The 57,671-nt window shown below is 34.7% G+C and carries 53 protein-coding genes, 1 tRNA gene and 1 pseudogene (1 of these 55 running past the window's edge); 31 read left to right on the top strand and 24 right to left on the bottom strand.

Going from position 1 to position 57,671, the window contains the following annotated elements; genetic code table 11:
• From B2Z27_RS02335 to galK, 5 genes are all read left to right on the top strand, one after another.
• Positions 1 to 821 carry the 3' portion of a septum formation inhibitor Maf gene (locus B2Z27_RS02335; protein ID WP_286812415.1) on the top strand. 136 nt of this gene lie to the left of the window's left edge, so only the last 821 of its 957 coding nucleotides appear in the window; its start codon lies off the left edge, out of view; its stop codon occupies positions 819 to 821.
• 3 nt (positions 822 to 824) lie between these two features.
• Positions 825 to 1,403, top strand: coding sequence for a mechanosensitive ion channel domain-containing protein (locus B2Z27_RS02330; protein WP_286812414.1), 579 nt, complete (start codon positions 825 to 827; stop codon positions 1,401 to 1,403).
• Between the two features lie 80 nt (positions 1,404 to 1,483).
• The gene (locus tag B2Z27_RS02325; RefSeq protein ID WP_286812413.1) at positions 1,484 to 4,015 is read left to right on the top strand and encodes a PIG-L family deacetylase; all 2,532 of its coding nucleotides are present in this window, start codon (positions 1,484 to 1,486) and stop codon (positions 4,013 to 4,015) included.
• 111 nt (positions 4,016 to 4,126) lie between these two features.
• Complete coding sequence (locus tag B2Z27_RS02320) at positions 4,127 to 5,857, top strand: sodium:solute symporter (protein ID WP_286812412.1); 1,731 nt, start codon at positions 4,127 to 4,129, stop codon at positions 5,855 to 5,857.
• 18 nt (positions 5,858 to 5,875) lie between these two features.
• On the top strand, positions 5,876 to 7,033 hold the full coding sequence (galK, locus tag B2Z27_RS02315; protein WP_286812411.1) for a galactokinase: 1,158 nt from the start codon (positions 5,876 to 5,878) through the stop codon (positions 7,031 to 7,033).
• A 71-nt stretch (positions 7,034 to 7,104) separates the two neighbouring features.
• Here the strand turns inward: galK and B2Z27_RS02310 are convergent, their stop codons facing one another.
• Positions 7,105 to 7,950: a DUF2911 domain-containing protein gene (locus B2Z27_RS02310; protein ID WP_071342069.1), complete on the bottom strand. Its 846-nt coding sequence runs from the start codon at positions 7,948 to 7,950 to the stop codon at positions 7,105 to 7,107.
• A gap of 90 nt (positions 7,951 to 8,040) precedes the next feature.
• Positions 8,041 to 9,249: a hypothetical protein gene (locus tag B2Z27_RS02305; protein WP_286812410.1), complete on the bottom strand. Its 1,209-nt coding sequence runs from the start codon at positions 9,247 to 9,249 to the stop codon at positions 8,041 to 8,043.
• 170 nt (positions 9,250 to 9,419) lie between these two features.
• On the opposite strand from B2Z27_RS02305, the gene B2Z27_RS02300 reads away from it, so the two are divergent.
• The 6 genes and pseudogenes from B2Z27_RS02300 to B2Z27_RS02275 all read left to right on the top strand — a co-directional run bounded on the left by B2Z27_RS02300 (position 9,420) and on the right by B2Z27_RS02275 (position 15,002).
• Entirely contained in the window at positions 9,420 to 9,917 is a 498-nt protein-coding gene (locus tag B2Z27_RS02300) for an SRPBCC family protein (RefSeq protein ID WP_286812409.1), read from the top strand.
• Positions 9,918 to 10,608 (top strand): annotated as a pseudogene (locus tag B2Z27_RS02295) (SDR family NAD(P)-dependent oxidoreductase).
• Positions 10,609 to 11,919 carry a cryptochrome/photolyase family protein gene (locus tag B2Z27_RS02290; RefSeq protein ID WP_286812407.1) on the top strand — a complete coding sequence of 437 codons (1,311 nt, stop codon included), beginning with the start codon at positions 10,609 to 10,611 and terminating at the stop codon, positions 11,917 to 11,919.
• 111 nt (positions 11,920 to 12,030) lie between these two features.
• Entirely contained in the window at positions 12,031 to 13,458 is a 1,428-nt protein-coding gene (locus B2Z27_RS02285; protein ID WP_071342064.1) for an amidohydrolase, read from the top strand.
• A gap of 81 nt (positions 13,459 to 13,539) precedes the next feature.
• Positions 13,540 to 13,983, top strand: coding sequence for a VOC family protein (locus tag B2Z27_RS02280; RefSeq protein WP_286812406.1), 444 nt, complete (start codon positions 13,540 to 13,542; stop codon positions 13,981 to 13,983).
• Positions 13,984 to 14,009: 26 nt separating this feature from the next.
• On the top strand, positions 14,010 to 15,002 hold the full coding sequence (locus B2Z27_RS02275) for a pirin family protein (RefSeq protein ID WP_286812405.1): 993 nt from the start codon (positions 14,010 to 14,012) through the stop codon (positions 15,000 to 15,002).
• A gap of 71 nt (positions 15,003 to 15,073) precedes the next feature.
• Here B2Z27_RS02275 and murA read toward each other — a convergent pair whose 3' ends face one another.
• The 3 genes from murA to B2Z27_RS02260 all read right to left on the bottom strand — a co-directional run bounded on the left by murA (position 15,074) and on the right by B2Z27_RS02260 (position 17,419).
• The gene (gene murA, locus B2Z27_RS02270) at positions 15,074 to 16,381 is read right to left on the bottom strand and encodes a UDP-N-acetylglucosamine 1-carboxyvinyltransferase (protein ID WP_058102548.1); all 1,308 of its coding nucleotides are present in this window, start codon (positions 16,379 to 16,381) and stop codon (positions 15,074 to 15,076) included.
• Between the two features lie 15 nt (positions 16,382 to 16,396).
• A complete protein-coding gene (locus tag B2Z27_RS02265; RefSeq protein ID WP_058102547.1) occupies positions 16,397 to 17,050 on the bottom strand; it encodes a DUF4290 domain-containing protein in 654 nt (217 codons plus the stop codon).
• A gap of 81 nt (positions 17,051 to 17,131) precedes the next feature.
• On the bottom strand, positions 17,132 to 17,419 hold the full coding sequence (locus tag B2Z27_RS02260; protein WP_058102546.1) for a DUF493 family protein: 288 nt from the start codon (positions 17,417 to 17,419) through the stop codon (positions 17,132 to 17,134).
• A gap of 87 nt (positions 17,420 to 17,506) precedes the next feature.
• Here B2Z27_RS02260 and B2Z27_RS02255 point away from each other — a divergent pair, with 87 nt between their 5' ends.
• The 5 genes from B2Z27_RS02255 (at position 17,507) to B2Z27_RS02235 (ending at position 22,032) form a co-directional block, all read left to right on the top strand.
• Positions 17,507 to 18,076, top strand: coding sequence for an ATP-binding protein (locus B2Z27_RS02255; protein WP_286812404.1), 570 nt, complete (start codon positions 17,507 to 17,509; stop codon positions 18,074 to 18,076).
• Complete coding sequence (locus B2Z27_RS02250) at positions 18,069 to 19,964, top strand: RecQ family ATP-dependent DNA helicase (RefSeq protein WP_286812403.1); 1,896 nt, start codon at positions 18,069 to 18,071, stop codon at positions 19,962 to 19,964. Before B2Z27_RS02255 ends, B2Z27_RS02250 begins: the two co-directional genes overlap by 8 nt.
• A gap of 1 nt (position 19,965) precedes the next feature.
• Positions 19,966 to 20,913, top strand: a complete 948-nt coding sequence (gene fmt, locus B2Z27_RS02245) for a methionyl-tRNA formyltransferase (RefSeq protein WP_286812402.1) — start codon at positions 19,966 to 19,968, stop codon at positions 20,911 to 20,913.
• A 170-nt stretch (positions 20,914 to 21,083) separates the two neighbouring features.
• Positions 21,084 to 21,359, top strand: a complete 276-nt coding sequence (locus B2Z27_RS02240) for an HU family DNA-binding protein (RefSeq protein WP_257786218.1) — start codon at positions 21,084 to 21,086, stop codon at positions 21,357 to 21,359.
• A gap of 112 nt (positions 21,360 to 21,471) precedes the next feature.
• The gene (locus B2Z27_RS02235; protein ID WP_058102541.1) at positions 21,472 to 22,032 is read left to right on the top strand and encodes a YqgE/AlgH family protein; all 561 of its coding nucleotides are present in this window, start codon (positions 21,472 to 21,474) and stop codon (positions 22,030 to 22,032) included.
• Here B2Z27_RS02235 and B2Z27_RS02230 read toward each other — a convergent pair.
• Both B2Z27_RS02230 and B2Z27_RS02225 read right to left on the bottom strand, forming a co-directional pair.
• On the bottom strand, positions 22,029 to 22,886 hold the full coding sequence (locus tag B2Z27_RS02230; protein ID WP_286812401.1) for an aminotransferase class IV: 858 nt from the start codon (positions 22,884 to 22,886) through the stop codon (positions 22,029 to 22,031). The two genes, B2Z27_RS02235 and B2Z27_RS02230, sit on opposite strands and share 4 nt — an antisense overlap.
• Positions 22,887 to 22,937: 51 nt before the next feature.
• On the bottom strand, positions 22,938 to 23,321 hold the full coding sequence (locus tag B2Z27_RS02225; protein ID WP_058104221.1) for an START-like domain-containing protein: 384 nt from the start codon (positions 23,319 to 23,321) through the stop codon (positions 22,938 to 22,940).
• A gap of 138 nt (positions 23,322 to 23,459) precedes the next feature.
• Between B2Z27_RS02225 and B2Z27_RS02220 the strand changes: the two genes are divergently transcribed.
• Positions 23,460 to 23,533: transfer RNA gene (locus tag B2Z27_RS02220), tRNA-Met, on the top strand.
• Between the two features lie 446 nt (positions 23,534 to 23,979).
• Entirely contained in the window at positions 23,980 to 24,471 is a 492-nt protein-coding gene (locus B2Z27_RS02215; RefSeq protein ID WP_286812400.1) for a DUF1572 family protein, read from the top strand.
• Between the two features lie 40 nt (positions 24,472 to 24,511).
• On the opposite strand, the gene B2Z27_RS02210 is transcribed toward B2Z27_RS02215, so the two are convergent.
• Positions 24,512 to 24,997 (bottom strand): Lrp/AsnC family transcriptional regulator, encoded by a 486-nt coding sequence (locus B2Z27_RS02210; RefSeq protein WP_286812399.1) that lies wholly within the window; start codon positions 24,995 to 24,997, stop codon positions 24,512 to 24,514.
• A 136-nt stretch (positions 24,998 to 25,133) separates the two neighbouring features.
• Between B2Z27_RS02210 and B2Z27_RS02205 the strand changes: the two genes are divergently transcribed.
• The 4 genes from B2Z27_RS02205 (at position 25,134) to B2Z27_RS02190 (ending at position 28,324) form a co-directional block, all read left to right on the top strand.
• Complete coding sequence (locus tag B2Z27_RS02205; RefSeq protein WP_286812398.1) at positions 25,134 to 26,180, top strand: DUF1852 domain-containing protein; 1,047 nt, start codon at positions 25,134 to 25,136, stop codon at positions 26,178 to 26,180.
• A gap of 10 nt (positions 26,181 to 26,190) precedes the next feature.
• A complete protein-coding gene (locus tag B2Z27_RS02200; RefSeq protein WP_286812397.1) occupies positions 26,191 to 27,219 on the top strand; it encodes a methionine synthase in 1,029 nt (342 codons plus the stop codon).
• A 90-nt stretch (positions 27,220 to 27,309) separates the two neighbouring features.
• Complete coding sequence (locus B2Z27_RS02195; protein ID WP_286812396.1) at positions 27,310 to 28,140, top strand: sulfite exporter TauE/SafE family protein; 831 nt, start codon at positions 27,310 to 27,312, stop codon at positions 28,138 to 28,140.
• A 22-nt stretch (positions 28,141 to 28,162) separates the two neighbouring features.
• A complete protein-coding gene (locus B2Z27_RS02190) occupies positions 28,163 to 28,324 on the top strand; it encodes a hypothetical protein (protein ID WP_286812395.1) in 162 nt (53 codons plus the stop codon).
• 3 nt (positions 28,325 to 28,327) lie between these two features.
• Here B2Z27_RS02190 and B2Z27_RS02185 read toward each other — a convergent pair whose 3' ends face one another.
• From B2Z27_RS02185 to B2Z27_RS02120, 14 genes are all read right to left on the bottom strand, one after another.
• On the bottom strand, positions 28,328 to 29,119 hold the full coding sequence (locus B2Z27_RS02185; protein WP_286812394.1) for an aspartate dehydrogenase domain-containing protein: 792 nt from the start codon (positions 29,117 to 29,119) through the stop codon (positions 28,328 to 28,330).
• A 69-nt stretch (positions 29,120 to 29,188) separates the two neighbouring features.
• On the bottom strand, positions 29,189 to 30,634 hold the full coding sequence (locus tag B2Z27_RS02180; RefSeq protein ID WP_286812393.1) for an SLC13 family permease: 1,446 nt from the start codon (positions 30,632 to 30,634) through the stop codon (positions 29,189 to 29,191).
• Between the two features lies 1 nt (position 30,635).
• Complete coding sequence (locus B2Z27_RS02175; protein WP_286812392.1) at positions 30,636 to 31,448, bottom strand: aspartate/glutamate racemase family protein; 813 nt, start codon at positions 31,446 to 31,448, stop codon at positions 30,636 to 30,638.
• 36 nt (positions 31,449 to 31,484) lie between these two features.
• Positions 31,485 to 32,375, bottom strand: coding sequence for a BPSS1187 family protein (locus B2Z27_RS02170; RefSeq protein WP_286812391.1), 891 nt, complete (start codon positions 32,373 to 32,375; stop codon positions 31,485 to 31,487).
• Between the two features lie 15 nt (positions 32,376 to 32,390).
• Positions 32,391 to 33,257 carry a creatininase family protein gene (locus B2Z27_RS02165; RefSeq protein WP_286812390.1) on the bottom strand — a complete coding sequence of 289 codons (867 nt, stop codon included), beginning with the start codon at positions 33,255 to 33,257 and terminating at the stop codon, positions 32,391 to 32,393.
• A 49-nt stretch (positions 33,258 to 33,306) separates the two neighbouring features.
• Positions 33,307 to 34,248 carry an MBL fold metallo-hydrolase gene (locus B2Z27_RS02160; protein WP_286812389.1) on the bottom strand — a complete coding sequence of 314 codons (942 nt, stop codon included), beginning with the start codon at positions 34,246 to 34,248 and terminating at the stop codon, positions 33,307 to 33,309.
• Between the two features lie 19 nt (positions 34,249 to 34,267).
• Positions 34,268 to 36,304 (bottom strand): amidohydrolase family protein, encoded by a 2,037-nt coding sequence (locus B2Z27_RS02155; RefSeq protein ID WP_286812388.1) that lies wholly within the window; start codon positions 36,302 to 36,304, stop codon positions 34,268 to 34,270.
• A 46-nt stretch (positions 36,305 to 36,350) separates the two neighbouring features.
• Positions 36,351 to 37,472, bottom strand: a complete 1,122-nt coding sequence (locus tag B2Z27_RS02150; protein ID WP_286812387.1) for an FG-GAP repeat domain-containing protein — start codon at positions 37,470 to 37,472, stop codon at positions 36,351 to 36,353.
• A gap of 6 nt (positions 37,473 to 37,478) precedes the next feature.
• Complete coding sequence (locus tag B2Z27_RS02145; protein WP_286812386.1) at positions 37,479 to 39,476, bottom strand: amidohydrolase family protein; 1,998 nt, start codon at positions 39,474 to 39,476, stop codon at positions 37,479 to 37,481.
• Between the two features lie 47 nt (positions 39,477 to 39,523).
• Positions 39,524 to 40,678 carry a dipeptidase gene (locus B2Z27_RS02140; protein ID WP_286812385.1) on the bottom strand — a complete coding sequence of 385 codons (1,155 nt, stop codon included), beginning with the start codon at positions 40,676 to 40,678 and terminating at the stop codon, positions 39,524 to 39,526.
• Positions 40,679 to 40,795: 117 nt separating this feature from the next.
• The gene (locus B2Z27_RS02135; protein ID WP_286812384.1) at positions 40,796 to 42,199 is read right to left on the bottom strand and encodes a RagB/SusD family nutrient uptake outer membrane protein; all 1,404 of its coding nucleotides are present in this window, start codon (positions 42,197 to 42,199) and stop codon (positions 40,796 to 40,798) included.
• A gap of 12 nt (positions 42,200 to 42,211) precedes the next feature.
• Positions 42,212 to 45,511: a TonB-dependent receptor gene (locus B2Z27_RS02130; protein WP_286812383.1), complete on the bottom strand. Its 3,300-nt coding sequence runs from the start codon at positions 45,509 to 45,511 to the stop codon at positions 42,212 to 42,214.
• Positions 45,512 to 45,689: 178 nt separating this feature from the next.
• Entirely contained in the window at positions 45,690 to 46,754 is a 1,065-nt protein-coding gene (locus tag B2Z27_RS02125) for a FecR family protein (RefSeq protein WP_286812382.1), read from the bottom strand.
• Positions 46,755 to 46,871: 117 nt separating this feature from the next.
• A complete protein-coding gene (locus B2Z27_RS02120) occupies positions 46,872 to 47,516 on the bottom strand; it encodes an RNA polymerase sigma factor (protein ID WP_082642855.1) in 645 nt (214 codons plus the stop codon).
• 538 nt (positions 47,517 to 48,054) lie between these two features.
• Between B2Z27_RS02120 and B2Z27_RS02115 the strand changes: the two genes are divergently transcribed.
• Positions 48,055 to 48,492, top strand: a complete 438-nt coding sequence (locus B2Z27_RS02115) for a response regulator (protein ID WP_286812380.1) — start codon at positions 48,055 to 48,057, stop codon at positions 48,490 to 48,492.
• A gap of 55 nt (positions 48,493 to 48,547) precedes the next feature.
• Here the strand turns inward: B2Z27_RS02115 and B2Z27_RS02110 are convergent, their stop codons facing one another.
• Entirely contained in the window at positions 48,548 to 48,985 is a 438-nt protein-coding gene (locus B2Z27_RS02110) for a response regulator (RefSeq protein WP_286812379.1), read from the bottom strand.
• Between the two features lie 265 nt (positions 48,986 to 49,250).
• Here B2Z27_RS02110 and B2Z27_RS02105 point away from each other — a divergent pair, with 265 nt between their 5' ends.
• Positions 49,251 to 49,502 (top strand): hypothetical protein, encoded by a 252-nt coding sequence (locus B2Z27_RS02105; protein ID WP_286812378.1) that lies wholly within the window; start codon positions 49,251 to 49,253, stop codon positions 49,500 to 49,502.
• Between the two features lie 25 nt (positions 49,503 to 49,527).
• Here B2Z27_RS02105 and B2Z27_RS02100 read toward each other — a convergent pair whose 3' ends face one another.
• Positions 49,528 to 49,911, bottom strand: coding sequence for a response regulator (locus B2Z27_RS02100; protein WP_286812377.1), 384 nt, complete (start codon positions 49,909 to 49,911; stop codon positions 49,528 to 49,530).
• Between the two features lie 397 nt (positions 49,912 to 50,308).
• On the opposite strand from B2Z27_RS02100, the gene B2Z27_RS02095 reads away from it, so the two are divergent.
• From B2Z27_RS02095 to B2Z27_RS02065, 7 genes are all read left to right on the top strand, one after another.
• A complete protein-coding gene (locus tag B2Z27_RS02095) occupies positions 50,309 to 51,367 on the top strand; it encodes a polysaccharide lyase family 7 protein (protein ID WP_286812375.1) in 1,059 nt (352 codons plus the stop codon).
• Positions 51,368 to 51,397: 30 nt separating this feature from the next.
• A complete protein-coding gene (locus B2Z27_RS02090; RefSeq protein WP_286812374.1) occupies positions 51,398 to 52,558 on the top strand; it encodes a DUF3095 family protein in 1,161 nt (386 codons plus the stop codon).
• Between the two features lie 138 nt (positions 52,559 to 52,696).
• The gene (locus B2Z27_RS02085) at positions 52,697 to 53,041 is read left to right on the top strand and encodes a hypothetical protein (protein WP_286812373.1); all 345 of its coding nucleotides are present in this window, start codon (positions 52,697 to 52,699) and stop codon (positions 53,039 to 53,041) included.
• A 2-nt stretch (positions 53,042 to 53,043) separates the two neighbouring features.
• The gene (locus B2Z27_RS02080; RefSeq protein WP_139254406.1) at positions 53,044 to 53,202 is read left to right on the top strand and encodes a lmo0937 family membrane protein; all 159 of its coding nucleotides are present in this window, start codon (positions 53,044 to 53,046) and stop codon (positions 53,200 to 53,202) included.
• A gap of 108 nt (positions 53,203 to 53,310) precedes the next feature.
• Positions 53,311 to 54,948, top strand: a complete 1,638-nt coding sequence (locus B2Z27_RS02075) for an ABC-F family ATP-binding cassette domain-containing protein (RefSeq protein ID WP_058102476.1) — start codon at positions 53,311 to 53,313, stop codon at positions 54,946 to 54,948.
• Between the two features lie 111 nt (positions 54,949 to 55,059).
• Positions 55,060 to 55,746 carry an aspartate/glutamate racemase family protein gene (locus tag B2Z27_RS02070; RefSeq protein ID WP_286812371.1) on the top strand — a complete coding sequence of 229 codons (687 nt, stop codon included), beginning with the start codon at positions 55,060 to 55,062 and terminating at the stop codon, positions 55,744 to 55,746.
• A gap of 239 nt (positions 55,747 to 55,985) precedes the next feature.
• A complete protein-coding gene (locus tag B2Z27_RS02065) occupies positions 55,986 to 57,629 on the top strand; it encodes a hypothetical protein (protein WP_286812370.1) in 1,644 nt (547 codons plus the stop codon).
• The last annotated feature ends 42 nt before the right edge of the window (positions 57,630 to 57,671 follow it).

Raw genomic sequence — 57,671 nt, 5'->3', positions numbered from 1 at the left:
TAGAAGTACCTAAAAAACAGTTATCCGAAGAATTTAAAAAATACTGGTATAATGGTACGGCTGAAATTACATCTTATAAACTAGAACAGGCAAGATATGGTGAGATCAGGGAAGGTAGCGCAGTAATGATCTATGTAACCGAACCATTTCTACCTGAACAACAAGTTAAAGCTGATAATAGCCATAAAACCAACATTCCGGTTCTTAAGTTAAATTCCACAAAAAATTATATTACCGGAATTTACCCCTACTCTATTATGACCAGTAGTTTCTATCCTGTACATGATAACCAACACGCCATAAAAGTATCTTTCTCATCGCAAGAATGGTGCGGACATGTTTATGCGCAATTGAACAATAGAGAAGATTTTGAAATTACCAGTCATTCTTATTTTGAATCTGAAGGCGACCAAGATTACAGTATGGAAAAAGCCATTCTTGAAAATGAAATTTGGAACAAAGTAAGAATAGACCCAAAAAATTTACCAATTGGTGAAGTTTCTATAGTTCCTTCTCTTGAATTTATAAGGTTAACCCACAAAGAATTAAAAGCGTATAATGCAATTACCTCTTTAGACACAAAAGGTAATACCAATACATATACTATAAACTATCCAGAACTTGAGCGCACTTTAAAAATCAACTTTGAAAACGAATTTCCATATTTAATAGAAAGTTGGACAGACACCTTTCATGACGGATTTGGTGACAACAAAAAAGTACTGACTTCTAAAGCAACAAGAATTAACAGGATTACAACACCCTATTGGCAACAAAAATCGAATAAGGATTTATCTTTGCGCGATAGTTTAGGGTTATAGCATATGAAAGAATTTATTAATGAGCACTACAATGAACTAATTTATAGTCTCATTGTACTTTTAGTCATCTTAATTTTAAAATTCCTTTTTACTACTGCGGTAAGAAAAGTGAGTAAAATCAGTGATTTTAATCCTGTTAGGACCAATCTGATCATTAAATTCATAAATATTGCATTGACCATCATTGCAATAGTAGCACTTACTTTTGTTTGGAGCGTAAACTATCAAGATCTAGGTGTAATGCTATCTTCTGTATTTGCAGTAATTGGTGTTGCATTATTCGCGCAATGGTCTATACTGAGCAATATAACCGCTGGTGTCATCATTTTCTTCTCCTTTCCATTTAAAATTGGTAATACCATTCGCATTTTGGACAAAGAACTTTTAGACCCTGATAATGCTGATCTAGATAAATTTGTAATAGAGGATATTAGGGCTTTTCACTTACATTTAAGAAGAAGTAACGGTGAGATATTAACCTACCCCAATAACCTGGTACTTCAAAAAGGTGTAATTCTTATTTCAACCTATCAACAGGGAGAGTTTTTGAATATGGAAGAAGAGGAAGAGCAGATCGTATGATTTTGTTAAAGAAGTCGTAAAATCGTAAGCTTAGGTACTAATCTTATTATATTTGAAATTACTACCAAAACCAACTGAAAATGCGATATTTGTTAGGGTTCGTTACCTGCAGTCTATTAGTACTCGGCACCCTGAAAGCCCAAACCCCTAAAAACAGTTCAGCAACAGATATTTACCACGCTATTGAAAAACTCAATTTTCTTGGCACCGCCCTATTTATTGCTGCACATCCCGATGATGAAAACACTCGTTTAATAGCTTATTTAGCTAATAATGCAAAAGCTAGAACAGCATATTTGTCATTGACCAGAGGAGATGGCGGTCAAAATCTTATTGGACCAGAACTACGTGAACTTTTGGGGGTATTAAGAACGCAAGAACTACTTGCAGCCAGAAGAGTAGATGGCGGAGAACAGTTTTTTAGTAGGGCAAATGATTTTGGCTATTCAAAACAACCCGGTGAAACATTAGAAATCTGGAACAAAGAAGCTATACTAGGTGATGTCGTTAGAACCATTAGAACGTTTAAGCCAGATGTAATTATCAATAGGTTTGACCATAGAACACCTGGCACCACACATGGACACCATACATCATCTGCCATGTTAAGTTTTGAAGCTTTTGATCTGGCAAATGATGCAAACGCATACCCAGAGCAGTTAAAAATGACCGATATTTGGCAGCCAAAAAGATTATTTTTTAATACATCATGGTGGTTCTACGGTAGTCAAGAAAAATTTAAGGCTGCGGATAAAACCAATTTACTACATATGGATGTTGGCACCTACTACCCTATGTTAGGCAAATCTAATAATGAAATAGCTTCGTTGGCAAGTAGTCAACATCTTTGCCAAGGGTTTGGTAGATTAAGCACAAGAGGTTCAGAAGATGAATACATTGAATTATTGAAAGGTGATTTACCTGAAGATAAATCCAATTTATTCGATGGCATTGATACCACTTGGAAAAGAGTTGATGGTGGTGAACCAATAGGTGATATCCTTTATAAGGTGCAAGAGAATTTCAATTTCAAAGACCCCACTGTTCATATTCCGGAATTACTTAAAGCATACAATTTATTACAAGGAATATCTGATGTACACTGGAAAGAACTTAAAAGCGAAGAATTAACCGCTATAATTTTCGCCACATCAGGATTGCATTTAGAGGCATTTACCCAGACCGCTTATACCAACCCTGGACAAGAAGTTGAAGTTAATGTGCAGGCACTGAATAGAAGTAATATTGACATAAAATTAAAGTCGGTCTTTATAAACGATCAAAAAGTAGCTATTGATAACGAAGCTTTAAAGAATAATAACCTTGTTACCAAAAAAGTGGACCTGAACATACCTTCTGCAACAGATTACACCAGCCCTTATTGGTTAATTGAGAAAGGTACTTTAGGTACGTACAAGGTTTCTAATACCGATTTAATTGGCAAACCAGAAACGCCAAGAGCATTTTATGCAAAATTCCTAGTGAACATAAATGGCACTTTAATACCAATAACAAGACCTGTTGTTTATAAATATGCCAAACCCGATAAAGGTGAAATTTATCAACCTTTTGAAATTGTACCGGAAGCCACTGCAAGCTTTGCCGATAAAGTATTGATATTTGCGGATGCGTCAAGTAAAAAAGTTCCGGTTACCATAAAAGCACACCAAGACAGCATTTCAGGAACTATAGCATTGGAATACGGCAAAGGATGGAAACTTGATACTGACACACAACCCTTTTCCATTGCCAAAAAAGGTGATGAACAAACGGTGAATTTCACTTTAAGTCCGCCGTCTACTGAAAACGAAAGTAGTATCTCCCCTATCATTAAAGTAAACGGAAAAGAGATCTCAAAGGAATTGGTCACCATTGCATACGATCATGTTCCTACCCAAACGGTTCTTCTACCTTCCGAGGCAAAAGTGGTACGCCTGAACATCCAGAAAGCCGGTGAAAATATTGGTTACATTATGGGTGCAGGCGATGAAGTACCCACAAGTTTAGAACAAATTGGCTACAATGTTCAACTTATTGACCCATCAACCATTACAAAAGAATCTTTAAATAAATATGACGCTGTAGTACTTGGTATCAGAGCCTATAATGTTGTAGATGAACTTAAATTTAAACAACGGTTTATTTTAGATTATGCCAAGAACGGTGGTACGGTAATTGTGCAGTATAACACAGCAAGTAGATGGGGTGCGCAATTTGAAAATATTGCACCGTATGATATTGAAATTTCAAGAGATAGGGTAACCAATGAAAATTCTGAGGTCAACATTATAGCCAAAGATCATTCTTTGGTTCACTTTCCAAATGAAATTGATGAAAACGATTTTAACGGCTGGGTACAAGAAAGAGGATTATATTTTCCCAATAAATGGAGTAAAGAGTTTACACCAATACTTGAAATGCACGATGAAGGCGAAGAAGCTTCAAAAGGTAGTCTACTGATTTCATCATATGGAAAGGGATATTATATTTATACTGGACTTAGCTTTTTTAGAGAATTACCCGTAGGTGTGCCAGGTGCGTATAAATTATTTTCTAATATGCTATCCGTAGGAAAAGAGAAAGTAGAAACGAAAGTGAAAATAAAAGGATGAGTAAAGATCGAAATGAAAATACCACCTGGAAAAAAGAATACACTATTGTTTTAGTGTTAAATCTTATTTATGTACTTGTTTTCTATTACGTAATGACCTCATTCAATTAATATGGAAGGATTAGATTGGATAATTCTTGCCGGTACACTTCTATTCATCGTAATATATGGTGTATGGAAAACCAAAGGAAGCCAGAATGTTAATGATTACGTACGTGGCGGAAACGACTCTAAATGGTGGACCATAGGTTTATCTGTTATGGCAACGCAAGCAAGTGCCATAACATTTCTTTCAACACCAGGTCAAGCCTTTCACGACGGAATGGGGTTTGTACAATTCTATTTTGGATTGCCCTTTGCCATGATTATCATTTGCATGGTTTTTGTGCCTCTTTACCATAAGATGAAGGTGTATACCGCCTATGAATTTCTAGAAGGCCGGTTCGATCTAAAGACTAGGTCACTAGCAGCGGTTTTATTCTTAATTCAACGAGGTTTAGCAGCAGGTATTACCATATTTGCACCTTCAATTATTTTATCGGCTGTTTTAGGTTGGGACCTAAGAACCTTGAACATTATTATTGGAACCCTGGTAATTATCTACACTGTTTCCGGTGGCACAAACGCTGTTAGTGTTACGCAAAAACAGCAGATGTTCATAATTATGACCGGTATGTTCATCACTTTCTTTTTTATATTGGGCTACTTACCTACCGATATTACATTTAGCAAAGCAATGAAAATTGCAGGTGCCAGTAACAAACTTGAAATTTTGAATTTTGATCTGGATACCTCTAGTCGATATACTTTTTGGAGCGGGATCACAGGCGGACTCTTTCTTTTTCTAGCCTATTTTGGTACGGACCAAAGTCAGGTTCAACGATATCTTTCAGGCAAATCCATAAGAGAAAGTCAGTTAGGACTTGTGTTCAATGCCATTTTTAAAATACCCATGCAATTCTTTATTTTATTGGTAGGTGTAATGGTTTTTGTCTTCTATCAATACAATCCATCTCCTTTAAATTTCAACCCTTCTGCAACACAAGCGGTTATGGAATCTGAATATGCTGAAGACTACAAACTACTGCAAGAAGGACAAATAGCTTTAGAAGCAGAAAAAAGAATAGCCCAAAACAAGTTTTCCGCTGCATTGGAAATAAAAGAATATTCCGCCGTTGAAGAAGCTAAAAAGCAGATTATTCGCATTAACCAAAAAGACAGTACTAATAGAATAGCCGCAAAATCACTTATAAGTCAAGCTAATGATGTTGTAGAAACCAATGACAAAGATTATGTTTTTATACACTTTATCCTCAACAACCTACCCACAGGACTTGTTGGGTTATTGCTAGCTGTAATACTGTCTGCCGCAATGTCGTCCACTGCATCGGAATTAAATGCTTTAGGGACCATTACGGCTTTAGATCTATATAAAAGAAATAGAAGTTCGACACAACTAACCGAAGCCCACTACGTCAAAGCTTCTAAATTTTTTACTCTAATTTGGGGTATTGTCGCTATTTTGATTGCATGTATTGCCAATCTTTTCGATAATCTTATTCAGTTGGTAAATATTATTGGTAGTATCTTTTATGGAAATGTATTAGGGATATTTTTAATTGCATTTTTCTTCAAATTCATTAAAGGTAATGCTGTATTTTTTGCGGCTGTGGTAACCCAAATTATTATCTGTATTATTTATTATTACCTAATTCATATTTACCCGTCCGGACAAGAAAAATTAGGTTATTTATGGCTAAACTTCTGTGGCGCAGCATTGGTCATAGTAATATCTTTTATATTTGAAGCTTTTGACCGAATGTTAAAGAAGCCATTAACTTAAGAACAACCCAACCGCTTAATGATACATCATAAAGTTAAGTCCTATTTTGAAGATAATTATATTAAAAATCCCATTCTAATAAAGGCACCTGGGCGCATCAATTTAATTGGTGAGCATACAGATTACAACCAAGGCCTTGTGCTACCCGCATCTATTGAAAAAGGTATATATTTTGCGGTTTCGGGTAATAAAGAAAACAATATTCAGATAGAATCGTTTTTGACCCAACCGGAGAAAATAGTTTTTCAATTAAATGGTGAGCACAAGGTATTTGAATCTTTTTGGGGAAACTACTTTAAAGCAATCATTGAAATTTTAATAGCCAGAGACTACCCTTTAAAAGGAATGAATTGTGTTTTTGGCGGAGATATACCAATTGGATCAGGTCTGTCCTCCTCTGCTGCACTATGCTGTGGATTTATTTACGCCATAACACAAGTATCTGAAAAAGAAATTTCAAGGGAAGATATTGCACTAATCGCACAAGAAGCAGAACATAAGATTGGATTAAATTGTGGGCTTATGGACCAATATGCCGTGCTTTTCGGTAAAAAAGGAAATGCATTTTTTTTAGATTGCAATGATCTAAGCCATAAGTATATTCCAATTAATTTAGATGGTTATAGTTGGGTCTTGATCAACTCTAACATCAAACATAATTTAGCAGTTGATTCTGAATACAATAAAAGACGTGTATCATGTGAGAACATTGTTAAGCAAGTTCAAGCCTATAGACCCCAAGTAAAATCATTAAGAGATATAAGCAAGGATGATCTGGTCAAAGTAAAAAATAAGGTAAATGAAATTGATATTCAACGGGCAAAATATATCATAGAAGAAAATGAACGTGTATTGCAAATGATGCAAGAATTAACTGCTGGTGATGCCATTGCTGTCGGTAATGTTTTAAAAGATGGTCATTGGGCCATGTCAACCGAATATGAAATTACTACCACCGAATTAGACCACTTGGTAAAAATTGGTGAGGAACTAGATGGGGTACTTGGCTCTAGAATGATGGGTGGCGGTTTTGGTGGCTGTACCATAAACCTTATAGAAACAAAATCTTTAAATGAAAGTATAAAGGCTTTGCTTAGGTCTTATAAAAACAAAACAGGTATAGATGCTGAATATTACCATTTGGCCATAGATGATGGTGTTAAGGTATTTGAATAAAACAACAATAATTTCCATAAAAAAAAGTCCGTGCTAAACACGGACTTTTTACATTTTAGACATTGTAGTAATTACTTAGAACTCCACTCTTTTATAGAATCATTGTTCATTTTAATGTAATCATTGTTTCCGGCTGCGGTTGCACCCTCCAAAGATTTTTTTGCAGCCTCAATAGCCCCTTTCTTATCTCCTGCCTTAGCCAAAATTAAAGACTGTTGTCTTAGTTGCCAAAATGCAGGTTTCTCTGTCATGGACATAGCTTTGTCCATCCATTCTTTTGCTTTTTTAACATCCTTTCCTTCGCTTGAATAGTAAACAGCGGCAGCATAGTAATCCTCAGCAGTTGGTCCGTTCAAGGCTTTATCAATACTACTCATAACGGCAGCATCGGTAGGAACCGTAAAAGGTATGGCTACATAGGTATTCTCCCAGATTATTCCAATACTAGCACCGTTACTGGTAACATCATCAACGGTGATGGTAAAAGTTTCAACCGGCATTTCAATATTATATACAGGTGTTGTTAATTGTGCAGCAATTTTACTCTCCTCCCATTTACTAGGTGTTCCACCACCAACAATATCAGTATAAATATAAACTTCCCAATTAGAAGCTCCTGGCTTTGTAAAAATTGAATATGTGCCCGCTTTAACCTCTTTACCTCCAATAGTAACATCGGTATCAAAAGAAACTTTGGTGTATGCATTTGCACCTGTACGCCATAATTTGTCAAAAGGCACCAAATTACCATATACCTTTCTACCTCTCATAGATGGTCTTGAATAATCAATGCTTACTTCTGTTAGTCCAACAGTCTGAATTAATTTCGCTGCAGGACTAGGTGCAGGAGTATTTATTTGAGCCTCAACAGTTAAAGAGGCAACAATTGCCAATAAAAAAAGTACTACTTTGTTCATGATTTTTTGTGTGATTAGTTATAATCACAAAACTAGCTATAAAGAAAGGGTAGAAATGTTAACAAATACTTAAATAGTATACCCTATAGTTTAATAAACAGCAAAGGGAGTAGAAACAATACTGTCTTCTAAAAAAATAGCCATGTAATATATTGAAGATTCTAAATGCTGGATAATGATACCTTTTTTTTCTACATTTTCAGAATTCTGCCAAACCTCTTTACCGGTAACATCATAAATTACTTTCCCGTAAACATTTTTATCGGTAGAAATAGAATAATAATAATGATCAGAAGAATGGTCCTTGTAAATAATCAATTTTTCATCCTCTACATCTCCGTCATTGTCATCTGGCAGATCTGGATTATCCGGCTCATTTGGATTCTCTGGTTCATCGGGAGTTTCCGGTTCCTCAGGTTCTTCAGAATCAACTAATGGTATTTGAAATGAGAATAACCTTGATGGAGATTCAATAGTGGGTGTTTGTCTAGAATAGTATTCAGAAGAGAAAAAATAGCTACCAGAAGTTGTTTGTGTTATCCCTTCCGCCTGCACAAAATTAAGTCCAAGAGATTCCTGGGTAAATCCTTCAAAAGGCATATCAATTTTTAAATCTTCTACCAAACCAACAAAAGGGCTTAAAATTGATGAATAACCAATCAATACTAATCTATTAGCTTCAATATCATGGGTAGCATCGGTTACCAAACCAATATTCTCAATGGCTCCCACGCTAATGGCTACATGATTTCCAGGTAATTTGGAAAATTGATAAGCCTCTGACCCTAGACTTTGCCACTGCTTTGTAAAAACTAGTATATTATCTTCAAGCACTATAAACGCTTCTGCATCCCAATCACTGTTGCCATTATTTTCAAAGTTTTGTTGGTTCTCATAAGAGAAATTAATTATCTCGGCCGTTACAGTATTTGAGCTAGTATATTCATCTTTGGAAATTCTATACACTGCCAAATCTGTTCTTGTACCAACATTGTTGCCAAAATCACCTATATAGATATAATCCTCATCTTGAGAAATTGCCTCCCAATCAATATTGGTTACGTTATTGACGGTTACTCTTCTTTGAATGGTTAAAGACAAGGTATCCAATTCATACAAAATTGGTTCATTACCAGAATCATTATGGGTAATTAGATTTCCGTTGTAATGAATTAGACCAGAAGTTTCAAAAACATCACTTGGCAGTTCACCCACGGTTTGAACGTTTTGCTGTGCATTACCAATAGCGTTGCAAATGATAGTGAAAGTGACAAACAATAGAAGATTTAAGATTTTCATTGATGCAAAATAAGATAGAATAATGATAATCTGCTGTTTTTAAGCAACCTAAATTTATTTTAATCGATAAAGTTAATTTTTGAACCGATAAAAATGTTATTATTAAATTGTTTAACTATTTTTACAATTATTTAAACAAAATAATATTTGTTTTATTTTCAAAATAAGATATGAAATTATATCAGCTACATTCTAAACAGGCTTTACCTATTTCAAGGCATGAAGCTTGGCAATTTTTATCAGACCCTGCAAACTTAAAAGTTATTACCCCAAAACATATGGGTTTCAATATACTTACCGGGGCAGACAGGGAAATGTTTCCCGGTCAGATAATTCAATATAAAGTTTCTCCAATTCCTGGGTTTACCACAAAATGGGTAACAGAGATTACGCATGTGGCGCAGGGAAGCTATTTTGTTGATGAACAAAGATTTGGTCCCTATGCACTTTGGCATCATAAACACTTTATAAAAGAAATTGATGAAGGTGTAGAAATGGAAGATATCATTGACTATAAACTACCATTAGGGATATTAGGTCAGATCGCTCATCCTATTTTGGTAAAAAAACAACTGCAAGAGATATTCAGTTTTCGAGAGCAAAAATTACAAGAACTATTCGGTTCCATAGAAAATATTCCAACACAACTTGAATTTAAATCTTTTTAAATGAAAAATATACTTTTGATAGGCGGTTCATACGGCATTGGGCAGTCCATAATTGCAACGTTAAAGGACACACACCATTTATTTGTGGCATCAAGAACAAGCGAAAACCTGCAACATAAGAACATTACCCACATCACTTTCAATGTTACGGTAGATGAACTTGACTTGTCTACATTACCAGAAAAAATAGACGGATTTGTATATTGCCCCGGCAGCATCAATTTAAAACCTTTTAAAATGATGTCTTTAGAGACGATAAAAGATGACATGGAACTCAATTTCTTTGCCTTAGTAAAAGTTATGAAACACATTATCTCTAGAATGAACGAACAATCTAGTATCGTTTTTTTCAGTACTATTGCCGTTGGTACAGGAATGCCATATCATACAAGTGTAGCAGCATCTAAAGGAGCAATTGAGGGATTTGCCAAGTCCTTGGCTGCAGAATATGCGCCAAAGATAAGAGTGAATGTTATTGCCCCATCATTAGTAGATACACCTTTGGCAAAAAGACTATTGAACAATGATAAGAAAAGAGCATTAATGAACGAGCGCCACCCTTTAAACAGAATTGGTAATGCAGAGGATATTGCAGAAACCGCAATATTTTTATTAAGTGATAAAAGGCGCTTGGATGACCGGACAAATAATTGGAGTTGATGGCGGACTCTCAACATTAAACATACACTAAATGTCACAAGAAGTATCACTGTTTTGGTTTAGAAGAGATTTAAGGTTAGATGATAATGTTGGTCTTTTAGAAGCTTTGAAAAGTAATCATCAAGTATTGCCCATTTTCATTTTCGATAAAGAAATACTATCCAAATTGCCAGAAAACGATGCTCGGGTATCCTTTATTCATGATACTCTACAGCGCATGCGTAAGCACCTACAAGAAGAATATGAATGCTCTATTGCAATGTATCACAGTTCTCCAATTGATGCTTTTAAAACAATCATTGAAGATTTTAATGTGAAAACCGTATTTACCAATAGGGATTATGAACCTTACGCAAAGAACAGAGATAAGAAAATCTCCGATTTCTTAAAGGAAAATGAAATTGAATTTAAGACCTTCAAAGATCAGGTGATTTTTGAAAAATCTGAAATTGTAAAAAGTGACGGTGACCCTTATGTTGTTTACACACCATATAAAAATAAGTGGCAAGAACAGTTTAATGCCGATAGGGATTTAGACATTCATTACACCAGCCAATATCTATCGAATTTGATAAAGAATACCAGATTACCAAATTTATCATTAAGAGATATCGGTTTTGAAAAATCTAAAATTGAAGTCCCAGATTATGATGTAACCACTACCTTAATAGACAATTACGAAGACACTCGTAATTTTCCCGCAAAGGATAAAGGAACATCTAGATTAGGACCTCATTTACGTTTTGGTACCGTATCTATACGTAAAATGATGAAAAAGGCAATAGCCGAACAAAACAAAGTATTTTGGAGCGAATTAATTTGGAGAGAATTTTTCATGTCCATCTTATACCATTATCCTAAAACGGTCACCAATGCTTTTAGAGCCAAGTATGACCGAATAGAATGGCGCAATAATGAAAAAGAATTTGACAAATGGAAAAAAGGCAAGACAGGATATTTATTGGTCGATGCCGGCATGAGGCAGTTAAATGAAACAGGTTACATGCACAATAGGGTAAGAATGTTAGTTGCTAGTTTTCTATGTAAGCATTTATTGATAGATTGGCGTTGGGGAGAAGCCTATTTTGCGGAAAAATTATTAGACTATGAGATGAGCTCTAACATTGGCAATTGGCAGTGGGCAGCAGGCAGTGGTGTAGATGCGGCACCTTACTTTAGAATATTTAACCCCATGACACAGGTAGATAAATTTGATAAGGACAAAAAATACATAAAAGAATGGATTCCTGAATATGGTACTGAAGATTATCCAGAAAAAATGGTAGATCACAAAATGGCAAGGGAACGCTGCTTAGAAACTTACAAAGAAGCAGTATCATAATTACGATTTTCATAATTATTCAGAATACAAAAAATCATCAGAAGAAATTAGGTTAAAGTTGAGTATATTTAAAAGGACTAATCAAAACAACTACTTAATCTAATTGAAAAAATGAAAAAAACAATTCTAATGGCGCTCTGTTTTTGCTTGAGTGCAACAGTTTTTGCCCAGAAAATGAGCAAAGACAAAAACCAAATCATCACTTCTGTTGAAAAACACAAAGAAGAATTAATTAAAATTAGCGATTCTATTTGGGCATTGGCAGAAACTGCTTTTGACGAAAGTGAATCTTCACGAATTTTAGCCGATTATGCTGAAAAAAATGGGCTAAAAGTTACAAGAGGCGTTGCAGATATCCCAACCGCTTTTACAGCTACTTACGGATCAGGAAGTCCCGTAATCAGTATTTTGGGAGAGTTTGATGCCTTGCCTGGAATTTCTCAAAAGGCATCACCCGTAAAAGAACCTTATGAAGAAGGTGCGGCTGGGCATGGTTGTGGTCACAACATGTTTGGTACCGCAAGTTTGGGTTCGGCAATTGCTATTAAAGAATTGATGGAAGCCGGAAAAATAAAAGGAACGGTTAAATTTTTAGGCACACCTGCAGAAGAAAAGTATTTTGCAAAAGTTTGGATGGTAAAGGCCGGACTTTGGGATGATGTAGATGTCAATGTAAGCTGGCACCCATCTGCTCAAATAGAGGCAGACGTACAGAGCGGACTTTCGCTAATAGATTTTATCGTAGAATTTTACGGTCAAACAGCTCACGCTTCTGCCGATCCATGGAATGGAAGAAGTGCCTCTGATGCCCTAGAGCTTTATACCACCGGGATAAACTATTATAGAGAACATATTTTACCAACTTCTAGAATACATTATCATATTCAAGATGGAGGTCAAGTGGTTAACGTAGTCCCAGACTATGCCAAGCTTTGGGTTCGTGTTAGAGATCCCAAAAGATCAAAAATGTTACCCACTTATGAACGTGTAAAAGAAATGGCGGAAGGTGCCGCTATTATGGCCAATGTAGATTATAAGATTTCTTTGGTATCGGGTATTTACGAAACATTGGTAAACCGGTCTGGGGGAGAAATTATGCAATCTAATTTGGAATTGTTAGGTCCTATTACCTATACTGAAGAAGAAACTGCCTTTGGTAAGGCAATACAAAAAGCAACAGGTAAACCAGAGGTGGGAATAGACGGATCGGTACATCCATTAAAGGAAACGGAAAAGAATCCAGGTGGTGGATCTACAGATGTTGGTGATGTAAGTTGGAACGTACCAAATATAAATTTAGGGGTATCAGTAGCTCCTACTGGCACACCGTGGCATTCCTGGGCCGTAGTGGCTTGTGGCGGCATGTCTATTGGTCATAAAGGAATGATTCATGCATCTAAGGCAATGGCAATGACTATGCTAGACCTCTTTCAAAATCCAAAATTGGTGAATAAAGTAAAAGAAGAATACAAAACACGTAAAGGTGATGAAGTTTATGAACCTATGATAGATGGGCCACCACCATTAAACGGTCAATAATTCTAAAGAAAAAAGAAGCTATCTTAACAGATAGCTTCTTTCATTTTTAAGTAACTTGAACCAAACTTAAACAACAAAACAATGAAAAAAATAACCATACTACTATTTACCATATGTAGTACAGTTGTCTCTGCCCAATCGTTTGATTTTAATTATGACCATTATTCTGTAATCGTTAAAGATTTGGACAAGGTGGGAGATTTTTACAAAAACGTTTTAAACCTCAAAGAAATACCGCATCCATCAGCGCCAAGCGGATTTAAGTGGTTTGTTATACAAGGTAATTCTCAGCTACATTTAATAGGAAAAGATAGTGTTGCCATGCAGCACAGCAAAAGTGTACACCTATGTTTAGCTACCCAAAAATTAGGTGAATTAATAGCCTCTTTAGAAAAAAAACAAATTACGTATTATGACTGGCCAGGGGCAGAGAATTCAGTAACCTTAAGAGCGGATGGTGTTAGGCAGATTTATTTAAAAGACCCAGAGAACAATTGGGTAGAAATCAACAATGCGGTTCACTGATTGTTTAATTGACAACTAAAACAAATATGGAAATTAAAAACATTTTCAAACTAGGCTTTCCATGGCAAACACAAGATCCCTTCTTATTTTGTGTTTATCATTTAGACCATTATCCAAAAGGCAATGGAGAGTTAGGACCAGATGATTCATTAGAAGGAAGAACTTTAGGGAATGATTTTGAAATAAAGGATGGGTATAGAATGTATCATGGTACAACGGTGCCAGGTTTTCCTGCTCATCCACATCGTGGATTTGAAACGATTACCATTGTTAATAAAGGATTTTGTGATCATTCAGATTCACTTGGTGCCGCTGGGCGTTTTGGTGAAGGTGATGTTCAATGGATGACGGCCGGCAGAGGTGTTCAGCATTCAGAAATGTTTCCCTTGGTACACACTCAAAAAGAAAATCCTTTAGAGTTATTTCAAATCTGGCTGAACTTACCTGCTAAAAGTAAATTTGTAGACCCACACTTTAAAATGTTATGGCACGAAGAAATTCCTGTTGTTAAATTAGAAAACGCCAGCGTAAAAGTTATTGCCGGGCAATTTAAAGCAAACAATGCACCAGATCCAGCACCTGACTCTTGGGCAAATGATCCAGAGAATGATGTTGCCATTTGGAATATTACAGTTGAATTAAATGGGACCCTTACACTGCCTAAAGCAAAAATAGGTACACAAAGGACAATTTATTTTTATGATGGCAACACCATAAATCTTGCAGGAGAATCCATAGAGCCAAATCATGGCGTAAATGTTGATGCCACTAAAGAAATTAAGATAGAAGCCATTGGTGCAGATGCCCATTTACTTATGCTACAAGGTAAACCTATTGAAGAACCTGTTGCTAAATACGGTCCGTTTGTAATGAATACCGATGAAGAATTACAAAATGCGATGAATGAATTTAGAACCACACAATTTGGAGGATGGCCATGGAGATACCCTGACCATACCCATGAAGTTAATCGTGGTAGATTTGCTCAATATCCTGATGGGACAGTTATAGAAAAATAGTATAAAAACTAAAAAACTCCATAATAGACAAGCATCTACTATGGAGTTTTATTTATTTTATAATTAAAGTATTACACTCTAACAATTTTAGCACCAATAGCGCGTAGTCTTTCATCTATATTTTCATAACCACGATCTATCTGTTCAATATTATGAATGGTAGACGTTCCTTTAGCGGATAATGCTGCAATTAACAAAGAAACACCTGCTCTAATATCTGGCGAGGTCATTGTGGTCGCCTTTAATGTAGATTGAAAATCATGACCAATAACAGTAGCCCTATGTGGATCACAAAGAATAACCTTTGCCCCCATATCCAATAACTTATCTACAAAGAACAAACGGCTTTCAAACATCTTTTGATGAATCAATACCTCTCCCCTAGATTGTGTGGCAACTACCAAAATAATACTCAATAAATCTGGAGTTAATCCCGGCCAAGGCGCATCTGCAATGGTTAAAATAGATCCATCTATATAATTTTGAATTTCGTAGCCATCTTTATGCTCAGGAATGTAAATATCATCTCCCTTTCTTTCTAAGGTGATACCTAGTTTACCAAATACCGTAGGTATTTGCCCTAAATCATCCCAACTTACATCTTTAATGGTCAATTCACTTTTAGTCATTGCCGCCAAACCGATCCAACTACCAATTTCGATCATATCGGGCAACATGCGGTGATCTGTACCTCCTAATTTTTCAACTCCATCAATAACCAATAGATTGGAACCAACGCCTGTAATTTTAGCGCCCATTCTATTTAGCATTTTACAAAGTTGCTGTAAATAAGGCTCACATGCTGCATTGTAAATAGTTGTTTGACCTTCTGCCAAGACAGCTGCCATTACAATATTTGCAGTTCCGGTTACAGAAGCTTCATCTAACAACATATAGGTACCTTTCAGCTTATCTGCTTCAACACCATAGAAATATTCCTCCTTGTTGTAGCGAAATTTTGCACCAAGCTTAATAAAGCCTTCAAAATGGGTATCTAAACGTCTACGTCCAATTTTGTCACCACCTGGTTTAGGAATATATCCTTTTCCAAAACGCGCCAATAATGGGCCTACCAACATAATAGATCCCCTTAAACCTCTACCATCTTGCTTGAACTGATCAGATTGTAAATAATCTAAATTAACATCGTCTGCCTTAAATGTATAGGAGCCTTTGCCTTTCTTCTGAATTTTTACACCTAGATCTTCTAAAAGTGCAATGAGTTTATTTACATCAACGATATCCGGTATATTGTTGATCGTTACTTTTTCATCTGTAAGTAGTACAGCGCAAAGTATTTGAAGTGCTTCGTTCTTTGCACCTTGAGGTGTTATTTCACCAGATAACTGGTGCCCTCCTTCAATTTTGAATGTCCCCATCTAGAGAAGTGGAAATTAATAGCGTTTTTTACCGCGGTTATTATTTCTTTGATTTTTTTTATTTGAACTGGACCTAGGGTTTTTGGCTACTCTATTCTTCAAAAACTGACCACTATCCGTTAAGCTTTCACCTGTTGAAGCCAAGTCTATACGACCATCACTCAACTCAAATAAATGCTTAAATATAGCTTTGTCGTCAACAACGTCTTTGTTCCAGTTTAAATAGCATTTTTTCATATGGTTGGCAATTGCATACTCTAAACCAGAGCGTTTATCACCTTTCTCCCACTCTACAGCTACATCTATCATTCGTTTTATGTTGTTGCCATAAAACCTGTATTTAGGAAAATTCTGTGGATACTCTAATGCATCGGGTCTTTGTTTCAATACCTCTTTTGAAGTAATTGGAAAAGGTGAGTCCACATCCAATTTAAAATCAGACATGATAAAAAGTTGATCCCAAAGTTTATGTTGAAAATCTGGCACATCACGTAAATGTGGTTGCAGATTTCCCATTACACTTATAATTGCCTGGGCTACTTTATTTCTTTCTTCGCGATCTTCAATGGATACTGCATGATCTACCATTTTTTGAAAATGACGACCGTATTCAGGTATGATCAAATGAGGACGCTCCGTATTATATTCTAGGTTTTCTACTAATTGCAAATTGAAAATTTTAGCTTATTGTGTTTGAGAAGTGTTCTAATAACGATGCCAAATTAATAAAATTATAGATGAAATGCTATTTTATAAGGAGATTACCCCTCCTATTTCACCAACTTCTTTATATTTTTCTATAACCTGATCAGGTCCGTTTAAATTAACGGTAATAGAAACACTGGTATATTTTCCATTTTTGGATTTCTTTAAGTTGATGACAGCTCCCATATTATCAAAAATTGCTTCGATCTGGTCTATTTTACCTGTAGCGGTTTCAACAATGAACTTGTAAAGATAATTAGACGGCCATTTAGAAGTTTCTGTAAGCTGCTCTCTTAATTTTTTATAAAATTCCTCTGGATTCTTTTCGTCCATAACTCATATTTTAAGCAAAGATAAGTCTAATACACCAGTTTTTTAATACTAGCGGTTTATGTACTTTTGCGTTTATAATATAAGAGTTTGAAAAGCAAAAGAATTGTTGTCACAGGAGGACCTGGGACTGGAAAAACTGTATTGATATCATCCCTAGAAAATAATGGCTACCATTGTTTTCATGAAGTTATAAGAACCATGACTTTAGATGCATTGGGCGATGTTTCATTAGAAGATCAATTGGTCAACCCTATTGATTTTGTTAAAGATGCCAAGAGCTTTAACGATGAGTTGATCAATGCTCGCTTAAAGCATTTTGAGAACGGTAACAACATAAATGAGGAACACGTGTTCTACGATCGTGGATTACCTGACGTTATTGCATATATGAACTATTTTGGGCAATCTCCTGAGCCACGTTATGCCGATTTATGTTCAAAAAACAGGTATGACGAAGTGTTAATACTACCACCATGGAAAGAAATCTATGTACAGGATAATGAAAGAATGGAAAATTTTGAGCAAGCTTGTGGTATTCATGAACAATTGGAAAACACGTACATACAATTAGGGTACAAACCTGTTGAAGTTCCTTTTGGAACCATTGAAAATAGATTGCAATTTGTAATAGACCATATAAACGGCGCTAGTGAATAATACCCCAAAAGAAATCTTATCCAAATACTGGGGTTTTGATAGTTTTAGGGGCTCTCAAGAAGAAATCATCAATGCCATAATCAATGGTCAAGATGTACTAGGTCTACTGCCCACTGGTGGTGGAAAATCTATTTGTTTTCAGGTTCCTGCGTTATCAAAAGAAGGCATTTGCATTGTAATATCGCCGCTTATCGCTTTAATTGAAAACCAAGTAAACAATCTTCAATCATCAGGCATTAAAGCCATAGGTCTAAAAGGCGGACTTAAATTCAACGAGATCGATAAACTATTGGATAATTGCATTTATGGTAATTACAAATTCCTATACCTATCACCGGAACGCCTACAACAAGAATTAGTACAAGAGCGTATAAAAGGCATGAACGTTTCTATGTATGTTATTGATGAAGCTCACTGTATATCACAATGGGGACATGATTTTAGACCCGCCTATTTAAGTTGCTCCATTTTAAGGGAATTACACCCTACTCCTCCAATGGTAGCTTTGACCGCAACGGCTACAAAAAGAGTAAGTGAAGATATTATCAGTTCATTAGAACTTACTTACCCTTTAATCATAAAGGATTCATTTTTTAGAAAAAATATTGGGCTAGAAGTTCAGTTTACCGAAGATAAAAGAGGGTTTTTAAAACAACACTGCCAAAAAGTACGGCATAGTGCCATAATTTACGTTAGAAGTAGAAGAATGGCGGAAGAATTGTCTAAGTTCCTGGTGAACAACAACCTTAGTGCTACTTTTTACCATGGCGGTGTAGATCAGGCAAAAAAAACAGAACGATTGAATTTTTGGCTTAAGAACAAGTACAAAATTATGGTCGCCACCAATGCCTTTGGTATGGGCATAGACAAACCAGACGTAGAATTGGTTATACATTATCAAATTCCCGATAGTTTAGAAAATTACTTTCAAGAGGCTGGTAGAGCCGGTAGAAATGGGGAGTTTTCAAAAGCAATAATACTGACCAATACAACTGATAAAGTTCTGGTAAAAAGGCAGTTTATTGAAATTCTACCTAGTGTTGCCCAGGTGAAGTTGATCTATAAAAAACTAAATACTTTCTTTCAAATTGGATTTGGCGAATTCACCGAAGCAAAATTTCATCTTAATTTCAATAAATTCTGTAGCATTTATAAGCTCAATACCTTTGTTACTTATAACACCTTACAGTTATTGGACAGAAATTCGGTTATTTCACTTTCTGAAAACTTTTCAAAAAAAATTACCATTAAATTTATAACAGACAAGGACACCCTTTATAGATATATAGATAAGAACAACAGACTGGGTGATTTTATAAAAACTATACTTAGAACCTATGGTGGGTTATTTGAATTTGACACACATATTAACACCTATGTATTATCCAAAAAAACAGCTCTACCAGAAAAAATGATCCATCAAAATTTTGAACAATTGGCAAAAGATGAGATTATAGATTACACAAGCGCATCTAGCGATTTAGAAATGTTTTTCTTGGTACCAAGAGATGATGACAGGACTATAAATGTATTTGCAAAAAATATTGAAGAACAAAACCAACTTAAAATAGCAAAAGTTGATGCTATGCTTACTTACATTGAAAATGATACTATGTGTAGAAGCATACAGCTCTTACATTATTTTGGAGAACAACAAGAACAACCCTGCGGAATATGTGATGTTTGCGTTAGTCAGTCAACAGGAAACACACCTATTGTTCACGCCAAAATAAAAATCATCCAAATATTAAAAGAGAAAAATGCAGGTTCACGAGAATTACAATATAAACTCAATACCACTCAAGAGATAACCATTGCAGCAATACAAGAGCTCTTGGAGGATAATTATATTACATTAAACAACATTAACGAATACCAACTATTATAATATGGAAGCATTGAGAATTGTATTTATGGGAACACCGGACTTTGCCGTAGGCATTTTAGATAAATTGGTGAAAAATGAATATAATATTGTTGGCGTCATTACAGCACCGGACAGACCTGCGGGCAGAGGAAGAAAACTTAATCAATCTGCAGTTAAAAAATATGCCGTTGAAAATAATCTTAAAGTACTACAACCTACTAATCTAAAAGACGAAGATTTTTTAAATACTCTAAAATCGCTAAACGCCAATTTACAAATTGTTGTTGCTTTTAGAATGTTACCCAAAGTAGTTTGGAGTATGCCCGAATATGGCACATTTAACTTACATGCTTCACTATTGCCACAATACCGTGGTGCAGCCCCTATCAATTGGGCAATTATTAATGGAGAGACAAAAACAGGAGTTACCACATTTTTTATTGACGAAAAAATTGACACTGGTGAAATAATTATGCAAGACGAGGCAGTGATTGAAGAAACCGATAATGCCGAAGATTTACATGATAGGTTAATGCATTTAGGAGCAGACACCGTACTAAAAACCGTAGAACAAATTGAATCTGGGAATTTTACTACCCATGCGCAGCCTAATTTACCAAGTTTAAAAGATGCACATAAAATTCATAGGGAAACTTGTGAAATAAACTGGAACAATTCTGCCGTTGCCATATATAATTTCATCAGAGGTTTAAGTCCATACCCAGCGGCCTGGACCACACTTACCAATGGTGACCAAAATATCATCACAAAAATATATAAGGTAGAAACCCAAAACGAAACACATAACCTTACAGCGGGAACGCTAGTTTTTAATAAGAAAGAGATAAAAGTAGCCGTTAAAGAGGGATATATAAATCTACTAGAAATACAGTTACAGGGTAAGAAAAGAATGCAAGTAAAAGACCTGTTGAACGGCCTTAATTTGGAAAAAAATGCAAAAATGGGCTGAAGCCCCGTTATTATTGGGCTGAAAGAAACGTAGAAAAAAACCTACTTTATCAACAAACACGCTGAGTTATCAACAAAATAAGGGATTTCCGCCCGTTTTACTTGCGTTGCCCAGAAATCCATATAAATTTGTTAGTAGGTATAAATTATTTAATCACAATTAATTATCACATTATGAACAAAACAGAATTGATCGATGCAATGGCAGCTGACGCTGGCATCACAAAAGCTGCGGCAAAAAAGTCATTGGAATCTTTCTTGGGAAATGTTGAAAATTCTCTTAAAAAAGGAGATAGAGTTTCTTTAGTAGGTTTCGGTTCTTGGTCCGTATCTAAAAGAAATGCAAGAGAAGGTAGAAATCCATCAACTGGAAAAACTATCCAAATCGCTGCTAAAAATGTAGTTAAGTTTAAAGCAGGTGCTGATTTAGGTAAAGCTGTAAACTAATTTTACACTGATAAATTTATGAAAAGCGCCTTAAAAGGCGCTTTTTTTATTTCTATGTTTTTGATTTTTAAGAGGATTTGTCTTACTTTAGAAATATAATCATATCAAATTTATGATAGCTTTAAAGCCAACCAAAGGAAAATTACTAGTGGCCGAACCATCGTTAACCGGAGATGTTTCGTTTAACCGGTCTGTAGTTTTATTAGCAGAACACAGTACTGAGGGCTCTGTTGGCTTTATTTTAAATAAGCCATTAGAGTACCAAATCAATGAATTGGTTACTGAAATAGAATTACCTTTTCAAGTATATAATGGCGGTCCAGTAGAGCAAGACAACCTCTATTTTATACACAAGGTTCCGCATTTAATTGACAACAGTGTTGAGATTTCTGATGGTATATATTGGGGAGGAGATTTTGAAACCACTGTAGAATTGATCAATAAGGAAATTATATCAGAAGATGATATTCGATTCTTTTTAGGGTACTCGGGTTGGTCATCTTTACAACTGGACGAAGAGCTTACCTCAAAATCGTGGATAGTTGTAGAAAATGAACATGAAAGCAGAATCATTCAAAGGGCCGCAAAAGCCATTTGGAAAGAAAATATGATTCAATTAGGCGGTAATTATCTTTTATGGTCAAATGCTCCAGAGAACCCAAGTTTAAATTAACTCCCGGGACTCAAAGACATTCTTGCCGCAGCATTTAGTTTACCCAATAAACCTTTAGAAACGGTATTAACAAATTCCTTCTTTCTGTATTTGGTTATAGGTATAATTCCGTCAATTGCATTGACTATGAAAAGTTCGTCTGCTTTTTGTAACTCAAAAGGAGAAACACTGTCTTCCACAAACTCAAACTCTTTTAAATTAGAAATCAGTTCTACCAATTTTTTTCTAAGAATACCATTAGTACAACCATCGGTAATGGGCGGAGTTTTAACCTGACTACCTTTTACTACAAAAATATTGCCATTTATAGCCTCTATAACCTGCTTTCTCTCGTTAAGCAACAGACAATCCTGATAATCATTTTCGCGGGCGTAAATCGCAGCTACGACACTTAAAATTTTATTGTTGGTATCTAAGTTAGATAGCATTGTAGAATTTTTATAAAAGTCTTTAAAAAGTTCTACTTCATAAATGTTATTGTTCAATACAAAAAAAGGACTCTCTAACGTACTGCTGTTAATAAAATATGAAATACTATTATCAGAATCTAAATAATCTTCTTGACTATTTCTAAAAACGTTGAATTTAACCCGCTTTGCTTTTTTAAGGTCACTTTCAGAGAATATCTTAAGAATTTCAGCTTCCATGAACTCCATAGTAAAGTTCATTGGAATTTCCATTCTCAATATTCTCATGGACGACATTAGGCGTAAATAATGATCTTCTAAATAAATTATTTCACCGTTCACCACCCTTAACTCTTCAAAAACGGCATCACCCAGCTGCACTCCCCTATTCTTTTCATTTAGAAAAGATGAATTATCCTCTAGTAGTCCGCCATTAAAATTGAACATAAAAAAAGCCTTAAAAATTAAGGCTCAAAGATACTGTAAATAAGAATATTTTTAAGCTGAACCCAATACCTGTTTTAAATCGGATACTTGATTGGTCCAAAGCATTTTAGACTCGTCTATCTCATCTTCTTCGGCAAAGTCGGTTATAAACAATGAAACATCTTTTGTTATTTCATCAACTATTATCTTCATTTCAAAAAAGCTATCATCGTCTGCTTCTTCCCAAGCAAAACGTACAAACTCATCTGTTTTTCTTTTTAACAGTTTAGCCTCTTCTTCTGCCCCGTCCCAAATGAAGGTAAATTTTTCACCTCTAGAATTAACATTATCCGCAAACCATTCAGACAGTCCTGAAGGCGTTGCTAAGTACTGATATAACATTTGTGGTGAAGACTGAATTACAAACTCTATTTCAAATTTTATTTTATCGCTCATTGTCATGCTACTTTATGCCGAGCAATATATATATTTCTAAATGATAAAAAAATAAATGATCAGTATAATTTTTTTCATGAAGTTTTGTTGAAGAACAAATAAATTACCACTATATTTGCAGCCGTTTAAAAATAATATGGCGAGGTAGCTCAGTTGGTTAGAGCGTCGGATTCATAACCCGGAGGTCGGGGGATCGTGCCCCCCTCTCGCTACAATAGGTAAAATGTACCAAGACAACGGTTTAGTTCACAAATTGTCTACAAAACCAAATTTTTCAGTACCAAAAATCTACACTCCTAAATGTGATTTTTCAGAAAAACGGCACGTTTATTTTTCATTTTGAGACCAATTTATCATTGAAAGGAAAAAAACAGTGCCTGTGTATTGAGAAAGTCGACCATTAAAACGGAAATGATAAATATGACACAAAATTTACTAAAACACAGTTTTGTCACACGCCCAATTGAAGATGACAATAATATACCTCACAAGAAATTAGAATTAGGTCATAGTTAAACAAAACCAAATGAAATTTACAACCATGTGGCGGAAACCTACATTAAGGGTATAAAAATCGCTTATATTAGTTTCGCACACAAACATGCAAGTTTCTATATACAACCGCTTCGTAAGTAATTTGACCAAATTGACGTAATAAATGAAATCAACAATAACATTAGCCAATAGATTTAGAGAAATAATCCTCCATGGAACTTGGGTAGCGAATACTAATTATAAAGACCAATTAGAAAATTTGGATTGGAAAATTGCTGTATCAAAAATTGATTCTCTCAATACTATTGCACTATTAGCTCAACACGTACATTACTTCGTTTACGGAATCAAAAATGTATTTATTGGTGGAAATCTTGAAATAAGAGACAAACATAGTTTTGATTTTCCTGAAATAAGATCAAAAAGTCAATGGAAGTCCTTCTTAAGCAAATTCTGGGAAGATTCAGAACATCTAGCAAAATTAATAGCGCAATTACCTGAAGAAAAATTAAATCAAGAATTTGTGGATGTCAAATACGGAACCTATAAAAGAAATATTGATGGATTAATTGAACATAGTTACTATCATCTTGGACAAATTGTATTGATAAAGAAAATAATAGTAGCAAAGCAAGGCATAAAAAACAAACTCTAAACTTAGAGAATAGAATATTTACACTACAAAGTACTACTAATTATATAGGTACCGCATAACTGTTTTTTATAACTCCAATGACAAAAGTACTATGCGCACTCCCAATATTCTTTACCGACCCTAACTCGTTAATCACAAAAGATTGATAGTGTTTCATGTCCTCTACCATGATTTTTAATAAAAAATCATAGTCGCCCGAGATATTGTAACATTCTACCACTTCTTTAAGGGAAACAATATCTTTCACAAACTTATTTCCTATTTCTTTAGTGTGCTCCTTTAAGGTGATGTTACAGAATACAGTTAGTTGCTTACCAACTTTTTCAGCATTTACAATAGCTGTATACTTTTCAATTAGACCTTCCTTTTCAAATCTTTTAATCCTTTCATAAACAGGTGTAGGAGATAAATTTACTCGTGCTGCAATTTCCTTAGTTGTCAATTTAGCATTGTTCTGAAGTATTCTGAGCAACTTCAAATCAATGATATCCAGATTTTCTAAAGAATAATTATCTGTTTTTTTCATTTTCACAATATTCAAAAGATAAAATTGCTGCAATAATACAATAAAAAGATAAATCATCTAACTTTTATCATTTACTAAATTAATTCATCTTTTAATTTCAATTTTGTAAGACATAAAAACTACAAATTATCTTTAGATGAAATCGGTCGTATTAAAAAATTCAGAGGTCAACAAAAAGAAAGCAATTGAACACTCGCATAAAACCATTAATAATGATGTTGTATTCCAAATAAAGCGTACTAATTTCAACGAAAATTATATTCCGTCCAATAGTACTCGTACAACAACCAACTTTGCCAACTTGGCAAGAGGAGAAAATCGTCAAAAGAACTTACGTAGCACTATTCAAATGATCAACAATCGTTTCAATAGCTTAGCAAAATGGGATAACCCCAATTATGATAGATATTCCCTTGATTTAGAAATTATCTCGGTAGATATAGATATTGATGCAAGTGGCAAAACATTTCCATCCATAGAAGTATTAAGAACATATATTAACGACCACAAAACAGGTAAACGCATTGAAGGTATTGTTGGGAATAATTTTTCTTCTTATGTGCGAGATTATGATTTTAGCATTTTACTCTCTGAACATAATAAGGGCAAAAACAACAATGGCATTCCAGATAATTTTGGTGAATTACACGGCAATATATTTAAGTGCTTTGTAAACTCTGAAACCTATATAAAACACTTTTCAAAACCTCCTGTGATATGCTTAAGTGTATCAAGCAACAAAACATATCATCGTACTGGAAATCATCACCCCATATTAGGTTTTGAATACGAAGGCAATACGTCTTCATTAACAGAAGAATATTTTGACAAAATGGGATTAAAGGTTCGTTATTTTATGCCACCTAACAGCGTTGCTCCATTGGCTTTTTACTTCTTTGGTGACCTATTATCAGATTACACGAACCTTGAATTAATTAGTACTATAAGTACAATGGAAACCTTTCAAAAGATCTATAGGCCTGAAATTTATAACGCTAATGCTGTTGCAGGACTTTGTTATAATCCAAGTTTACATAATCAAGACCATTCTTTAACAAATATTGCATACGACAGAGAAGAGCGAACTAGGTTAGGAATAGAGCAAGGTAAATTTGCCGAAGAGCATTTTATAAAGCCTTATAAAAACATCCTAGAACAATGGTCTGCTAACTTCACTATTTAATTATTTTATTATGAAAAATGTATTACCGACATCCACTGTTGGAAGTTTACCAAAACCTTCTTGGCTTGCACCACCCGAAAAACTTTGGTCACCATGGAAACTAGAGGGTGATGAACTCATTGAAGGGAAACAAGATGCTTTACGCGTCTCTCTACATGAACAACAACTGGCAGAGATTGATATTATTAGTGATGGTGAGCAAACTCGTCAACATTTTGTAACTACTTTTATTGAGCATTTAAGTGGTGTAGATTTTAAAAATCGTAAAACGGTAAAAATTCGTAACCGTTATGATGCAAGTGTTCCTGTTGTTGTAGATGAAGTTACACGTCAAAAAGCAGTTTTTGTTGATGATGCCAAATTTCTGCGTAAACAGACCGATAAACGTATAAAATGGGCTTTACCAGGACCAATGACAATGGTAGACACATTGTACGACGCCCATTACCAAAGTCGAGAAAAATTGGCGTGGGAATTTGCGAAAGCACTCAACCAAGAAGCAAGAGAACTTCAAGATGCAGGGGTAGATATTATACAGTTTGATGAACCAGCATTCAATGTTTTCTTTGATGATGTAAATGATTGGGGAATGGCAACATTGGAAAGGGCTATTGAAGGTTTAAATTGCGAAACCGCAATACATATTTGCTACGGTTACGGAATAAAAGCGAACAATGATTGGAAAAAGACATTGGGTTCAGAGTGGCGACAATACGAAGAAATTTTCCCTAAAATTCAAAAGTCCAATATTGATATGGTTTCCTTGGAATGCCATAACTCACACGTACCTTTTCATCTAATGGAACTAATTCATGGTAAAAAAATAATGGTAGGTGCCATTGATGTGGCAACCAATACTATTGAAACACCAGAGGAAGTAGCTGATACACTGCGCAAAGCTCTTGAATTTGTGGCTATAGAAAACCTATATCCTAGCACAAACTGCGGTATGGCACCGCTTTCTAGAAATGTAGCACTAGGTAAGTTAAGCGCTTTAAGTGCGGGAGCTGAAATTATACGCAAAGAAGTTGGCTTTTAATTGGAAAATAGTATTCATTTATCGCTTAATTTTACCTTATGAAAGTCAAAATAGATACCTAAAAACTAATTGACTCATTACAAATTACTTATGGATATATTTATTCTTTATTATTTAGCTGCTGGTGCTTTTGCCGGTCTTTTAGCAGGCTTGTTTGGTATTGGCGGAGGTATGATAATTGTACCCGCCTTAATATACATTTTTAAAGCACAAGGCGTTCCTAGTGCTGCACTTACGCATGTGGGTATAGGTACATCTCTTGCTACTATAATTGTTACATCAATTAGTTCACTCCGTGCACACAATAGTAAAGGTGCCGTAAATTGGAACGTATGGAAACGCATGGCGCCAGGATTGGTAATTGGTTCCTTGACCGGGGCTGCAGTTGCCTCCGTTATTCATGGCGACTCCCTTCAGGTAATTATTGGTGTAGGTGCTTTTTTAGTAGGGTTAAAAATGTTGTTCATGAAAAATAAATCACTACAAGAAAATGACTTTAGCAAACTACCCTCACCTATTGGGCAAACCGGATTAGGTGGTTTTATAGGTGCTATTTCTGCTATTTTTGGTATTGGCGGTGGGTCATTAACCGTTCCCATATTAAGCTATTATGGTTTAAAAATTCAGCATGCGGTTGGTACATCTGCCGCATGTGGCCTACCTATTGCTTGTGCTGGAGCAATAGGATTTCTAGTTTTCGGTCAATTTATTGACCCCAATGTAAAACAAGATTTACCAAATGGCGTGTTAGGGTTTGTACACATGTACGCGTTTATATGTGTGAGTTTTGCTAGCTTTTTCACTGCAAGAATAGGCGCAAAACTTGCGCACAAATTACCTGGGGTAACACTGAAAAAAGCATTCGCCGTATTACTGTTAATTGTCGGGGTTAAACTAATTTTAAATTCTGATGTAATTTAATTCCCAAGGTCAACCCCTTTTCTTGGCATATTTAGCCGTAACAGATATCTCCAAGAAAATATTTCAATATACCTATAACAGAAAATTCGATGTATTTGTAATAGAGAAATACATTATCAATGACCATACTGGACCAAACATAGTTTTAAAAACAACATTCGGTAACGATAAAATAGCAACTTAAGAATTAATTGATTTTAACTGTAGCGTTCAAATTGCTTAGTACACTCACCACACTTTTAATGGCTAAAAAACTTGTTTTTGGGTTATTTGGGCTTGGTTTATTCTCGGTACGCGTATAAATTTTACCAAAACCACCTTCACAAGTAATCTCATGCATATTACTACTAGCATTGGGATCGGCAACAATCTCAATCATTAAGTTTTCACATTTAGATGCAAAATATAAACTAGCTGCGACATTAATATTTTTAGGAAATTCTTTTACCGCCTCACTTACCTTACCCTTCCAAATAGTTTGGCTAGTTTCTATTGAAGCCAAATCGATACTTGAGTTTTCAAAAAATGGAGCCCCTTCTAAACTTTTAGGATGTTTTGTTGTCCTTAACCCTATCGAGGTAATTTCATCATTTACAGCTTTAATAGCATCAAGACCTGCAATGGCACCAACAGGTAAAATAACCTCGCATTTCTTCAATTGTGACAAAGCCATTTTATTTTCATAAAGTCCACCTGTACTAATAACAATTAGCTTCTTGCCCGACTGATCTATTTCTGGAAATTTTAATAACTGAGTAACCACATCTTTTGTAGCACATTCAATAATAATATCAACATCGTTAATTAGATCTGCTGAAACTTCCTTTTTAAATTGAACAGGATGATTTTTAAAACCACATGTTTCTTTTGCAATCTCTTTACGAGAAACTATATATTTTAATTCGAAACTAGCGTTCGTAAAAATCCAATCTGCTAGATATTTACCTATGTTTCCAAAACCTATTAGGGCTATTTTCATATGCTTGATTTAATTGTAAAATGTATTATTCAGTTATTTGAAAACCTTTAAAACGTCTTTATATAAAGGTTATAGTGATAAATCCCAAACCATTGGCAAAACAATATAGACCACTACAGTTAGTATAAGTATAGATATAATATTTAACCAAAAGCCTTTTTTAACCATATCCTGCATTTCAAGATAACCAGAACCAAAAACTACAGCGTTGGGCGGTGTAGCCACAGGTAACATAAATGCACAAGATGCTGCTAAGGTTGCTGCAATCATTAAGTAATAAGGATGCACCCCTAAAACCGGCGCTAAGGATACCAGAACGGGCAAAAGAATTGCAGTGGTCGCAATATTAGAAGTTATCTCTGTCATGAAGTTTACTATTGAAATCAAGATCATTAGCAATAGAAAAAATGGTAAAACTTGCAAGGCAGATAACTTACTCCCAATCCAAAGTGCCAATCCGCTCGTATCAAAGCCCAAAGCCAATGTTAATCCCCCACCAAATAGTAATAATATTCCCCAAGGTAGTTTAACGGCATCTTGCCAATCCATTAGTCTTTTACCTTTCTCACGAGTGGGTAAAAGAAATAGAATTACCACTGTCATCATTGCTATTATCGTATCGTCCATCTTGGGTATAAAGCGTTGCAACAAAAATGAACGAGCAATCCACGCAAAAGCGGTCACGGCAAATACCACTAATACAGATTTCTCTTCATAACCCATTTTTCCCAAAGCTTTTAATCGCGCTGAAATTTCAGAACGCCCCCCAGGGAAATCTTTTTGTTTAAAGGTAAAAGCAAATCTGGTTAAGTAATACCAGCATAAGAAAAGTAGAATAATTGCGATAGGAAAACCTAAAACAAACCATTCTGAAAATGTAATTTCCTTACCAAAGGTAGTTTGCACAACTCCCGCCAATACCAAATTTGTAGGTGTACCGATCAATGTAGCAATACCACCAATAGATGCACTATAAGCAATAGCAAGCATCAGTGCTTTACCAAAGATTTTATTCTCATTTTTTTCAGTATCTGGGTTATCATTTAACTGATACACAATTGCCATAGCAATTGGTAAAATGATTACCGCTGCAGCAGTGTTAGAAATCCACATGGACAGAAATGCCGTTGCTAGCATAAAACCAAGTATGATATTGATAACATTGGTACCAATAAGATTGATAATGGTTAGTGCAATTCTCCTATGAAGGTTCCATTTTTCAATGGCTATGGCTAAAATAAATCCGCCCATATACAAGAAGATATATTTATGACCATAAGAAGTTGCCGTCTCGGTCAAACTTAAACCACCTGTTAACGGGAATAGTATTAAGGGTAATAATGCAGTTACATAAATAGGGATTGCTTCCGTTACCCACCATATAGCTACCCAAGCCACAGAGGCTAAAACAGCATTTGCCTCTTTTGACAAATCCTCTGGATGAAATAAAAATAAAATTAAAAAGAAAACTAATGGTCCTAAAACACGACCGATATTCTGCTTAGAAAATTGCATATTATTTTTTTAAAATATAGTTCACACCTGCATCTGAATGAATCTTTGTTGTATTAAATACAGCGATATCCACATCTTCTGGAAAAATCATTAAAGGAAATTCGGTACAACCTAAAACCACACCATCCGCACCTTGCTCTTTGGCATTTTTAATGACTTCCATAACGTAATCTTTTGAAGATGGCACAATGTTGCCATAAGTAAGTTCCTCAATTATTATTCTATGTAACTCGTCTATCACCTTTTGATCTTCAGGCACCAATACTTCTATACCATTATCTTCAATTCTTTTAGTGATAAAGGTTTCTTCCATACTATATTTTGTACCTAAGAACAATACTTTTTTCACCTTCCTTTTATGAATCTCTTTAGCGGTAGCATCTGCAATATGAATAATTGGGAAATCAAGTTCCTGCTGAACTAAATCATATACCTTATGCGGTGTATTGGCGCAAAAAAGTACCGATTTTGCTCCTCCTCTATGTAAACTATTAGCAGCATTAACGAGCATATGAGCAATGGAGTCCCATTTGTTTTCTATTTGAAAACGATGAACCTCAGCCTGATTAAGTGTGTAAACCAACAATGGTGGATTGGTATTATTGCCATAATGATCATTCACAGACTGATTGATCATGCTATAATATTCTATGGTGGAATGCCAAGAAGTACCACCAATTAATCCTAATGTATTCATTTTAGCAGCTACCTTTTCTTTCATATCCGTTTTTATTACAACTTCTTTGTTTGCCTCTTTACACGACGTAAATAGTAATAGCAGTAAGCAGCAATATTGATATATTCTTTTATTCATGTATTTTAATTTTATCTCCAATTGATGCTTTTATAATTAATTACCTTTTCCAAGTAATGCTATCCACTGGTCTTTATAATCCAAATTTCGCACTCCGTTAGAATGTGCCCGCTTACCCTTAGGTACATCCAGATCAAAACCATAAATATGATCTTCTGGTATATTCATGGCTTTATAGGTTTTTTCTATAGTCTCCGCCATAGGTTCTTTTTTATGAAACGTTCCATAATAGCGGTCTACAGGAGTAACACTGGCAGTAGAATACCAATTTGCGATTTCATTTTTAGCGGAATAATCCCACCCACCAGAAAAATCGATTACTCTAGCTACCAAATGTATTTTTGCGATAAAGGCAGACATACCACCACCTTGAGATTGACCTGCCAAAGCTATTTCGCTCCATTTAGGCGAACCATTTTCTAAAAAACGGCTCCAATTACCTTGCTTATCATTTTCCGATAAATACATTAAAAGCTTGGTCAACCTATTTACAATGGCATCGTAAGATGCATCTTCAATAAGGGGAAATTCAGTATCACCATACACTCTCCAATTTCTAAAATCTGCTGCGCAGTTTGCATTAGCTTCTAGATTTTCACCTTTACAAATTCTTGCAATGGCAGGGGTATTTATATATGACATATTAATTACAGCATACCCTTGTTCAATAGCAGTAGCGAATAAATTCTTAGGTCCTTTTAACGCAATACCATTGGTGCCTGGAATAAAAAGTAACAATTTACCCTGTTCATTAGAAGGATTATAAGCTATAAAATGAGGGGTATCGGCTTTAGTTATTCTATTGTCCGTTTCAGAGGGTTTAATTTTCAAAACCACTTGCGGCTTTGGAAATAGAATACTGTCTTGAGCATTGGCATACACAAAACATAATAGCGTTAAAACGGGAAATAAGATTTTAATCTTCATAATAATTGTATGCTTTTATATAGTCTGTTGTGTTAACTCATTCCATTTATCAATAAAACCCCTACATGCAGCCACCATTTTTGAAACACGCTCTTCCCCTCTTTCTACCGTAGCTTGCTTAGGGTTTAATTCTCCCCAAACTCCGGTTTTTGTCATTTCTATGGTAGATGTTTTTTTACCTGTTTCTGCTGCTTTCAATGCTTCGGATAGAAATAACAACTTAGCAGTAGGTTCCTCTTTTATCACTTCTGGAAGCATTTTCTCAAGATGTTTTGGAAGTTTCATTCCTGGATCGGTAGCTCTTTCAATTTCTACCAAACTGGGCATTAAATACAAACTATCACATGTTTCACTAACACCAGCATGCCTATCTAGGGAAGTGGTGTTTTTAGTATTTTCCGGTTTAAGAAAAGGAGATACGGCTACACTAAAATCTACCGCAACAGCTGCCGTTTTTTGATTAATTTGATCTACAATAAAAGTGGTGATGGCTCTATTACCACCATGTGAGTTCATAAATATAAATCTCTTAAAACCGTTTTGCACCAAACTTTCAACCGTTTCCATATGTACTTTGACAATGGTCTCTGCACTTAAAGAAATTGTACCCGGAAAAGCCATATGGTATGGAGACTGACCAGCCATTAATACAGGCGCAACTAATACCTCACGCTCTTGGGCAATAAGCTTACAAAGTTCTACACCGTTTATAAAATCTGTACCAATAGGCAAATGGCTAGAATGTTGCTCTAAAGCACCAATAGGTATAATAACCATATCTGATTGCTCCAAAAAGCTTTCTACCTCTGGCACCGTCATATGTGGTAAGTAATTTTTAATCTTAGCCTCTTTCCATAACGGATTGGTTTGTGCTGCTGCCATTATATAGTTTTATTAATGCTTATCGATTATTGATTTTTTAAATATATTTCTATTGAATGGTAATGGTCTCTAAATGAACCGGCACTATAACTTTAGTTGCTGGCGAAACTGCTTTTACTTCATCAATAAATGGCATTACCTTTTTCTGAATTGGGTCTTCTTGCGAAGAACCGTATGGTACTCTAAAATTATCCCAATGTGAAGGAATTACTGTCTTTGGATATCCGGTTAGCTCTAACAGCCTTTCTGTATATTTATATATTTCCAATCGAGACAGATTAATACCCGGTATCAACACATCTGGCTTTAAACCAGCTACTTCTCGCTCTATAAAATTCATAGAACCAGAGGTAAGTATTTTGTGAGCATCAATACGTAACAAAAACATAAGAGACCCTCCTTCTATAAATTCCTCAACCGTTAAGGGAATTTTTAGTTCCTCTGGGTCTGAATATACTTTTGAATCAAAATAACGCTTATCTCCTAATGCCGAATGAATAGAAGGTATTACCCTAACTGAAAAATTATCGAATTGATAGTCTTCACCACCTTTAACCGTAATCAATTGTTTATCTGGGATACCATATGCCTTTAAAATAGTAGCCGTGGTTTCTGTACCAATAACCACTGCACCAGTCTTTTTAGCGATAAAAGGCACATCTGCTAAGTGATCCGTATGTGAATGATGCACTAAAATATAATCTGCCTTGGTAATAATTTTATTTATGGCAACAGTATCAGATTCATAAACGTCATCACCACTATAAATTTTACGATCATCACCTTCTGCATAAAAACGAGGATTACCTTTTAGTTTAAGCCTAGATATATAAGGGTCTACTAAAATAGTGAGACTATCATTTGAAATTTCCCATCCTGCAACGCCAAGATATTTTAAATTAAGTTCTTGCCCACAAACAAAATGTACACTTGAACACAAGCAGAAAAACAATAAAACTATTACTTTTCGTGAATTAGAAGTATTCTTCATATGGTTCTATAAGTTCTTGTTAATAATCTCTGGTAGGTTTAAAATCTGCCGCAATCCATAACGGTTCACTTTCATAGTAATTACCATTGGTAAGTACAGACGAAACGGTTCTTATATTATCTATATTCTCTAAAGGATTTTCATCAAGAATAGCAATATCTGCTTGTTTACCCACTTCTATGCTTCCAGTAACATCATCATAGCCCATTGCTCTTGCTGGAATAATCGTTGCCATCTTTATTGCATCTAAAGGAGTAAGATTACCATACTTAACATAAGATTCCATTTCAAGAAATAATCCAAAACCTGGGGCAAAATTGTCCGTTCCCGCAACCACAGGAATACCGGCTTTGTAGAATTTACCAATCACCTCTGCAGATTTAATGATATTCTGCTTTAGTTTTTTAGCACGCTCTTCACCAGCCCCAGCTCTAAATCTTTTACTCTCGAAAAGTTCGTAAGCCATTCTGCCAGCATCTGGCTCAATAGTTTCCATTACTTGTCCTTTTGGTAAGGTACGTACCACACCTAGCCCAAGAGTAACATCTAGAACGGTACCATGCTTTAAGTAAAATGCAATAGCATCATTAACCATTTCATCTGTCACCTCATTATCCACCATAAAAAATGGACCTAAATCAGATACTTTTTTATCTGTGAATAAAGCTGCTAAAATTCTATTGTAGTGACTAAGCATATCCATACCACTTTCAACAGCTACACGAGCATCATCAACCAAGGCAGGTACATGCCCCGTTACTGTCATCCCTACTTTATGTGCCTCTTCTGCCAATACTTTTAAAATTTCCGGCTCTATGGATGTGTAAATTTTAATTTGCTCATATCCATTATCATGGTATAACTTAACCACCTCTTTTGCCTCTTCAGCTGAGCGTGCCCTAATTATTCCGTTACCTTTAATACCAGGTCCATCTGTCATTCCGGCTAAAAGTATATCTGGACCTGTAGCCCCATCTTTTGCAATAGCATCTCTAAAAGCAGTGGCAAACTCCAACTCATTACCATTGTCGCGTATGGTAGTAACCCCTCCAGCTAAATATGCCGGTGCCCATTGCACTTGATTAGAATGTGCATGCATATCCCACATACCAGGTATTAAAGTTTTACCAGATACATCTATTACTTTGGCATTTTCAGGAATAGTAATTTCGGGGGAACTACCTATTTGCTTTATTTTTCCATTTTCAATGATTATAGTCATGTTTTTCTGTACATCATCTTGCACACCATCAACTACATTACCCCCAACTAAAGCCGTAATTTCTGATTGCTCTCCTTTTAGTGCTGTAGTGTAATCTGTAAGTTGAGCCATTTGCTCTTCAACATTGCCTTTGATAAAAAGTGATTTAGCTTCTTCGTAACCTTCTTTAATCAACTCTCTAATCTGGGTATTAGCCTTTACGACCGCTACCAAGTTCTTTGACTTATCTAACCAAATAGTTCTGCCGCCCCAGTTGATACCTTCCACAACGTAGCGATCCAAGGCTACATCTTCACCTTTAATTTTCACGATATCCTCTCCTTTATGGGTAAGTGATACTTCTCCTCTAGGCAGGGTTGGTATAGAGGAAGCGTTATGCTGTTTGAAATAATAATGATATAGCATCATTTCAATTCCTGCTGGTATATTACTGTTCACTAAAAAGAATGCATCTTTTTTATCGCTAACAACAACATCAAAATGTTTTTCCCAAACCGATACTTTGTCACCCTGTATCTCCATTTTAATGATATTGGTGGTATCATTATTAGAAATACGACGACTGAAATAAGATATAGGCTCTAAATCGGTAGTCAAAAATAGTTTAGACTCTACTCCACTAATTCTCCCCCTTTCATTCTCCCCTTGTATAGAGGTAACCGTAATGGTGTCTTTAGTAGATGTAATAGAGTAAGACTCTTCCCCTATTTGTGATTGTCTTCGATATACCAAAAACACACCTTCATCATTAAAATTTTGCCATTCTGAAGTTTCTGAAGAGCATGCGGACAAGAGTACTAGAAAAGTACACTTTAAAAGATTTTTCAAATTCATATCATTATGCTGGTTACTATATTTAATGTCTGTTTAAGATTGCTATTTAAGGAAATTTTGGAGTAAACCTATTGAAGTAATATCGGTTGATTTCGTCAGAGTTACTTTCAATGATGTCCAGTTTACCATCTCCATTTAGGTCAAAAACCGTAATATCGTAGGTGTTAAAGTTTTCATTTGCCAATTGTACGCGCTCCCAATTGTTACCGTCACCAGAGTTTATGAATACCACATTAGGCTTTTGAACATTAGCTATGATAATATCCATATCGCCATCATTATCTAAATCACCTAAAGAAATAGCGTAGGACTTATCAAGACTGGAATCAAATTCCATTTTACGCTGATAGCTTTGTTTTTTATCCCCGAAATAAATAACATTTGGCTCACCTATATTTGCCGTAACAATATCTAAAAACCCATCTTTATCAATATCTGAAATTGCTACAGAACGTGTAATATCCTTACCTGTTCCGTAAGGAATTTTCTTGGTGAACTTTAAATTACCCTCATTTAAATACACCATATTTGGTTGATCATCTCTATTCGCCAAAATCAAATCAAGATTACCATCACCGTTCATATCAGCAACTTCCACATCTATGGTAGAATCTTCCTTATTTCCAAAACCGATGGATTTAGAAAAAGTTCCATCACCGTTATTAAGGCAAATTTCATTTTCTTTTCCCCTATTGGTTATTAAAATATCATTATCTCCGTCTTGATCAATATCGGCCACCACAATATTTCTAGTTGGTGCATATGCTACACCAAAACTAGATGCTCTTTCAAAGTTTCCCTTTCCATCATTAATGAAAATATAGTTAGGTGCCATATCATTACCAACGGCAATATCTAAATCACCATCGCCATCAAAATCGGCAAGTTCAGTAGAATAGGTAGTTTCACTTTCAAAGCCAAGTTCTTTTGAAACTGTAAAAACACCTCTTCCGTTATTTACAAATACCCTGTTTTGTCCTGGCCAGTGACGCCCGTTAGCCACCAAAATATCGGCATCGCCATCGTTATCTATATCACCGACACCTACGGAGGCCGTTCTTTCTTTATGTGTACCCAATATTAGTCTACCACTGGTAAAAAACTCAATTGATTGGGCATTAACCGTGGTTATTAAAAAAGAAAAGATTATTATAAGTTTAATTTTCATTGTTATCTATTTAAAGTGTTTAATACCCATTTTGTTGTAAAGCTCATCCGCATAAAAAATAGTACCTCCTTTTATGGTCCACTCTACCCTTCTAACATCACTAATATTTTCTACCGGATTACCATCAATAAGAATTAGGTCTGCATTTTTACCAACCTCTATGGAACCCAAATAATCTGACGTACCCGTAATTTTTGCCGAATTAATGGTCGCCATTTTTAATACTTCTGCTGCAGGTATACCCGCTGACTCATACAATTCTAATTCTCTATGATATAAGAAGCCCGGTAAACCATCCGTACCCGGTACTATTGAAATACCTTTCTGGTACATATCATTTAATGCATTTAGCATATTCATGTAACTATCCTTAAACAAAGCTGCCTTATCACCTTCTTTTGGAAGTCCGCCACTATAAAAAGCCCGCTGCTCAATCAGTGGTAATCTCTTCATGATTTTACTATACGTTGGACTAGGCACTCCCTTTTTGGAAGTAAACATATTTTCAAAAAGAGATATCGTAGGATCAATAACAATATCCTTGGATTTTAATAAAGACACAAAATCCAGATACTCCTTAGATTTTAAATCCACATCCGCTCCATGGTTAGCTACCATAGTAAATCTTAAAGGAGTACGTGTATCAATAGTATCTGACATGAAATTTAAAAACAACATATTCATATGCTGAATTTCATTATACCCTTGTTCTATTGCTTGAGTTGCCGTCATATACGCCGGTATATGTCCACTTACACGCATATTTAGTTCATGTGCTTTGGCTGCCAAAGGTTTAACCCATTCTGGTCTAATAGAACTATATAACTTAATTTGATCGTAATTTAAATCTTTATACGATTGAATTTCTGCTAAACCTTCCTCCAAGTTATCAACTACGTTTCTTTGATTTGCAAAGGGTCCGGAACCATCTATAATTCCACAAAAGATGACAATATTGGGACCTATAATTTCATTATTATCAAACTGGGCACTTAACTGCTTTAATTGCTTATTATTAGCCATATCCCTAACAGAGGTAATACCGCCTGCCAAGTGTAGTAGTCCCCTAAATTTGGTATTATGGGTATGCATATCAAACATACCAGGTAAAAGTGTTTTACCGGTACCATCTATTACTTGTGCAGTTCCATTTAAAACTTTTCCCTTTGATGGCTTTATGGATTTGATCTTTTTGCCCTCAATAAATACATCTTGATTGTTTACAATGGTACCTTCTGGAGTAAAAACATTTACATTTTTGATAATTACTTTATCTATCTTATTGGAGAGCTCTTTTGCAATTTTGAATAGATATTCATCTTCATATGTACCCTGTAAGCTTTGTAGTTCTTTTCTAAACGCTTTAAAATCTTCCCTAACTATATGCAGATTACCAGAAATACTAGCGACCATTTCATTATTCTTCATCCAGAGATATCTAGGAATCATTTCTAGCCCTTTGATCATTAATAGATTTAATGAAGTACTATCTGAAAGCGTTATTGAATACTGATCTACCAACTCTACTTCCCCTTCTGGATAAAGGGCAACTTTACTATTCTCAGATGCAGTTAAAAGCTGGGCAATAATTTCATAAACGGCTGGCGACCCATCATGTCTAAAGTAAAGTGCCTTGCCATTGAAATCGGCTTTATCTTCACTCATAGGATTTTTCCAAGAAGCAGAACCGTCAACACCATTAAAATTTTCAGAAATGGAATCTTTTAAATAGTTAACACCGGTAATATATTCAGAAATGATGTAGTTGTCGTTATTCAGTTTTATCTCCTCAGTAACTTCTGGTCCACGTCCTCTATCCGTATAGGTATAAAAATATTTAAAGCTATTATCCGCTGCTTCCCATTTTTCATATTTACCGGCAAGTTTTTCACGAAACACAACATCGTAATTCGTTTTTTCACCACTTTCATTTTCCGATTTTGGAGCGTCTGAACAACTCACAAAACCTAAACATAATAGCGCAAAATATAATTGGTTTTTCATACTCTTGGTTAGAATTTATTATCTCTAATTTTATGGACAACTATTGATTATGGCTTTAAGGTCTCCTTGTAGAGTCTTAACCAGTTTAGCCCTAATATTTTTTCGATATCTCCTGTGCTATATCCTCTTTTATCTAAAACTTTGGCTACTTCCAAATACCTACTTGTTTTGTCAAGTTCAGGTATCCATGGTGGCCATTGAACTTTGTAAGATGGTTTAAAACGGGTTAATCTTGGTACATACCAATTTTCTCTTGTTGCGCCATTGGCTTCTAGACCTTCTATAGGATAATCAATTGCCAAACCAACATGGTCAATACCACCAATTTTAACTGCGTGGTCAATATGGTCAACATATGTTTCTAAGGTAGTATCCGTACCAAGGTTTGGACCAATCATGTACCCCAAACAAATAATACCCATTACACCTCCCTTGTCTGCCATGGCCTTGATCTGTTCATCTCTCTTGGCCCTTGGATGATTTTTGTGCAAAGCCTCGCACATGGAATGGTTTATGGATACCGGTGCTTTACTATGGGCTATACCTTCATTGGTAGTCTGTTCTCCACAATGAGATAAATCTACTATAATACCCAACTCATTCATGCGATCTACGACCTCTACGCCAAAATCCGATAAGCCACAATTGGTACGTTCAGTACTACCATCACCTATATAATTTCGTTCATTATAGGTTAATTGCATCCAACGCATACCAGCATCATACAACGTATCAACATTTTTAATGGATTTCCCAAGCATTGTTGCATTCTGAAAACCCAACATAACGGCAACCTTATCTTCCTTTTTGGCTTTATAATAATCCTCTACACTCGTAGCCAAAATAAGTTTATCAGAATTATTTTTTATAATATTTTGCCACTTGGTCAGGTTTTCCATTCCCCGGTTAAAATCACCGGATACTACAGAAGCATTAAAACCCGTATAACCAGTTTTTGCAAGAGCCTTAAACGACTCTTCATTCCAATTTCTGACAATGACCAATCCGTCATTTACAATAGCCTTTTTATATAATTTTTCAACTCCCTTTTCCCCTATGTTGTATAATAACCGCTTATTAAATTCTGAATTTGGATCAGTATCTATAGATTCTAAAATAGTATTTAACGAATAAGCAGCTTGACCAGGAAAGAATGCTCCTAACGAAAGTAATTTCGATAGATTTCTACGTTGTGTGTTCATATGTTTTTCGAGTTTTAAAGAAAAGAAATCCTGTATTTTTAAGATAATAGAGTACACATTGAGAGAACCAATGCAGCCTCTCAATGTGTTTAACAACCAATAAATCAGTCCTAAATATTAATACCCAGGATTCTGTTCTATATTAGGGTTAACATCTGTTTCATCCTGTGGTATAGGCATAATGACCGTATCAGCACCATAAGGAATAGTACAAGTCTGAGCAGTACAGTTGGTTCTAACAATATCCATTTGATTACGCATTAGATCCCACAGACGTTGTCCTTCAAAGGCTAATTCCAATCTTCTTTCTATAAATATTGCATCCTTAAGGGCATCACCAGTATCTGCATTATCTGGCTCATCCGCCATTGCACGTTGGCGTACCATATCTAAATCATCTTGTGCTCCCGCTATATCCGTACCAATTTCAGCTCTAGCCTCGGCACGTATTAAATACATTTCAGCAAGTCTTACAACTTTCACATTGTCAAACCCATTGATATCCGCATACTTTATCATTCTATATGGGCCAAATTCCCCGGTCAATAAAGGGTCAACCTCAAATGTGCTCAAACGTGCATCATTCTCCGGATAAAGATCAACGACATCATTAGAAGGTAGATAATCTCCAAAACCCGCCTGTAGATAAAGACCAGCAATACCGTTGCCACCAACATTATCCGTTTCGGTCATTGAAATTTCAAAAATTGATTCGGCACTATTATCCGTAGTCCATAAATCATAATAGTTATCGTTAGAAATTAAACTGTAATCTCCAGAATCTATAACACTACTAGCCATAGCTTCTGCATTGTTCCAGTCTTCTTTAAATAGATAAACCTTTGCCAATAAAGCTCTTGTTGCATTTGGGGATAACGTATTTGAATTGCCACTTCTGGAACTATCGCTCATTAAAGAAATCCCTGTGGTCATATCAGAAATAATTTGTTCGTACACTTCTGCTACGGTACTTCTAGCTGGTTCATTGTCCAAATCAAAATTTAATACGATGGGTACACCTAAATGGCTAGCATCTGCCGTATAATTGTATTGTTGGGCAAACATGCGTACCAAATCAAAATATATTAAACCTCTTAATGCATAAGCCTCACCAACAATGTGATTTTGCTCATCTAAAACAGCATCAGCTAAAATTGTTTCAGAATTTATGATGGCATTTGCTGCATTAATACCTTCATAGGCACTGCCCCATAAATTCAATGCATCTCCGTCCGATACTCTTTGAATATGCTCGGCATAATCTACAATTCTATTAGCCTGACTATTTTGCTTAACGTCATCTGCCAAAACATCCGGTATCATAATCATGTAGCGCCCGTAGTATTCTGCTCCGGAAAGTTTATTATATATACCTGTAATTGACGATTCATAACCATCAAGATCTAATAAGGCATCAGTATCCGAAACAGATTGTTGCGGAGTCAATTCTAAAAATGAGTCTGAACATGAAAATACCAGTCCAGTCATTATCGTTAATATAAATATTTTATATGTTTTCATGTGTGTCATCATTTAAAGTTGAATATCTAAACCAATGGAAATAGTCTTTACTGCAGGGGTTTGACCTGTGTAACTACCATCAATACCTTGTTCTGGATCAATGTATAGGATATCCTCTTTTACAAAAGTTAGGATATTTGTTCCCCTAGCATACAATCTCATTGAATTCAAGCCTAATAGCGAAGTAATATCTTCGTTAAAATTATAGGCAACCGTTAAATCCCTTAAACGAATATAACTACCGTCATACAACCATCTAGTTTGGTTAGCTTCATTACTACCGTTACGACCACCCCAAACAAATTGAGGAACTAAAGCATCTGTTGAACCAGGCTGCCATCTATTATCATAAATAAAATCTGCCGTACTTCTTGGTGTAAGCCTACCGTCACCTAATGTACCTCTTGCCCTGGAATCAAAAATATAGTTACCGTAAGAATAGATAAAGTTGGCACTAAGGCTAAAGTCTTTATAGGAAACCATGGTATTGAATCCACCGAAAAACTCAGGTGTAGCGGATTTGTCATCCAAAAAACGCTCTGCCTCACTAATGTCATTGGTTATCGTAGTTTTTGATGCATCTGTATACCATTGTGGATCACCATTTTCTTGGTTTACACCTGCCCAACTATACAAATAGAAAGATTGAAAATCCTCACCTTCTTGTCTTCTATAAGCACCATCTGTAAAATCATCTGTTAGTTCGGTAATTTCATTCTTTAAAAAGGTGGTATTAAAACCAACATTCCAATTAAAATCATCATTACTAATGATATCTGCATTCATTGAAATTTCAAAACCTGTGTTTTTCATTTCACCAAAGTTTTGGGTCAATGAAGAAAAACCAGAAGTTAAAGTAATCGGTACATTTAGAATAAGGTCTGAAGAAGTACGCTCAAAATACTCAACCGTACCACTAATTTTAGAAAATAGTCCAAAATCTACACCAACATTAAAATTCTGTTGACTTTCCCAAGTAAGATCAGGATTTGCAATTTGACTAGGACTACCACCAGGATTACCATCATAATCTTGACCATAAACATAAAGACCTTGCGATGGAAAATCTCCAATAGCAGCATTACCCGTAACACCCCAAGAACTCCTTACTTTTAATAAATTAAGAAAAGAAACATCTTCTAAGAAAGCTTCGTTACTAGCAACCCAGCTACCACCAAAAGAATAAAAAGTACCCCATCTATTATCTGCACCAAATCTAGAAGAACCATCTCGTCTTAAACTTGCAGAAAGAAAATATTTGCCGTCGTAGTTATAGTTTGCTCTAGAAAAAGCAGAAACAAAAGTGTATTCAGATTTTGAACCACTAATAGCAAATTCTGCCGATGCACTATTTAAAGTTCTTAAACTTTGGTTAGGAAATTGAGTTCCAGATGCACTAGAAGATTCACTAACAGTTTCCTGCGCTTCAAAACCACCTAAAACATTGAAGTTATGGTTATTGCCTAAGTTAAAATTATAATCTGCAGTCTGTGTACCCACAAAGGTTCTAAGAGAAGTATTTGCTTCATAACCAATACCACCAGAGTTTCTACCGCCGCCATATCTAGGGTTTTGATATTGAGATTCGGTCAATGTAAGCAAGTCAAAATTTAATTGCGAGCGCAACGTCAAATTCTTAACCGGTTTAATAGAAACCGCAAAATTATCTATCACCCTAAACTGCTTATTTTCCCATAAATCATCTCCACTTAAAGAACCAACTGGGTTGGCACCTCCTAAAGGAAAATAATCCGCATGCTCTCCATTAAATCTACCTTCCTCATCATAGATTGGAATTAATGGTGATAACTCTAACGAGTTTTTAAAAGGGTTATTAAAAGAACCACCATCAAAGAAAGTATTCGTAGTACTGTTAGATACAGAAATATTATTTGATACCGTTAAATAATCGGTTGCCTTAAATTCTATATTACTACGGGCACTTAATCTATTAAAGCCAGATCCAATAATATAGTTTTCTTGATCATAGTAAGCTCCAGAGAAAAAGTATTTTAAATTTTCTGTTCCCCCGCTAGCACTAAGATCATAACTTTGGGTAATTCCTGTTCTAGTTATAGCATCTAACCAATTGGTATCTGTAGGCTCACCGGTGGAAGGATCTATTAATTGTTGAAAAGTAGCATCAAATCTTTCTTGAGCTTCTTCAGGTGTGTCACCTAAATTTACATAACCTTCAAGAAAAAGTTCCGTGTACTCAGCAGCGTTCAATGGCTTTAAAATATTATTGTAAGCCTGTGAATTAAAACCTGTTAGTGTTTTTAAGGTAATTTTTGCTTTACCGGAACTACCGGATTTTGTGGTAATCAATATAACACCATTGGCACCTCTAGAACCATATATTGCCGTGGAGGCAGCATCCTTTAAAACCGAAATGGATGCAATATCATTTGGGTTGATCGATGCCATAACATTGGTACTACTACCACCATTATCTATGGTACCAATACTACCATTTTGCACAGGGATTCCGTCAATAACGTATAACGGTTCACTTGAAGCAGATATAGAACCTATACCCCTAATACGCACTTGGGTATTTCCTCCTGGAGCACCATCTACAGCACTAGCTTGCAAACCTGCTGTACTACCTCTTAATGTTTGCTCAAATGTTGAAACAGGTACTTGCTCTAACTCTTCGCTTCTGACAACACCTACAGAACCCGTAATAGATTCTTTAGTGGACGTACCATAAGCCACAACCACTACTTCATCTAACGAAGCCACATCTTCTTGGAGTATCACATTCACCACCGATCTGTTATCGATAGCTACTTCTTTGGTCAGCATACCTATATAAGAGAAAACCAGTGCAGTACCATCTGTAACATCAATAGCATAGTTACCATCAAAATCAGATTGAGTTCCAACCGTGGTACCTTTAATTAATACATTTACACCTGGTAATGGTTGGCCAGTAGCATCCGTAACATTTCCTGTTATTGTAGTTTGAACGACAGCATCAAATTCCAAAGAAGTTTTTGGGGAGCTAGGGGGCATTTTTTTGACAATAACTTGATTGCCAATAATCTTATAAGTTAAATCGGTATTGGAAAAAGCTTTATCCAAAACGATTTTCATTGGGGCATCTTTCAATTTTACCGATATTTTCTTATCAGTTTTGATTACATTATCCTTGTAAAAAAAGACATAATCACTAGTATTCTGTATTTTTTCGAAAAATGCTTCCACAGAGATATTGTTAACGTCTACTTGTATTTTGTTTTGTGCAAATACTGAGTTAGCGTAAACCGATGTAAGTCCTATTCCGATAAATAGTAGAAATATTCTCATAATCGTTAGAATTCCGACTGGTATGATATTTTTCATATTTTTGTATTGGTTAATAATGTTGCTGCAAAACAGCAATATTGAAATTAATTGCCGGAAGATGCGGGAACATCTTCTGGCTTTTTTAATAATTGCTACTTCAAAAAAAAATAATATGTTTTCAGTTCATTGGCGTTAGGTGTTACTTGATTAATATTTTATTTTCTGTTTTAACGTATTCCATATTGGTACTTTCCTTAATACTATGTATAACGGAATTGATGTCTTCATTTAAATCTAGATAACCAGAAAAAGTCTCTTTGGCCAAATATTCGTTTTCTATGACAATATCAATGTTGTAATATCGAGAAATACGTTTCATAATATATTCAAGGTCATTATTCTTGAATATTAGTACACCTTCCTTCCAAGAAAAATAATTATCAACATTTACCTTCTCAGAAACAATACTTTTATTCTCTTTATCAAAACTTGCCTTTGTACCAGGAGTAATCTTCATTTTATCTGAATGAGAAGAGGCATTCTTTATATTCTTAAAGCTTATTTGAACACTACCGCTTTTAAGAATAGTATTGGTTTCGGTTTCATCTGGATAATTGGTGACACCAAATACAGTTCCTAAGACCTCTACTACTTGGTGGTCAGAAATCACATGAAAAGGTTTGCTTTTATTATGGGTTACCTCAAAGATTGCTTCACCCTCAATGTAAACTTCTCTTTTATCACCATTAAAAGCTATTGGGTAGACCAATTTAGAACCTGAATTAAGCCATACTTTAGTTCCATCGGAAAGTGTTAGATTAGAACGTTTACCGTAAGGCACCCAAAGCGTATTGAATACAGATTTTTTGTTTTTGGTCGCTTTTTGATTCACTACCTCATTAGCACCAATAGTTACATTCTCTCCAGAATCAGAATAGTTGATCGATGCCACATCCTCTTTAATTTTTAAACTATTGCCTTCACCCAACGTAAGTACCACTTCACCTTCTTTATGATTTTCATTTTCAGAAGAAGTAGAGTTTACAAAATCGGTAATGGAGCTTGATGTATTGGAAGTGTTGTAAAAATAAAATGTAAGACCTATGCAAGCTGCCAAACACGCAGCTGCCAAGCCAGAAAACCAAAAGTTTCTTTTTCTAGTTTTCTTTTTATGTATTGTATTGAAAATCCTATTTTTCAAAGCTGAAGTCTCTTCTTCAGTCATAGATGAAAAATTGATATTTTTAGGATTTATTTTTTCCATAGTTAGGTATTGATTTTATGATTTAGGTTTAAATAAACCTTATCAAGGTACTCGTAAACAATAAGTAAGAAATTGTATTTATATAGACAGTTTTCTAAAGAAAATTATTAGAATAATTTACCTTAAGGCTTTCAAGGCCCTATAGACTATAGTTCTGGCTGTCTGTACGGAAACTTCCATAATTTCAGAAATTTCTTCGTAGCTCTTATCTTGATTGAACCTTAAGAACAAACCTTTTCGTTGTTTCTTTGTTAACGATTCTAGCGCATTTGCCAAAATCATTCGTTTTTCGGTCAACCTTTCCGTTCGTATAATATCCTCTTCACAAGAATTTGTATAGTTTCTTGTATCTTGATGTAAAGAATATTGATATTCTTCTGATATCGAAATTGTTTTAGTAGCGTATTTTCTATTTATTTTTCGCTTCAAACTTTTAAACAAATAATACTTTACATTATCTGTCATTGTTAAGTTTTCCCTGTATTTAAATAAATCTACAAATAGGTCATGAATACAATCCATAACGTATGTTCTGTCTTTGGTACAATTTATACCGTAACTAAAGAGACAGTCTACATATATATTATATAAATCGCCTAGGGCAGATTCATCTCCATCAATTAATTTTTTCCAGATTACCGTTTCGGTATTCTTAACTACAAAAACTTTTTGATTGCTCATTTTCGGTATTTTTTCTGACGCTGCGTTGACCCCAAAATCTGAGTTTACAGCCATACCATGTTCATTATGTTTTTGCATCATTAAAAGAATTTAATGGAATTATCAACGATTCCTTTCTATTCTAAGCAATCAATTTAGGTTTTATAGACATTATTGAGAAATAAATAATGATTTATGGCATTTTGGTAATAATACAGCATTCATAATTTGGTATTCATGATCTAGATACCACCAAATTTCCATTTTGATAGATCTAATTTAACAGTTTATTTACCTACACTGAGAGAATTCTTAAGTTTTTTCGGTAATTTTAAACATAGAGACTACCTATTTAAGACAATTTAAAGAGTCAAATAATCCGGTTAAGACATATCTGACTAACTTCTGTAACATATTTAGATATTGTAGTAAGCTGTAATGAATATGCTAATTTTTACAGTTTAACAGGACCATCAATTATCTTACAATATCTGGTTATCTGTCAATCACTGAAAAAATCTTTACAAAATGAAATTCAGCCCAATACTGTTACAAGTTTATTTGATATTGTTATTATAACTTGACTTGTTAGTATAACTTTAAACAAAATAGGGCGCTAAGCTTCTTAATACAATACACTATGAAAGATTACAATGTTTTTAGCCCTTTAGCCTATGCCGACGATGATGAAGATGATAGAATGTTCTTTGCAGAGGCAATGCAAGAAATTTTCCCTGATATTAATATGAAACTTTTTCATAATGGTGAAGTTTTAATTACATATATACTATCTACCATAACTGCAGGTATTGTTCCAAAGCTTATTTTTCTAGATTTAAACATGCCCATCATGAATGGCTTTGAGTGCCTCTCCGTATTAAAAAACAACACATTGTTAAGTAAGATTCCTGTTGTTATATACTCCACATCATCATCTGAGACAGACCGAAAAAAAATACTGGAAATGGGTGCGGTTCGTTTTATAACAAAAGAAATTTCCTTTAAAAAAATGCTTGTTCAACTTAAAACAACCATGGATGATCTTTATCACAAAGAACTAAATACTAAAGTAATTTAGGGAAATCTTAAAATACAATTTTACAGATGTAGATATTTCAGTTGTACCAAGCTGCTTATGACAGTATTATAAATTCACCATTCTCAACTTCATTCTTATTTGAGCCTTTGACCCTATGTAAAGATTTAAGTAACAATTTTTTCAATTCTTTAAAAGACGAAGATTTTTTTAAAAATAGATTAGCCCCGTCTTCCTTTAATTGATTTACCTCACGTTCCCTATAAATTCCTGAATAGGCAATTACATAAATATCCTTGAACTTTTTAAAGTTTCTTATATCCATCAGGCATTCAAATCCGTCCATGATAGGCATATATAAATCAAGAAAAATTACGTGCGGTAAGTTGTCATCAGAGAAAAGCTTATCCATAAGGTCTACACCGTTATTAAACTGAGTTACCGCTGTAGTCAATGGTAAATCATCTAATGCCTCTATGAAAAAACTGCGATCTTCTAAATCGTCATCTGCTATATAAATATTCAATGCGGTCATTTTTCAACTTAATATCAATATCTCCTCCAAAATTATAAGGAAATCCTTTAAAAAAGAATACTAATACCATAGAATAGTAACTCAAAAAAAATTAAATACATCTATCGACCCAACGGTGTTGTTCGTATAAAAAAATAAAATCTTAAAATAAATTTGTGTAGTAAAATACTTACAATTAGATTTGTTCGTTATCAATTAACTAAGTTCCCATTAAGTTGATTCAATACTGATTATGATGGCTACAAACGACCGAACCGAACTCTTAATGTTACTTCAACAATTTCAGACCGACTATTACACGAAAGGTAATGCGCTTAAGGTCCATATTCTTTTACAACAGTTTGTTTCAAAAATTAATTTTGATAATTACTTCCTATTCATGGAATTTGAAAAAAGGCATCAGCAATTAAAACAAATAGAGCTAATATCTGATCTTGACAACTACGCAGAATTGTTTGCGGAGAATTTATTGAAATTGATTTTATTGCTTAAAAATTGTAAAACCGAAGAATTATAAGTTGAACCACAAAATGATGGAAAAGCTATTTGATCATATTTTGAACCATGTTCTTAGATAATGGCTTTTCATAATACCCCTCAATAAACTTGTGTTGCTTGGCTTTCTCCCGATCCTTGGAATTCGTAAAAGCCGACATGATAAATACCTTTATCTTATTTATATTGGCATTGTAATTTTGCAATTGATCAATGAATTCCCATCCGTCCATTTCAGGCATTACCAAATCCAGTAGAATATAATCTGGTATAGGCTTGTCTTCATTTTTTAATTTGGTCAATAATTCCAGGGCTTCAATAGCACTTTCACAAACATAGATTTGAGTATCTGTGCTACACTGCTCTACAGCATACCTCGCCGTAAACTGAGAAACCAAATCATCATCAATTACCAAAAACACTGAGCCCATGCTATTGTTTTATTAAATATCCTCGTTCAACTTACCTACGTAAATATACGTTGGTAAAATTAGCCTTATTTAAAATAAACGTTTAAATACGTTATTCCAAGATTAATTCATTTGTTATCGAAAAAATCCAATAACCAAAAATGTATAGAAAAGGTCTCTTAATTATAGAGACCTTTTCTCAACTGTATGTCAATTACACTAACCATTAACACATAGAACATACAGTTGTTCTTTTGTACTAAACGTGACCAGCAAGTTACCTTAGAATCACATTAAAGCTTATTCCTTTTAAAGAAATGTTTAGCTATTTTACATTTTTGAATTTAGCGAACATTATTAGAAATAACAATGGATCTATCGTATATTTAAAATAAGTAAAACCTAAATAAACATATTAATGCGTTTAAAATCTTCCCATTATTTCTATATAGTATTGATAACCTTTACATTATTGTTTTCATTTACTTCTTGTAAAACTGAAACAAAAAAATCAGTAGTTGCTGAAAATGAAAAAACAATATATCCAGATGATGTGATCCCTTTTATGAAAGAATGGAAAATTCTATGTGGTGACGGCAAAAGTTTCAATGATTTAACCAATGTTGAGCACAAAGATTTTTTTTATGTAGAAAACGAAAACAATACAAATTGGGTGGTATACAAAGCACCTAATTCTGGTGTAACCTCTAGAACATCAAGCAACACTAGAACAGAACTGGGTCAAAAAGAAGAATGGAAACCAGATACCGGTGGCAAACTAACCGGTACTTTAAAAGTAAAGCATGTTTCTACTTCTGGAGATGCCCGGGTAGCTGCTTCTTATTCCGTAGTTGTTGGCCAAATTCATGGTACGGAGGGTCATGAAAACGAACCTTTAAAAATTTTCTACAAAAAATTTCCGGGTCATAAAAAAGGTTCCGTTTTTTGGAATTATGAAATAAATACCGAAGGAGATAACGGTAAACGATGGGATTATTCTACCGCAGTTTGGGGCTATGATATGTCGGTTGTCGGAGAAACCCCTACCACTTACCCCCAAGAGCCGGAAGATGGCATTGAATTAAACGAAGAATTTAGTTATGAAATCAATGTCTACAAAGGCATAATGTACCTTACGTTTAAAAGCGACGGACATGAAACCAAAACGTTTACCAAAAGCCTAATACAGACAGACTTTGCAGAATCAACTGATATTCCAGAACAAATATTGACTTTATATACGGCAATAGGGCGTGATGGTGTAGAAAAAAAACATGCCTATGCAGGCGAGTTGCAAAATTTTAAGCAAGGAGCTTACAACCAGACCAACGGTAAAGATCCTGAAGAAAATATTGTTTGGCATACCGGATCAGAGACCTATAACGGAGATATTAAAAAACAATACGAAAACGGTTGTTATACAGAGGTTTGGTTTAAAGACGCTACGGTTGGTGCCGGCACTCCACCGCAACATTAAAAATTTCTCATTGTAGGTTACACAAGGTTAATGGCAGACAAACAATTCTATAAAAATCTTCGCCCCTTTAAAGGTACACTCATTGAACTTTTGGGAGATGACACCTATTTTGTAGATGTACCAAAATCTTGGCACGTTGTTGTTGTAGATATTTTAAACTCTACCAGTGCAGTGAACGCGGGCAATCACCATCAGGTAAATTTAACCGCTACCGGAGCTATTATTTCTGTACTCAATGCCATAAGAAAGGTAAAACGTAGCAATGAAATCCCCTATTTTTTTGGGGGCGATGGCGCTACATTCATAGTACCTTCATCATTGCTTAACAAAATAATTCATGTTCTTGAAAATTATCGCATACATATCAAAAGAAAAATTGAACTAGTTCTACGGGTTGGTGAAATTCCTGTTAGTAATTTAATAGAATCAGAGGTTCAATTAAAAATTGCCAAACATCGGTTAACCGATAAGCTATCTATTCCTATTGTTTTAGGGGACGGATTGAAAGTAGCGGAAAGCATGATAAAATCTTCTTTTAAGGAAGAAGAAACCACAGCATTTGATGAAACACTCTTAAATTTAGAAGGAATGGAATGCCGTTGGGACCAGATACTACCGGACCAACAACAAACTAAAGTAGTATGCTTACTATTAGATGCCTCCTTAGAAAAAGATCAGCGAAATGTGTACAAAAAAGTACTTGCCCAAATGGATGAAGAATTCGGGAAATTTGAAAATAGGCAGCCTATAAAAAGTAACAATCTTAAATTAGACCCAAACCCTACCAAAGTGTGGGAAGAAATGAAAATTAGATTGACTTCCACCAGCTGGATGTATTTTTTTAAAAGTTGGTTAAAAACAAATTTTGGCAGAATTTACTTAAATCTTACAAGTAGTGGAAAACAATATTTAAGTCAAATAGAACAATTGTCTCACACCTTTATGCTAGATGGCATGATCAATACTGTTTTTACTGCAGAACAGAAAAGTATAGATCGTTTCATTGCCTATTTAGATAAAATGGAAAGGGATAAAAAATTGATTTACGGTATTCACGTTACCCATGCATCGGTTATGTCTTGTTATGTACTTGATCGTAGAACCACACATTCTCACTTTGTAGATGGCACAGAGGGCGGTTATACATCTGCGGCCAAAATGTTCAAAATAAAAAAAGAAGGGCCTATCTAATTAGATGTCATGTGAGCATCACCCTTAATTTTCATCTTCAAATTTTATCCCGTCAATTAAAGTAATATTAGAGCAACACATAATTGAGAGGTGTCATTACCTTGTTCATTACTTAAATGAACACATAAAATTATAACGATGATAACAGAAGATAAGAGTAAAGATAAATCACGTTCTACAGGCGGATTACAGAATGACGTTCCACAACATCAAAATATTGCTGACCATAAAAATGAAAATAAAAAGGTTGGCAAACCCGTGAATAATGGCGGCGTAGCTACTGCAAGGTATGATTTACATATAGAAAAGCAATGGTTGGCGGTAAAAGATGAATATTTGGCAAATTTCCCTGAAACAGAGGATTTAGATGCTAATGGCGAGCAAGATAGTTTTGAAGACCTAATAGCTAAAATTGCCAAACGGAGACAAAAATCCACAGAAGATATCCACGCTGAAATAATGAACTGGCCAACAAAAAAATAAAGATGAAGAATATCATATACTTTATAATTGCAGCCTTGATCATAGGTTGGATTTTAGGCTTCGTTGTTTTTAAAATTCTAGGAGCACTTATACACTTACTACTTGTTCTTGCCATTGTACTTTTAATTTATAATTGGCTAAGCAATAAAAAAAGCACTTAGAAAATCTCCCTGTGTTTAAAATGACAGGCACAGATTATCTATAAGTTTTTAAAGCGGTTAGTAAATGCACCACTTCTTATTATTAGTTTTGCATTTTAAAATTGCAGCATGATTTCAGTAGATAATTTAGCCGTAGAATTCAGTGGCACTACCCTATTTAGCGATGTATCATTCGTTATTAACCCAACCGATAAAATTGCCCTTATGGGTAAAAACGGAGCAGGAAAATCAACAATGATGAAAATAGTTGCCGGTGAACAAAAGGGCACAAGAGGCAATGTACGCGTACCTAAAGATACCGTTATTGCTTATTTACCGCAACATCTGCTTACCGAGGACAACTGCACGGTATTTGAAGAAGCTGCCAAGGCGTTTAAGCATGTTTTTGATATGCGGGATGAGATGGAGAGGCTTAATAAAGAATTGGAGACAAGAACAGATTATGAAAGTGATGCCTATATGGGTATCATTGAAAAAGTCTCTGATATTGGTGAAAAATATTATGCGCTTGAAGATGTAAATTATGATGCCGAAGTAGAAAAAGCACTCAAAGGATTAGGTTTTAGACAAGAAGATTTCACAAGACAAACCAATGAGTTCAGTGGTGGATGGCGCATGCGTATAGAACTGGCAAAAATACTATTACAAAAACCAGATTTAATTTTGCTTGATGAGCCTACAAACCACATAGATATTGAATCTGTGATTTGGTTAGAAGATTTCTTATTGAACAAGGCCAATGCCGTAATGGTTATTTCACATGACCGGGCATTTATAGATAATATTACCAATCGTACCATTGAGGTTACCATGGGGCGTATTTATGATTATAAGGCAAACTACTCCCATTACCTACAATTACGTGAAGATCGTAGGGCGCACCAGATCAAGGCATACCAAGAACAACAAAAATTCATTGCGGACAATATGGCATTCATAGAACGCTTTAAAGGAACTTACTCCAAAACCAATCAAGTAAGTTCAAGAGAGCGCATGCTAGAAAAACTGGAGATCATTGAAATAGATGAAATAGATACATCTTCATTAAAGCTTCGTTTCCCTCCTGCCCCACGTTCGGGAGATTATCCTGTTACGGTTACAGATGTTTCAAAAGCATATGATGATCATGTCGTATTTAAAAATGCAAACATGTCTATCTCCAGAGGAGAAAAAGTTTCATTTGTAGGTAGAAACGGTGAAGGTAAATCTACCATGATCAAAGCTATTCTTAATGAAATACCTGTAGAAGGTACTTGCCAACTTGGGCATAATGTTAAGGTAGGTTATTTTGCCCAAAACCAAGCATCGTTATTAGATCCAGACCTTACTATTTTTCAAACGGTAGATGAAGTTGCTTTTGGTGATATTCGCAACCAGATCAAGAATATTTTAGGAAGATTTATGTTCAGTGGCGATGATATCGACAAAAAAGTAAGCATGCTTTCCGGTGGGGAAAAAACAAGGTTGGCAATGGTGAAGTTATTGTTAGAGCCTGTAAATCTTTTAATATTAGATGAGCCAACCAATCATTTAGATCTAAAATCAAAAGATGTTTTAAAAGAAGCTCTTTCTACTTATGATGGTACACTTATTCTGGTTTCTCATGATAGGGATTTTTTACAAGGATTATCTCAAAAAGTATTTGAATTTAAAGAACAACGGGTAATTGAACATTTTGAAACCATTGATGCTTTCTTGGAGAGAAATAGAATAAAAAGTATTGCAGAAATTAACTTGATGAAGTAATCATCTTTTCTCTTTTTTATTTTTTTTAAATTACCGATATAATAGAAATATGTGCAATTGTGCACATATACAATTGTTAGCAGCAAGCATAACAAAAACTATTAAATAAGAGTGAAAAAAATAGGAGTTTTAGGAGGAACGAGTTATCCTTCAACAGTTTTATATTACAAACTACTTAACGAATTATACAACCAAAAAATGGGAGGCTTCCATTCTTGTCCAATGATTCTTCAAAACATCGATTATCATGAAATAAAATCAAGATATAACTCATCAAATGGATGGAATGAAATACCTATTTTATTAAAGCAAGAAATAGAAAGTTTAATTTCATTAAATCCTGATTGTTTAATCATTGCTAATAACACTTTACACAAAGCTTTTGACATTATAAAAGCGGAATTGAATTTACAAATACCAATTTTCCATATCATAGAATTAACAGCAGATTATATCACAAAAAATAATTTGAATCAAATTTTATTACTAGGGACAAAATTTACAATGCAGGATGACTTCTTTAAAGGGTATTTAAAAAAACAAGGAATAAAAGTTATTACACCTTCAAACAAAGAAATGGACGAAATTCAAACTATACAAACCTCATTATCGAAAGGAAACTTTAAAGATGATTATCCCAAATATTTTGAAGACTTGTATCTAAAATACCAAGAATGTGATGGAATAATTCTTGGTTGCACTGAGTTACCTTTAGCTTTTGATTCAATAAAAATTGACCATAAAATCAACACTATTGAATTACAGTGTCAAAAAGCAATTGATTTTATTGTGAATTAAAGCCAGCTGCTAACAAGGTGTATAAAACATAGCTAATAAGTGCTAAACAGAAAGGTTTGTGTATATTTAGAATGTCCGCCAAATTTTCAATTTGGCTTTTAAAAAGAGAAAAATTAAAAACAAAATATAAAAATTCGGCTCTATGTTAGCCCGAAAAGTTAGTGTCTTTTTATACGCTACGTTTCATACACAAGTCCGTTGGCAACAATATTAAAGAACAGAAACCACAAAAAATTAGAATGGAAATTGGAAAAAAAATTAATGTAGATAGAATTGTACCTGCAAGAAGTTTTTACTATATGTACGCATATACAGACGCAGGCAATTTTTTCATTTATTCTCACAGAGATAAAGTGAATTTTTTCGCAACTCATAAAGCAGATGGACTTCCAAAATTTCAAGATAATGTTGTAAAATTAACTTCATTCAAATACTTCAATGAGAAGTCGGAAAAGTGTCCTGAAAAGATTAAAAAAGTAGATTTTGAAAATCCAAATTCAGAAAAAATACTTTTTGGGAGTTGTTTAATTTCTGACCTTGGAGTGAATCACAAAGTGCAAGTTTGGGTAGATAGTCAAGCCAAAAAAATCACATTTCAAGTTGAGGATGCAGGAGAATTCAAAAACAATCTAAATTCTGACATAGAACTACCCGATTTAGCCGAGGAACAACGAATTGCAGATAAAATCAAATTAATTAATGATTTTAAAGCGCAAAACAACCATAAGCTAATTCAACTAATTGAAGAGCAACCCAGTTTTTTTAAAAGACTTATTTCTAAATCTTTTCCTTTTAGCTCATCTCACCTTTCAAAATTATCAAATTCATTAGATTGGAAAGAAACAAGCGAAAACCCTAATATTCAATGGGATATAAATGATATTAAAAAATTTGACAAAAGTTTAGATTGGAGTGTGTTTTCGCAAAATAATCAATGGACTTTAGAAACTTTAAAACAACTTGAAGAAAAGATTGATTGGAGTAGTTTATCTCTAAATACAAGAATAGATTGGCATAAAGTTAGTGAGGTCTATGAGAATAAATTAAACTGGAAAAATTTATCAAAAAATGAAAGTTTTGATTGGTCTAAAGAAAACATAATCAAATACCAATCGAAAATCGATTGGTACAACTTATGTACCAACAATCAAGTTGCTTTTGATTTCTCAATCTTACAACTATTTGAAAACAAAATTGATTGGAATATCATTGCGACAAATCAAGGGAATTGGTGGACCAAAGAGATAATTGAATTTTATAAAAACAAATTACGTTGGCGAAATCTTTTAGTGTATGGAACTTTTTGGAATGAAGAATTAATAGAACACTTTGAAAAAGAAATTGAGAATGATTACGGATTCGCTCAATTAAGTGAAAATCCAAATGTTGATTGGACACTTGAACTTTTAGAAAAATATGAGGACGAGCTTGGTTGGGGTAATTTAGCAGAAAACCCTGGACTTCCTTGGAGTTTTGAGTTAATTGAAAAATATAAAGAAAATTGGAATTGGAGCAATCTTGGGAGCATTGCTTGGAATTTTGAGTTTGCGGATAAACATATAAATGACTTTACAACTATGAATGGGTCTTCCAGTTTGTGGACAAACAAAACAATAATAAGGAATGAAGAATTTTGTATAAAGCATAAAGACATTCTTTTCCCATCTCATAAAGGTAGTGGAATGACTCGTTGGATTGATGCTTCTGCAAATGACGAATTACCTGTCTCTACAAATTTTTTCTATGAATTAAAAGATAATTTAGATTGGGACAGAAACCTATTCTCAATGCTGAAAAGAACGAGAAAATATAATAACCTAATAAAAGATATTGACCTTGAAATTGTTGAGTTTTTTGATGGAATTGAACACTTTTCAAAATAAAATACTGTTGCCAACAATGGTAACCGTTGCACAAGCCTATAA

The sequence above is a fragment of the Maribacter sp. UBA3344 genome, from assembly GCF_002362375.1.
In the GTDB taxonomy this organism is placed as follows: Bacteria; Bacteroidota; Bacteroidia; order Flavobacteriales; family Flavobacteriaceae; genus Maribacter; species Maribacter dokdonensis.
This window is presented reverse-complemented; position numbering and strand designations above follow the sequence as displayed.

Bases quoted from the DNA above. Each gene is read 5' to 3' on its own strand.
- B2Z27_RS02135 (WP_286812384.1), bottom strand. From the start codon at position 42,199: ATGAAAACATATAAAATATTTATATTAACGATAATGACTGGACTGGTA.
- B2Z27_RS02210 (WP_286812399.1), bottom strand. From the start codon at position 24,997: ATGAAAAAAACAGATAATTATTCTTTAGAAAATCTGGATATCATTGAT.
- B2Z27_RS02105 (WP_286812378.1), top strand. From the start codon at position 49,251: ATGTTACTTCAACAATTTCAGACCGACTATTACACGAAAGGTAATGCG.
- B2Z27_RS02140 (WP_286812385.1), bottom strand. From the start codon at position 40,678: ATGAACACACAACGTAGAAATCTATCGAAATTACTTTCGTTAGGAGCA.
- B2Z27_RS02150 (WP_286812387.1), bottom strand. From the start codon at position 37,472: ATGAAAATTAAACTTATAATAATCTTTTCTTTTTTAATAACCACGGTT.
- B2Z27_RS02260 (WP_058102546.1), bottom strand. From the start codon at position 17,419: ATGGACGAAAAGAATCCAGAGGAATTTTATAAAAAATTAAGAGAGCAG.
- B2Z27_RS02200 (WP_286812397.1), top strand. From the start codon at position 26,191: ATGAAAAATGTATTACCGACATCCACTGTTGGAAGTTTACCAAAACCT.
- B2Z27_RS02205 (WP_286812398.1), top strand. From the start codon at position 25,134: ATGAAATCGGTCGTATTAAAAAATTCAGAGGTCAACAAAAAGAAAGCA.
- B2Z27_RS02130 (WP_286812383.1), bottom strand. From the start codon at position 45,511: ATGAGAATATTTCTACTATTTATCGGAATAGGACTTACATCGGTTTAC.
- B2Z27_RS02230 (WP_286812401.1), bottom strand. From the start codon at position 22,886: ATGTTCAATTTTAATGGCGGACTACTAGAGGATAATTCATCTTTTCTA.
- B2Z27_RS02065 (WP_286812370.1), top strand. From the start codon at position 55,986: ATGGAAATTGGAAAAAAAATTAATGTAGATAGAATTGTACCTGCAAGA.
- B2Z27_RS02310 (WP_071342069.1), bottom strand. From the start codon at position 7,950: ATGAACAAAGTAGTACTTTTTTTATTGGCAATTGTTGCCTCTTTAACT.
- B2Z27_RS02305 (WP_286812410.1), bottom strand. From the start codon at position 9,249: ATGAAAATCTTAAATCTTCTATTGTTTGTCACTTTCACTATCATTTGC.
- B2Z27_RS02160 (WP_286812389.1), bottom strand. From the start codon at position 34,248: ATGAAGAATACTTCTAATTCACGAAAAGTAATAGTTTTATTGTTTTTC.
- B2Z27_RS02145 (WP_286812386.1), bottom strand. From the start codon at position 39,476: ATGAAAAACCAATTATATTTTGCGCTATTATGTTTAGGTTTTGTGAGT.
- B2Z27_RS02275 (WP_286812405.1), top strand. From the start codon at position 14,010: ATGGAAATTAAAAACATTTTCAAACTAGGCTTTCCATGGCAAACACAA.
- B2Z27_RS02180 (WP_286812393.1), bottom strand. From the start codon at position 30,634: ATGCAATTTTCTAAGCAGAATATCGGTCGTGTTTTAGGACCATTAGTT.
- B2Z27_RS02095 (WP_286812375.1), top strand. From the start codon at position 50,309: ATGCGTTTAAAATCTTCCCATTATTTCTATATAGTATTGATAACCTTT.
- B2Z27_RS02075 (WP_058102476.1), top strand. From the start codon at position 53,311: ATGATTTCAGTAGATAATTTAGCCGTAGAATTCAGTGGCACTACCCTA.
- B2Z27_RS02325 (WP_286812413.1), top strand. From the start codon at position 1,484: ATGCGATATTTGTTAGGGTTCGTTACCTGCAGTCTATTAGTACTCGGC.
- B2Z27_RS02290 (WP_286812407.1), top strand. From the start codon at position 10,609: ATGTCACAAGAAGTATCACTGTTTTGGTTTAGAAGAGATTTAAGGTTA.
- B2Z27_RS02280 (WP_286812406.1), top strand. From the start codon at position 13,540: ATGAAAAAAATAACCATACTACTATTTACCATATGTAGTACAGTTGTC.
- B2Z27_RS02330 (WP_286812414.1), top strand. From the start codon at position 825: ATGAAAGAATTTATTAATGAGCACTACAATGAACTAATTTATAGTCTC.
- B2Z27_RS02185 (WP_286812394.1), bottom strand. From the start codon at position 29,119: ATGAAAATAGCCCTAATAGGTTTTGGAAACATAGGTAAATATCTAGCA.
- B2Z27_RS02285 (WP_071342064.1), top strand. From the start codon at position 12,031: ATGAAAAAAACAATTCTAATGGCGCTCTGTTTTTGCTTGAGTGCAACA.
- B2Z27_RS02125 (WP_286812382.1), bottom strand. From the start codon at position 46,754: ATGGAAAAAATAAATCCTAAAAATATCAATTTTTCATCTATGACTGAA.
- B2Z27_RS02300 (WP_286812409.1), top strand. From the start codon at position 9,420: ATGAAATTATATCAGCTACATTCTAAACAGGCTTTACCTATTTCAAGG.
- B2Z27_RS02100 (WP_286812377.1), bottom strand. From the start codon at position 49,911: ATGGGCTCAGTGTTTTTGGTAATTGATGATGATTTGGTTTCTCAGTTT.
- B2Z27_RS02320 (WP_286812412.1), top strand. From the start codon at position 4,127: ATGGAAGGATTAGATTGGATAATTCTTGCCGGTACACTTCTATTCATC.
- B2Z27_RS02195 (WP_286812396.1), top strand. From the start codon at position 27,310: ATGGATATATTTATTCTTTATTATTTAGCTGCTGGTGCTTTTGCCGGT.
- B2Z27_RS02175 (WP_286812392.1), bottom strand. From the start codon at position 31,448: ATGAATAAAAGAATATATCAATATTGCTGCTTACTGCTATTACTATTT.
- B2Z27_RS02225 (WP_058104221.1), bottom strand. From the start codon at position 23,321: ATGAGCGATAAAATAAAATTTGAAATAGAGTTTGTAATTCAGTCTTCA.
- B2Z27_RS02110 (WP_286812379.1), bottom strand. From the start codon at position 48,985: ATGACCGCATTGAATATTTATATAGCAGATGACGATTTAGAAGATCGC.
- B2Z27_RS02165 (WP_286812390.1), bottom strand. From the start codon at position 33,257: ATGGCAGCAGCACAAACCAATCCGTTATGGAAAGAGGCTAAGATTAAA.
- B2Z27_RS02120 (WP_082642855.1), bottom strand. From the start codon at position 47,516: ATGATGCAAAAACATAATGAACATGGTATGGCTGTAAACTCAGATTTT.
- fmt (WP_286812402.1), top strand. From the start codon at position 19,966: ATGGAAGCATTGAGAATTGTATTTATGGGAACACCGGACTTTGCCGTA.
- B2Z27_RS02235 (WP_058102541.1), top strand. From the start codon at position 21,472: ATGATAGCTTTAAAGCCAACCAAAGGAAAATTACTAGTGGCCGAACCA.
- B2Z27_RS02170 (WP_286812391.1), bottom strand. From the start codon at position 32,375: ATGAAGATTAAAATCTTATTTCCCGTTTTAACGCTATTATGTTTTGTG.
- B2Z27_RS02085 (WP_286812373.1), top strand. From the start codon at position 52,697: ATGATAACAGAAGATAAGAGTAAAGATAAATCACGTTCTACAGGCGGA.
- B2Z27_RS02090 (WP_286812374.1), top strand. From the start codon at position 51,398: ATGGCAGACAAACAATTCTATAAAAATCTTCGCCCCTTTAAAGGTACA.
- B2Z27_RS02115 (WP_286812380.1), top strand. From the start codon at position 48,055: ATGAAAGATTACAATGTTTTTAGCCCTTTAGCCTATGCCGACGATGAT.
- galK (WP_286812411.1), top strand. From the start codon at position 5,876: ATGATACATCATAAAGTTAAGTCCTATTTTGAAGATAATTATATTAAA.
- murA (WP_058102548.1), bottom strand. From the start codon at position 16,381: ATGGGGACATTCAAAATTGAAGGAGGGCACCAGTTATCTGGTGAAATA.
- B2Z27_RS02080 (WP_139254406.1), top strand. From the start codon at position 53,044: ATGAAGAATATCATATACTTTATAATTGCAGCCTTGATCATAGGTTGG.
- B2Z27_RS02215 (WP_286812400.1), top strand. From the start codon at position 23,980: ATGAAATCAACAATAACATTAGCCAATAGATTTAGAGAAATAATCCTC.
- B2Z27_RS02155 (WP_286812388.1), bottom strand. From the start codon at position 36,304: ATGAATTTGAAAAATCTTTTAAAGTGTACTTTTCTAGTACTCTTGTCC.